The organism is Actinomadura meridiana, assembly GCF_039537545.1.
Classification (GTDB): Bacteria; Actinomycetota; Actinomycetes; order Streptosporangiales; family Streptosporangiaceae; genus Spirillospora; species Spirillospora meridiana.
This window is the reverse complement of record NZ_BAABAS010000005.1, coordinates 507,495-565,165: the sequence shown is the minus strand read 5'-3', so window position 1 is coordinate 565,165 and position 57,671 is coordinate 507,495. Positions and strand designations below refer to the sequence as shown.

General features: G+C 68.7%; 39 protein-coding genes and 1 pseudogene (1 of these 40 only partly in view). 22 read left to right on the top strand and 18 right to left on the bottom strand.

Features of this window, described 5'->3' with window-relative positions; translation table 11 throughout:
• From glnA (ABD808_RS11830) to ABD808_RS11820, 3 genes are all read left to right on the top strand, one after another.
• Positions 1-1,274: the 3' portion of a type I glutamate--ammonia ligase gene (gene glnA, locus ABD808_RS11830; RefSeq protein WP_344894407.1), read on the top strand. It extends 151 nt beyond the left edge of the window; 1,274 of the gene's 1,425 nt are visible here — the last part of the coding sequence; the start codon falls outside the window, past its left edge; the stop codon is at positions 1,272-1,274.
• A 273-nt stretch (positions 1,275-1,547) separates the two neighbouring features.
• Positions 1,548-2,651 carry a hypothetical protein gene (locus tag ABD808_RS11825; protein WP_344894404.1) on the top strand — a complete coding sequence of 368 codons (1,104 nt, stop codon included), beginning with the start codon at positions 1,548-1,550 and terminating at the stop codon, positions 2,649-2,651.
• Positions 2,652-2,733: 82 nt separating this feature from the next.
• Positions 2,734-5,937 carry a DUF4132 domain-containing protein gene (locus tag ABD808_RS11820; RefSeq protein WP_344894402.1) on the top strand — a complete coding sequence of 1,068 codons (3,204 nt, stop codon included), beginning with the start codon at positions 2,734-2,736 and terminating at the stop codon, positions 5,935-5,937.
• A 77-nt stretch (positions 5,938-6,014) separates the two neighbouring features.
• Here the strand turns inward: ABD808_RS11820 and ABD808_RS11815 are convergent, their stop codons facing one another.
• The 6 genes from ABD808_RS11815 to ABD808_RS11790 form a co-directional block, all read right to left on the bottom strand.
• Positions 6,015-10,763 carry an SDR family NAD(P)-dependent oxidoreductase gene (locus ABD808_RS11815; protein WP_344894400.1) on the bottom strand — a complete coding sequence of 1,583 codons (4,749 nt, stop codon included), beginning with the start codon at positions 10,761-10,763 and terminating at the stop codon, positions 6,015-6,017.
• Positions 10,760-12,136, bottom strand: coding sequence for an acyltransferase domain-containing protein (locus ABD808_RS11810; RefSeq protein ID WP_344894398.1), 1,377 nt, complete (start codon positions 12,134-12,136; stop codon positions 10,760-10,762). The genes ABD808_RS11815 and ABD808_RS11810 overlap by 4 nt, the downstream gene beginning before the upstream one ends.
• Positions 12,137-12,542: 406 nt before the next feature.
• Positions 12,543-13,151 carry a hypothetical protein gene (locus ABD808_RS11805; RefSeq protein WP_344894396.1) on the bottom strand — a complete coding sequence of 203 codons (609 nt, stop codon included), beginning with the start codon at positions 13,149-13,151 and terminating at the stop codon, positions 12,543-12,545.
• Positions 13,152-13,332: 181 nt separating this feature from the next.
• Complete coding sequence (locus ABD808_RS11800; RefSeq protein ID WP_344894394.1) at positions 13,333-13,566, bottom strand: hypothetical protein; 234 nt, start codon at positions 13,564-13,566, stop codon at positions 13,333-13,335.
• 35 nt (positions 13,567-13,601) lie between these two features.
• Positions 13,602-14,504, bottom strand: a complete 903-nt coding sequence (locus ABD808_RS11795; RefSeq protein WP_344894391.1) for a hypothetical protein — start codon at positions 14,502-14,504, stop codon at positions 13,602-13,604.
• Positions 14,505-14,573: 69 nt separating this feature from the next.
• Entirely contained in the window at positions 14,574-23,498 is an 8,925-nt protein-coding gene (locus ABD808_RS11790) for a DNRLRE domain-containing protein (RefSeq protein WP_344894388.1), read from the bottom strand.
• Positions 23,499-24,571: 1,073 nt separating this feature from the next.
• Between ABD808_RS11790 and ABD808_RS11785 the strand changes: the two genes are divergently transcribed.
• On the top strand, positions 24,572-26,539 hold the full coding sequence (locus ABD808_RS11785; RefSeq protein ID WP_344894385.1) for a DEAD/DEAH box helicase: 1,968 nt from the start codon (positions 24,572-24,574) through the stop codon (positions 26,537-26,539).
• A gap of 65 nt (positions 26,540-26,604) precedes the next feature.
• Positions 26,605-26,997, top strand: coding sequence for an OsmC family protein (locus ABD808_RS11780; RefSeq protein WP_344894382.1), 393 nt, complete (start codon positions 26,605-26,607; stop codon positions 26,995-26,997).
• Positions 26,998-27,077: 80 nt separating this feature from the next.
• Here ABD808_RS11780 and ABD808_RS11775 read toward each other — a convergent pair whose 3' ends face one another.
• On the bottom strand, positions 27,078-28,814 hold the full coding sequence (locus ABD808_RS11775) for a glycoside hydrolase family 3 protein (RefSeq protein WP_344894379.1): 1,737 nt from the start codon (positions 28,812-28,814) through the stop codon (positions 27,078-27,080).
• A 101-nt stretch (positions 28,815-28,915) separates the two neighbouring features.
• Positions 28,916-30,340 carry an alpha/beta hydrolase gene (locus ABD808_RS11770; protein WP_344894376.1) on the bottom strand — a complete coding sequence of 475 codons (1,425 nt, stop codon included), beginning with the start codon at positions 30,338-30,340 and terminating at the stop codon, positions 28,916-28,918.
• A 420-nt stretch (positions 30,341-30,760) separates the two neighbouring features.
• Here ABD808_RS11770 and ABD808_RS11765 point away from each other — a divergent pair, with 420 nt between their 5' ends.
• On the top strand, positions 30,761-31,594 hold the full coding sequence (locus ABD808_RS11765; protein ID WP_344894373.1) for a phosphatase PAP2 family protein: 834 nt from the start codon (positions 30,761-30,763) through the stop codon (positions 31,592-31,594).
• A gap of 21 nt (positions 31,595-31,615) precedes the next feature.
• Here ABD808_RS11765 and ABD808_RS11760 read toward each other — a convergent pair whose 3' ends face one another.
• The 3 genes from ABD808_RS11760 to ABD808_RS11750 all read right to left on the bottom strand — a co-directional run bounded on the left by ABD808_RS11760 (position 31,616) and on the right by ABD808_RS11750 (position 38,006).
• Positions 31,616-34,633: a bifunctional [glutamine synthetase] adenylyltransferase/[glutamine synthetase]-adenylyl-L-tyrosine phosphorylase gene (locus tag ABD808_RS11760; RefSeq protein WP_344894370.1), complete on the bottom strand. Its 3,018-nt coding sequence runs from the start codon at positions 34,631-34,633 to the stop codon at positions 31,616-31,618.
• Positions 34,634-34,659: 26 nt separating this feature from the next.
• Positions 34,660-36,021 carry a type I glutamate--ammonia ligase gene (gene glnA / locus ABD808_RS11755; RefSeq protein ID WP_344894366.1) on the bottom strand — a complete coding sequence of 454 codons (1,362 nt, stop codon included), beginning with the start codon at positions 36,019-36,021 and terminating at the stop codon, positions 34,660-34,662.
• Positions 36,022-36,422: 401 nt separating this feature from the next.
• Entirely contained in the window at positions 36,423-38,006 is a 1,584-nt protein-coding gene (locus ABD808_RS11750; RefSeq protein ID WP_344894363.1) for a carboxylesterase/lipase family protein, read from the bottom strand.
• A gap of 192 nt (positions 38,007-38,198) precedes the next feature.
• Between ABD808_RS11750 and ABD808_RS11745 the strand changes: the two genes are divergently transcribed.
• The 5 genes from ABD808_RS11745 to ABD808_RS11725 all read left to right on the top strand — a co-directional run bounded on the left by ABD808_RS11745 (position 38,199) and on the right by ABD808_RS11725 (position 42,041).
• On the top strand, positions 38,199-38,963 hold the full coding sequence (locus tag ABD808_RS11745) for a TetR/AcrR family transcriptional regulator (RefSeq protein ID WP_344894360.1): 765 nt from the start codon (positions 38,199-38,201) through the stop codon (positions 38,961-38,963).
• A gap of 741 nt (positions 38,964-39,704) precedes the next feature.
• On the top strand, positions 39,705-40,397 hold the full coding sequence (locus ABD808_RS11740; RefSeq protein WP_344894357.1) for a DUF5753 domain-containing protein: 693 nt from the start codon (positions 39,705-39,707) through the stop codon (positions 40,395-40,397).
• A gap of 1 nt (position 40,398) precedes the next feature.
• Entirely contained in the window at positions 40,399-40,644 is a 246-nt protein-coding gene (locus ABD808_RS11735) for a hypothetical protein (protein WP_344894354.1), read from the top strand.
• 62 nt (positions 40,645-40,706) lie between these two features.
• Entirely contained in the window at positions 40,707-40,865 is a 159-nt protein-coding gene (locus tag ABD808_RS11730) for a hypothetical protein (protein ID WP_344894351.1), read from the top strand.
• Entirely contained in the window at positions 40,866-42,041 is a 1,176-nt protein-coding gene (locus ABD808_RS11725) for a methyltransferase domain-containing protein (RefSeq protein WP_344894348.1), read from the top strand. It abuts the gene before it with no gap.
• A 133-nt stretch (positions 42,042-42,174) separates the two neighbouring features.
• Here the strand turns inward: ABD808_RS11725 and ABD808_RS11720 are convergent, their stop codons facing one another.
• Both ABD808_RS11720 and ABD808_RS11715 read right to left on the bottom strand, forming a co-directional pair.
• Entirely contained in the window at positions 42,175-42,366 is a 192-nt protein-coding gene (locus ABD808_RS11720) for a DUF397 domain-containing protein (RefSeq protein ID WP_344894345.1), read from the bottom strand.
• Positions 42,363-42,911: pseudogene (locus ABD808_RS11715) on the bottom strand (DUF5753 domain-containing protein); the annotation flags it as partial. The gene ABD808_RS11720 and the pseudogene ABD808_RS11715, both read right to left, overlap by 4 nt.
• Before the next feature lie 296 nt (positions 42,912-43,207).
• Between ABD808_RS11715 and ABD808_RS11710 the strand changes: the two are divergent.
• The 3 genes from ABD808_RS11710 to ABD808_RS11700 all read left to right on the top strand — a co-directional run bounded on the left by ABD808_RS11710 (position 43,208) and on the right by ABD808_RS11700 (position 44,462).
• Complete coding sequence (locus tag ABD808_RS11710; protein ID WP_344894342.1) at positions 43,208-43,606, top strand: ATP-binding protein; 399 nt, start codon at positions 43,208-43,210, stop codon at positions 43,604-43,606.
• A 59-nt stretch (positions 43,607-43,665) separates the two neighbouring features.
• Entirely contained in the window at positions 43,666-43,986 is a 321-nt protein-coding gene (locus ABD808_RS11705; protein WP_344894339.1) for a hypothetical protein, read from the top strand.
• Positions 43,987-44,123: 137 nt separating this feature from the next.
• Complete coding sequence (locus ABD808_RS11700) at positions 44,124-44,462, top strand: MerR family DNA-binding transcriptional regulator (protein WP_344894336.1); 339 nt, start codon at positions 44,124-44,126, stop codon at positions 44,460-44,462.
• Between the two features lie 61 nt (positions 44,463-44,523).
• Here the strand turns inward: ABD808_RS11700 and ABD808_RS11695 are convergent, their stop codons facing one another.
• The 3 genes from ABD808_RS11695 to ABD808_RS11685 all read right to left on the bottom strand — a co-directional run bounded on the left by ABD808_RS11695 (position 44,524) and on the right by ABD808_RS11685 (position 47,019).
• The gene (locus ABD808_RS11695) at positions 44,524-45,291 is read right to left on the bottom strand and encodes an amino acid ABC transporter ATP-binding protein (RefSeq protein ID WP_344894333.1); all 768 of its coding nucleotides are present in this window, start codon (positions 45,289-45,291) and stop codon (positions 44,524-44,526) included.
• A gap of 73 nt (positions 45,292-45,364) precedes the next feature.
• The gene (locus ABD808_RS11690) at positions 45,365-46,240 is read right to left on the bottom strand and encodes an amino acid ABC transporter permease (RefSeq protein WP_344894330.1); all 876 of its coding nucleotides are present in this window, start codon (positions 46,238-46,240) and stop codon (positions 45,365-45,367) included.
• Positions 46,201-47,019: a transporter substrate-binding domain-containing protein gene (locus ABD808_RS11685; RefSeq protein WP_344894327.1), complete on the bottom strand. Its 819-nt coding sequence runs from the start codon at positions 47,017-47,019 to the stop codon at positions 46,201-46,203. Before ABD808_RS11685 ends, ABD808_RS11690 begins: the two co-directional genes overlap by 40 nt.
• 342 nt (positions 47,020-47,361) lie before the next feature.
• Here ABD808_RS11685 and ABD808_RS11680 point away from each other — a divergent pair, with 342 nt between their 5' ends.
• A complete protein-coding gene (locus tag ABD808_RS11680) occupies positions 47,362-48,405 on the top strand; it encodes a terpene synthase family protein (protein WP_344894323.1) in 1,044 nt (347 codons plus the stop codon).
• On the opposite strand, the gene ABD808_RS11675 is transcribed toward ABD808_RS11680, so the two are convergent.
• Complete coding sequence (locus ABD808_RS11675; RefSeq protein WP_344894320.1) at positions 48,394-49,383, bottom strand: ArsR/SmtB family transcription factor; 990 nt, start codon at positions 49,381-49,383, stop codon at positions 48,394-48,396. The genes ABD808_RS11680 and ABD808_RS11675 overlap by 12 nt on opposite strands.
• A 55-nt stretch (positions 49,384-49,438) precedes the next feature.
• Between ABD808_RS11675 and ABD808_RS11670 the strand changes: the two genes are divergently transcribed.
• Both ABD808_RS11670 and ABD808_RS11665 read left to right on the top strand, forming a co-directional pair.
• Positions 49,439-50,698: an MDR family MFS transporter gene (locus tag ABD808_RS11670; protein ID WP_344894317.1), complete on the top strand. Its 1,260-nt coding sequence runs from the start codon at positions 49,439-49,441 to the stop codon at positions 50,696-50,698.
• Positions 50,699-50,733: 35 nt separating this feature from the next.
• Positions 50,734-52,536 (top strand): NAD+ synthase, encoded by a 1,803-nt coding sequence (locus ABD808_RS11665; protein WP_344894314.1) that lies wholly within the window; start codon positions 50,734-50,736, stop codon positions 52,534-52,536.
• On the opposite strand, the gene ABD808_RS11660 is transcribed toward ABD808_RS11665, so the two are convergent.
• Positions 52,499-53,029, bottom strand: a complete 531-nt coding sequence (locus ABD808_RS11660; protein ID WP_344894311.1) for a hypothetical protein — start codon at positions 53,027-53,029, stop codon at positions 52,499-52,501. The genes ABD808_RS11665 and ABD808_RS11660 overlap by 38 nt on opposite strands.
• Positions 53,030-53,339: 310 nt before the next feature.
• Here ABD808_RS11660 and ABD808_RS11655 point away from each other — a divergent pair, with 310 nt between their 5' ends.
• The 5 genes from ABD808_RS11655 to ABD808_RS11635 all read left to right on the top strand — a co-directional run bounded on the left by ABD808_RS11655 (position 53,340) and on the right by ABD808_RS11635 (position 57,651).
• Positions 53,340-53,675 carry a hypothetical protein gene (locus tag ABD808_RS11655; protein WP_344894308.1) on the top strand — a complete coding sequence of 112 codons (336 nt, stop codon included), beginning with the start codon at positions 53,340-53,342 and terminating at the stop codon, positions 53,673-53,675.
• Between the two features lie 34 nt (positions 53,676-53,709).
• A complete protein-coding gene (locus ABD808_RS11650) occupies positions 53,710-54,012 on the top strand; it encodes a pore-forming ESAT-6 family protein (protein ID WP_344894305.1) in 303 nt (100 codons plus the stop codon).
• A 165-nt stretch (positions 54,013-54,177) separates the two neighbouring features.
• Positions 54,178-55,155, top strand: coding sequence for a TNT domain-containing protein (locus ABD808_RS11645; RefSeq protein ID WP_344894302.1), 978 nt, complete (start codon positions 54,178-54,180; stop codon positions 55,153-55,155).
• A 22-nt stretch (positions 55,156-55,177) separates the two neighbouring features.
• Entirely contained in the window at positions 55,178-56,503 is a 1,326-nt protein-coding gene (gene eccD / locus ABD808_RS11640) for a type VII secretion integral membrane protein EccD (protein ID WP_344894299.1), read from the top strand.
• A gap of 272 nt (positions 56,504-56,775) precedes the next feature.
• Complete coding sequence (locus ABD808_RS11635; protein ID WP_344894296.1) at positions 56,776-57,651, top strand: nucleotide-binding protein; 876 nt, start codon at positions 56,776-56,778, stop codon at positions 57,649-57,651.
• The last annotated feature ends 20 nt before the right edge of the window (positions 57,652-57,671 follow it).

Sequence of the window (57,671 nt, the reverse complement as noted above, 5' to 3'; positions counted from 1 at the left end):
TGTTCGACGGGTCGTCCGTCCGCGGCTTCCAGGAGATCCACGAATCCGACATGCTGCTGCTGCCGGACCCGACCACCGCCGTCGTGGACCCGTTCCGCCAGCACAAGACCCTCAACCTCAACTTCTTCGTGCACGACCCGCTGACCGGCGAGCCCTACAGCCGCGACCCGCGCAACGTCGCGAAGAAGGCGCAGGACTACCTGCGCGGCACCGGCGTCGCCGACACCTGTTTCTTCGGCCCCGAAGCCGAGTTCTACATCTTCGACGACGTCCGGTTCGAGACGAAGGCGAACGCGGGCTACTACTACCTCGACTCCGTCGAGGGCGCCTGGAACTCCGGCCGTGAGGAACCCGGCGGCAACCTCGGCGCGAAACCCCCGTACAAGGGCGGCTACTTCCCCGTCCCGCCGATGGACCACTACACCGACCTGCGCTCGGAAATGGTCTCCCAGCTCCTCGAATGCGGCATCCACGTCGAGATGCAGCACCACGAGGTCGGCACCGCTGGCCAGGCCGAGATCGACTTCCGGTTCGACACGCTCCTGAAGACCGCCGACCAGCTGATGCTCTACAAGTACATCGTCAAGAACGTCGCGCGCGCCGCCGGGAAGACCGTCACGTTCATGCCGAAGCCCCTCTTCGGCGACAACGGCTCCGGCATGCACTGCCACCAGTCCCTCTGGAAGGACGGCGCGCCCCTCTTCTACGACGAGGTCGGCTACGCGGGCCTGTCCGACAACGCGCGCTACTACATCGGCGGCCTGCTCAAGCACGCCCCGTCCCTGCTGGCCTTCACGAACCCGACGGTGAACAGCTACCACCGGCTCGTCCCCGGCTACGAGGCGCCGGTCAACCTGGTGTACTCGCAGCGCAACCGCTCGGCCTGCATCCGGATCCCGATCACCGGCTCGAACCCGAAGGCCAAGCGCGTCGAGTTCCGCGTGCCGGACCCGTCCTGCAACCCGTACCTGGCCTTCTCCGCCATGCTGATGGCCGGTCTGGACGGCATCAAGAACAAGATCGAACCCGCCGAGCCCGTCGACAAGGACCTCTACGAACTCCCGCCCGAGGAGGCCCGCGCCATCCCGCAGGTCCCCGGCAGCCTTGAGGAGGTGCTCGCCGCGCTGGAGTCCGACCACGACTACCTCCTCGAAGGCGGCGTCTTCACCCCCGACCTCATCGAGACCTGGATCACGATGAAGAACGAGTTCGAGATCGACCCCATCCGCCTCCGCCCCCACCCCCACGAATTCGAGCTCTACTACGACATCTAGAAGACGCTCGCTCCGCGGAAAGGCCGTCGTCCACCAGCCCGCACAGGGCTTGGACGGCGGCCTCCCGCATGCGCTCCTCCACGTCCGGCCTCGCGTCGCAGAGACTCGCGTCAGAACCACGCCGGGTAGCGGAGCGTCGCGCACTTTCCCGCTCTTGGCCGCGCGCATCACGTAACCCGTTCGCCTATCTCTCGGTGAGGAGGCGGTGATGCCTTCTCGGTTCATCGGGCGGCCGTCGTCCTCGGGGGCGGCCGTGAACAAGAGGGGGCTGATGTGACTCGCATGATGTTCGGGGCCCGCGTGGCGGCCATCGCCGGTCTCGCCGTGTTGGGCATCCAAGGAACAGGTGCTGTGACGGCGGCGCAGGCGGCGGTGCCGCATTACACGCTGACGATCGGTCCGGCCGCGGCGCAGCGCTATACCGGTATCAATGACCGAGGCGACATCATCGGTGTCGGTCAGCAGCCCGGCGCGCAGAACGGGCAGGCGTTCATCATCAAGGCCGGGACCAGCACGCCGCAGTTCCTGTCCACGCCGAGCGATCCCGGCAACGCCAACCAGTACACCGCGCCACTCGCTGTCAACAAGAATGGCGTCACCGTCGGGTACACCTATCTGACGCCCACGACCGGGCCTGTCTTCAACGTTCACCGTCCCACTCGTTGGGACGGGCCCGGCGCGACCGGCGTGGACCTCGGGGTCGATCCGAACAAGTCGTTCTATGACGTCGAGGCCACCGGCATCAACGACAACGGCCTGATCGTCGGCAAGACCCTGCAAGCCGACGACCACACCAACTCGTGGACGGTGAACGGGTCGACGATCACCAGGTTGCCCGCGCTGCCCGGCGGCACCGAGACCCGCGCGAACGCGGTCAACAACAATGGTGTGGTCGTGGGATCGGCCATCGCCGCGGGCAACGCCACCATTCCGGCGGTCGAATGGGTGAACGGCCAGATCAGGAGCCTGGGTTTTCTGCCCGGCGGCACCTACTCCGAGGCCAGGGCCATCAATTCCTCCGGGGTGGCGGTCGGTCAGTCCACCGTCACGACCGGTAAGGAGTTCGGGCTCTCCCACGCCGTCGTGTTCAAGAACGGCACCGTGACCGACCTCAACGCCCCCGGCACCGGCCGTGACGACACCGTCGCCAACGCCATCAACGACAGCGGGACGATCGTCGGCCAAGCCCTCGCCACCGGATTCGTCTACCAGAACGGAGTCGCCACCGACCTCAGCACCCTCATTCCCGCAGGAAGCGGCTACCACATCCTCACTGCCACCGACATCAACAACAACGGCGACATCGTGGGCATCGCCACCAAGACCGCCAATGGCACCGGCGCGCGTTACGCCGTCCTTCTCCACCCGGCTGACTAGCCACCGTTCACTGGCAGGGCCGCGGGACGAGCTGACCCATTGTTCCGCGGCCTGTCGTGGGTCTGTCCTACGGTGAGGCGCCATGGAAGATCATTCGCGTCCGGCGGACGAGGACGTCCTGGACCTCCCCGACTCGTGGCGGCGCCGACTGTATCCGCGACGCGGCGGGCGGCCGGGCCCGAAGGTCAAGGTCGACCGTTCCGCCGAGGCCGCCATCCACGAGCGCGTTCGCGAACTGGACGCCGCAGGCCCGCTCGTCGACCGGGACGGCGTCACGCCGGACATGGCCGAGGCGATGCGGGAGTACCTGTCCGGCGCCCCGAACCCCCTGGGCGCCGCCGTGGTCGCCGCGCTGCTGGCCGATGACGCGCGGTACGACCATGCCATCGAGAAGCTGGCCGCGCCGGTCGCCGACTCCTGGGTGATCCGTCACGGCGTCCCCTTCGCCGCCTGCGCGTTCGCCGAGCTGAGCCAGATCCAGTGGGTTTGCCCTGGTCTCAGGCCCATTGAGGACCGTCCGAGTTGCTCCGGCAAGACCGTCGCGGCGACGCCGATGCGGAAGGCCGGGGCGCGTCTGCGCGGGCTGCTCGCCGCAGCCGACGATGACGTTTACGAGGACGCCGTGGAGAGGCTCGCGCGTTGCCGCCGTTCCCCGTCCCAGCGAACGGTCGTCTCCTTTCTGGTGCCCACGCGGGACGACTGGTTGGACGAGTGCTGCGCCGAGCCGCCCGACACCCAGAACGAGACGGACTTCTGGCGACTGCTGTACTGCTCGCTGGGACCGCGCCATGTCGATCCGCTCGCGCGGTACGGGGTCGTCCACCACTACTCGTGGGACCGGGCCTGCCTGGTCACCATGGCGGACGGCGCCGGAGCGGCCATCGCACCGCTGCTCATCAGGGCGTTCGACGCCGACGCCGAGGTCACCGACGTCCGCAAACTGATCCTGGAGACGCTGGCGGTCCTGCCGGGCGACGAGGCGTTCCAGGCTCTGGTGGACCGCGCCGACCAGAAGTATGTGCGTCCCGTCCTTCTCTCGGCGATGAAGCGTTTCCCCGTCCGGGCGGCGCGCCTGGCTGCATCGTCACCGCCTGCCCCGGCACAGGACGCGCTCCCGGACGCTCCGGCTGACGTCCTGCCGCCCGTCCTGACCGACCCGCCGTGGACGCGCACCACCAAGCGAGCACAACCACCCGTCATCAACGGCCTTACACCGCCCAGCGAGCCCTCGATGCGATGGGAGCCGGGCGAGCGCGAGGAGTGGGCGCGGACAGACGAGCGTCACCACGTACCGTCCACCGACGACTGGGACGCCTTGGCCGAGGAGTTCCGCGCGGGACGCGCCGGAGGCTACGACCTGGGCATCCTGACGTACGGCCCCGAGGAGAAGGTCCGTCCACTGCTGGCCGAGTGGAAGCCGCAGCTGTGGGTGGCCGAGATGTGGCTGCGCCCGACCGTGGCCCGCTTCGGCGTCGACGCCTTCCCCGTCGCACTGCGAATCGCCGAAGAGGATCCGCAAGGCCTCGGCGACCACGCACTCCCTTTCCTGGACGCCGACGTGGCACGGCTGATGGCCCACTGCCTGTCCCGCCCGAAACGGGGCCGCAAGCTCGCCCTGTCCTGGTTCGAGCGACACGGCCTGGACGCGGTGCCGTTGCTCGTCCCCGCCGCCCTGGGCAAGCCCGCCGTCCCGCGCCGGGAGGCCGAAGAGGCACTACGCCACCTGGCGGCCCGCCACGGAACCGAGAATGTCATCGAAACAACGGCACGCGCACACGGCGACAACGCTGCCGGAGCCATCAAGGCAATGCTCACGATCGACCCCTTGGAACTGCTGCCGTCCCACATCCCGCCGCTGAGCGACTGGGCCGACGTGAAGCTCCTACCGAAGATCCGCCTCCAAGGCCGTGACGACGCGCTCCCCGCCGACGCCACGGGCCATTTCCTGACAATGCTCGCCATCTCCAAGCCAGACGCGACCTACGCGGGCGTCGAAGTCGTCCAGCAGATATGCGATCCCGGGTCTCTGGCCGAGTTCGGATGGGCACTGTTCGAGCTGTGGCAGCAGCATGGGGCGCCGCCCAAGGACGCCTGGGCGTTCACGCAACTGGGCCAACTCGGTGACGACGAAACCGCCCGCAAGCTGGCACCCCTGATCCGCGCCTGGCCCGGCGACGGCGGCCACGCCAAAGCGGTCACCGGTCTGGACGTCCTGACGTCGATCGGGTCGGACATAGCGCTCCTCCAACTGGCGACCATCGCCCAGAAGGTCAAGTTCAAGGGGCTCAAGGAGCGCGCGGAAGAGAAAATCGAGGAGGTCGCGACGACCCTGGGCCTGACGTCCGAACAGCTTGGCGACCGCCTCGTCCCCGACTTCGGCCTGGACGCCGACGCCGCCCTCGTCCTGGACTACGGCCCCCGCCGCTTCATCATCGGCTTCGACGAACAACTAACGCCCTATGTCACCGACGAAGGCGGAACCCGCCGTAAGTCCCTGCCAAAGCCAGCCGTCAAGGACGACCCCGTCCTGGCTCCCGCCGCACACGCCCAATTCACGGCGTTGAAGAAGGACGTCCGGACGGTCGCCGCCAACCAGATCCAGCGCCTGGAATCCGCGATGGTGACCCGGCGCCGCTGGACGGCCGAAGAGTTCCGCCGCTTCTTCGTCGAGCATCCCCTCATCGGACACATCGCGCGTCGATTGGTCTGGATCACCGAACACGACGGCGCGACGTCCGCCTTCCGCATAGCCGAGGACCGCACCTTCGCCGACGCGGCCGACAACACCCTGCCCCTCCCCGACCCGGCGGCGATCGGCATCGTCCACCCTTTGGACCTGGGCGACCTGAAAACGTGGTCAGCACTCTTCACCGACTACGCGATCCTGCAACCTTTCCCACAACTCAACCGCACGGTCCACACCCTCACTGAAACCGAACGCGCCGCCCCACGTCTGGAAAGGTTCCAGGACGCCATCGTCCCGCCCGAGGCGATCCTCACCCTCGAACACAAAGGCTGGCGCCGCAGCCACCCCATGGACGCCGGACTCCAGTGGTGCCTCTACCGCGAGCTCCCCGGCGACCTTTACGTCAACATCAATCTCGACCCCGGAATGCACATCGGCCGCCCGGAAGACAGCGGGCCGCAACGCCTGGCAGAGATCCGCCTGGACGCCCAACCCGAAACCGGCCACTGGTCACCCCAACGCACCGCCCACCCCTTCGGCGCCCTGGACCCGATCACCTTGTCAGAACTCCTCGCCGACCTGGCCGAAGCCTCCTCCTGACCCAGCGGGCTTCCGCCCCGGACGCCTCGGAAGCCCGGAACGCCCGGGGTCAGGGTGCTGGGACGGCCCTCCGAGCATCAGGGTTCCGAGCGCGCGACGTGGCCGAACGGGATGGTTCGCATGTCTTCGATGCGGGCGATCAGCGAGCCGCCTGGCGCGACCGCGCACCAGGTCCCGGCGGGACGTATCCAGTGAAGTTGTATTCCCGCCGGGAACTCGTTGGCCAACCGCACATCGTCGGTGTCGCGAAACACCTCGATACGCCTGATGTAGCGAGGAATGATCAGCTCTTGGATCCCGTCCTCCACATGCAGGCCCTTGCAACGGGCAAGCGAATCGAGCAGAAGGCTGGGTATCGGAAGCCGCTTGAAAACGTCAGGGAGCGCATTCACATTCGGCCGCCACAACGCCACGGCTCCGAACGAGTGGGTCCTCCAGTCCCGAGTCGCCTGGAAAGGGCCCGTCAGATGTACGCGCGAGTCGGCCTGGTAGTACGGATCGACGACCGGTACCGTTCCATCGTCATCCCACCAGGTCGCTGTCGGCACCCGGTCCGGGCTTGGCGGTCCGGTGTCGACGGTCGCCCGAAAATGCTCACGCTCCTTGATCAGGCGTCCGTCCGGAAGCGTGACCGCGGAGGTCACGCGCACCAGGACCGACGTTTCGTCCCGGGAGCCGAGTGTGCGAACCGCCGTGACCGTGTATTGCCGCGCCTTCTGTCCCCGAACCCAGGCGTGGAAAGCGAGATCGCGAAACCGCCGGAGCGCGGCGTGCGGGCTGAAGTGCCGGGCCGCTTCGGCGGCTACGGCGGTGAGCATGGTGCCGGGCAGGGTCGGGACACCGTCCACCCGGTGATCGGCGAGGTACCGCTCGACCGCCGGATCGATGACGAGGCGCCACGTGGCCTGGTCGCCGCTTTCCACGGCGGGTTCTCCTAGGAAATAGCCGGGTGAGCGGCCCGGTTCACCGATTTCGTAGCCGGGGAACAGGCTCGCCGCGGATTCGTGGTCCTGCTCCCCGATGAAGGTGACCAGCGCATCGCGCGGTGGTTGCCGGACGAGTTCGCCGAAGAAGTGCGCGACGCCTTCGTCTTTCGACATGTCCGACGAGTGCTGAGCACGGCCCAGGAAGCCCTGGGACAGTTCGTCGGCGGCGAGGCCGACCTCCCTCCAGATGGCCCAGGCCACGGTGTATTCGTCATGACCACGCACCGACTTTTCGTATTGTGCGGAGTGGGCGAGGAAGTCGTTCGCCGATGAATAGTCCGATTCCCCAGGGTGCCCGACCAGGCCGGTCACGGAACCGAAATTGCACCACAACCGCACATCGGGGAACGACCGTTTCAAATTGTGGTAGCCGTTGACTTTGACGTCACGAACGCGCTGGAAGGTCTCCAGGGGCTTCCGCTCGATGTCGCCCGGGTGATGCAGACCGACGCCGTTGATCAGGAGGTCCACGCCGCCGCCGTGCTCGGCGGCGATGGCGTCGGCGGCCCGGTGCACGGCGTCGCCGTCGGTGACGTCGGCGGTGAGATACCGCACGGCGGCGTCACCGTGGCTCGCCCGAAGCCTGGCCAACGTCAGGCACGACTCGCGTGCCCGGACGAGGCGGTCGAAGCCCCGGTTGAGTTCGGCGACCGAGGCCGGTCCGCCCTGTTCGAGCCCTCTGGCTATGTGGGCCGCCCGATGCCGTGGGATGTCCTGGTCACGAGCGTCAAGGAGTTCGGGCGGGACCTCGTCCAGTCGTGAAGATCCGATGAGCCAGACCGTCGGAGAGCCAGATCGCAGGAGCCCCTCAACGGTCGCCGCCGTGATTCCACGTGCGCCGCCCACGGCGACCACGACGGAGCCCGGTCTCAGGGGAAGATCCTGACGTCGTCCTGCCGCAGGAACAAGGCGTTGCCGATAGCGGACGCCGTCCCGGTAGACGGTGACAGGCAGTCCACCCTGTTGCTTGATCTCCTCTTCGAGTTGCCACCAGGCGTCGCCGGGACCAGCGTCGGTGATGACGGCGCGCGAAGCACACTGGCGGAACTCCCACGCCAGGCTCTTGACGAACCCGGTGAACAGTCCGTTGTGAGGTGCCGGGGTTTCCGCGACGAACTCGTCGAGGAGCGCGACACCGATCGAACCTCCGTCCCGGAGGTCGCGGTGGAAGCGCTGGGTCGCGAGGAACAGTGCCTCGTGCAGATGCATGATCGTCTGCGGTGTCGTGGTGGGCCAGTCGGCGGGGTCGCCCTGCCCGACGACCACCCTGAGATGCCGGACCGTCCCGGGGAGACGATCGACGGCCACGCCCGGGTCGTCGTCCGGACCCACTGTGACGACGGGAACGGTGGTGTCGAGGAGAGACGCCGTCGCCTCGTCGGTCAGGACGGCACAGGCCGGTGGGAGGGGGCGCCGCGTGACCTGCGACGAAACCTGTTGCCGTTCCCATACCGTCACGTGCCGCGTGGTCACGGGGACGGCGGACCGCGCGGGGTCGGCTGTTCGTGGCGTGATCGTTACGGCTGGAGCCCCGCCGTGCCCGGTCAGCGTCGACGGCTCGTTCCGGGCCAACGCGGCGATCAGATCCGTGGCACCGTCGGCGGCGAGATACGTGCGCGCGCGTGACGGAACCGGCCGCCGCGACCGTGGGCGCGCGTCGGTCGACACCGCGCCCACTATGGGCCAACCGTTCCGCGCGGCGTCGGACGCCCTTGCCAAGGCGAACAGGAACGCTCCCTCGGCAAGACGTTCCTGTGGCACCCCGGCGACGGCGGCGGCCTGGGGTGTCGTAGCGCCGTTGAGCGCGAGCACCAGGGCCAGATCCACGTCTCCGGCGGAGAGGTACTGAGCCGCCGCGTACACCGCGACCTGGGTCGACGACGTTCCGGCGTCCAGTGCGATGGCCGGGCCGTGCAGGTCGAGATGGCTGGCGATGCGCGCCGGGATGACGTTCGGCATGTGCCCGGGCAGGGTGTCCTCGTTGGTCGCCGGTTGGTCGGCGCACAGGGCGGCGATGCCGCCGGTGACCGCCTTCCTCCAATGATCGGGTTCAAGCCCGCCGCGCGCGGCCGGGAGTTCGGCCAGGTCGTGGCGGTAGCTGCGCATCGTGACCTCACCGATGACCCCGGTCAGACCCGTATGCGCGGCGAAGACGCCGGTGGTCTCGGCGACTCGTTCCCACAGTGGCCCGTGCTCTCCGGCGAACCGGTGCGCCACCGCGAGCGCCATCAGCTGGGTCCGGTCGATGGTCCTCAGGGTGATCGGGGTCAGGCGCGTCGCCTCGGTGGGGAGAGCGGGGTGCGCGGTACCGAAGGACGACTTCTCGGCCAGGGGAAGCCCGGATCGCGCCCGGTCAAGGAGAGCGGTGGACGAAGGCGAGCCGGGCAGGTGGGCAGACCATGCGACGAGCACGATGCCGTCTCCACGCACCGGACGCGCATGGCCAACCGTCCGCTCGGGTCCGTCCTCGTCGCGAAGGATCTGGTACGCGTTGGTGCCCCCGAAACCGAATGCCGCGACACCCACCGTGCGGGGGCGGGCCGCCCGGGAAGGAAATGGGACGGTTTCGCGCGGCACGCTGAGCCGGGCGTTCTCCAGTTCCGGCCTGAGCGTGGCGATGGACGCCTGCGGGGGGACGGCTTGGTTGCGCAAGCCGAGGATTCCGTAAATCAACGAGATGGTCCCCGCCGCCCACCCGGCATGCCCAACCACCGATTTGATTGAGGTGCACAGGTGGCCCCGGGTGGTGAAGCTGTCGTTGAGCGCCTCGACTTCCACACCGTCGCCCATGGGCGTCCCGGTCGCGTGGGCGACACACCAGTCGATATCGTCGGCCGAGATACCGCCCGCTTCACACGCCCGGCGCAACGCGCGTTTCTGCCCTCCGACGTTAGGGGTGAAGATGGCCTTCCCCCGCCCGTCCGAGGCCGCGCCGAACCCGCCGAGAACGGCCAGGACCGTGTCGCCGTCCCGGCGCGCCTGGGCGAGGCGCTTGAGTACGACCGTGGCCGCCCCCTCGGAGAAGAGAGTCCCGTCCGCGTCGTTCCCAAGGGAACGAACATGCCCGCGACGGCTGAGACCATGAAGCTTCGAGAACTCCACCGCATTGCGAACCGTGAGGTTCTCGACACCCCCGCACACGGCGATGTCGATGTCGCGAGCGAGCAGCGCCCTCGTACCCAGGTCGACCGCGTACAGGCTGGAGGAGCAGGCGGTATCGACCCCCACAACGAGGCTCTCATCGGGCACGATTCCAGCGACCGCCGCACGGAGAATTCTCTCGGGCACATGGGCGGCCAAATCAGGGGAAGCCCGCGGGTAACAATTGCTCAACTGCTCCCGCACAGATTCGAGCACATTCTTCCGGCCCGCGACGCCTGGCCAGTGCCCAGCGATACGGCGTGCCGCGACGTCCACCACCATCGACTCTTCGAGAGCCTGGTTGGTGTCCACGGTTATGCCCACGTAGGCCGCGACTCGGTCCCGGGGACTCGTGGCGACGGTTTCGTACGCCTGAGCGACGGAGTGGCGCAGCCACCTGGCCTCAACATCCCCGCCCGCCTCGGCCGCCGCCGGATGAAGTCCCGGGTCACGGACGAAGCCGCCGCAGCACGTGTAGGTGCGATCGTCCTCATCGGGATCGGACGAGAGGAAGTTCGTGACCCTCGGCCATCGATCACCGGGTTCACCGAAGACATGCTCGCCCTTTTGAACAAGGTCCCAGAATTCATTGGGGCCGGAGGCACCCGGCACGACGAGGCCGATACCCACCACGGCGACGACGCCCTCGTCCCGATCACCACCAGACCGCGCGGACACGATGCTCTCCCGCACAGTCATTTACCTCCGCCCCGGGACTGCTGCCGGGCAACGAAATCGCTGACGAACCGGGCGACGGCTCGAAGGGTGGGATAGTCGGTCGGCCTCGGCGTCGCGCCGGGGACCGCCAGGTCATAGCCCTTGAGCAGCCTGGAGAACAGTTCGGTCTGCTTGACGCTGTCCACTCCCAGCTCGGCCTCAAGGTCGGCGTCCGGCAACAGCGCCTCGACGGGATAGCCCAAGCCGCTCGCGTAGATGCGCCGGGCCTCGTCCAGCACACTCCCCTCGTCAACGGCATCCGGCGCGGACGCGGCCGGTGGGGGCGGCTCCGTACCCCGTCCCCCCGGCGGCTCAGACGCGGACAAGAGAACCACCGGGTCCGCGACGACGGCGGCGGGCGACGTCTCCCGCACTCCCCGGCCGGGGACCTGCTCCCATCGGCCGATCTCGGAGTCGAGCCCCTGCTTGTCCATTGCCTGCCGTGACAACGGAGAGAACGTGCGCACCGCGGGGACGATCTTCTCGACGAGATCACAACATATTGATCTCGCACCACACTCCACATAACTTCGCACCCTGTCCGCATGCACCGTCCGTATTCCCTCAAGAAATCGAACCGGACGAACAAGGTGCCCGACGAGCAACTCCTCCACATCCCCGACACCGTCGACATAACGGTTGAGAACCGGCGAGTAAACAGGGGTCTCGCCATGTCGAACAGTAACCGTCGAGACACTTGCCGCAAAGTCCTCGGCGGCGGCCGACAATAGACGACCGTTGTGAAACGGATAGCTCACCGGAAGTTTCGTCGCCTGAATCCCCAGCACTCCGGCCAGCTCAAGAAGCGCGCCGAGCTCATCATCGGGTCCGGAGACGACGACCTGATCGGGGGCGTTGTCGAGCGCGATGGCGAGCGTCCAGGAATCGAGCGAGCGAAGCATGTGATGAGCCCGCTGATACCCGGTGTGCAAGGCGACCATTCCGCCGGATCCCTTGCTGTTCCGTCGCAGCGCCTCGTCCCGCCGCACGGAGAGAACGGCGCCGTCCTCGACACTGAGCATGCCGGACACCGCCAACGCGCCCATCTCCCCAAGGCTGTGCCCGATGAGCAGGTCGGGGTGGATGCCCGACTCGGCGAGAACCTGGAACGCCGCGACGCCGGTGCCATAGATCGCCAGGTGCAGGGTCGCCGGATCCTGCGCGGCGATCTCTCCTATCTCGGGAGCCCCCGGGTCGGACAGAAGCGATGAGACCTCACCGCAGCCGAACCCCCGCGCCACTTTGTCCACACCAGCAAGAACTTCTTCTACTTTCGGGTACTCATCCAGCAGCTTGGCGAACAGGCCGGGAAGGTAGCCGCCCTGCCCTGGAACAACGAACGCCGTACGCACCATGAGAAGAAAACCTCTCGATAAAATGCGGTCGCCGTCCCGTCTCCAGCGCGAATGCAAGCGAATAACCGAACCAGGCCGTAGCCAGGCGCCCAGACACGCCCCCACAGCCCCGGCTCACACGAGCAAAGGTCGCACCGTTAACCCCAGTATGAGTCGCCTGTAAGCATCCGTAAAGACTTGACTTGCTCACCAGCACCGACGTCCGCCTCCACCAAAGACGGCCCATGCTCAACACCTTCACGGAAAGACCGTCGTCCCCTCGGGGCGCGGACGACGGCCTTCTCCGTGTCGCCTCCCACCCTCGGCATGAATCCGATGTGGTCCTCGGCGCCTGCTCCGCGCGTCGGGAACCGCTTCAGGCCGCGTTCAGGAGGTGAACAGGATCAATGGGATGCCGCGTGCGCTCTCAGCACTCGGCGGGGATGGTCACCTCGGACCAGGCACCGGTCACGCCGCCCGTGGTGGCCTGGCCGCGTTCGAGGGAGTCCTGACCGCACGACCAGTCGAGGTTCGTGCTGAAGAAATGGGTGTTGCCGCCGGACCCGATGGTCTTCGTGCCGGTGGCGGTGGTGACCCAACTGCTTGTCGCGTAGTTCCAACGCTGGATCGTGATCGACACATCGGCCGATACGATGCCGCGGTTCAGCGCGTAGATGTACGGCTGGGTGCCGTACCCGGTGCTCCACGAGCCGACGACCTCGCTGCACGTCTGGTAAACGACGGCACCAAGGTCGATCTCCGGACCACAGGCGGGGTCCGTGGTTCGAGCCATGGCAACCCCCGTTCCGCTCAGGCCGGTGGCGAGAACGGCCGCACCCGTGGCCACCGCCAGGCGGTGTGACATGCGTAACTTCATCTGTTCGTCCTTTCGTGACGACGTGGTGACGTGATCACCACCCATTGAGTTATCGATCATTTCGAGCGTTCCATCAAGGTGCCGCTCATGTCCGCAGTCGGCCAGACAACAAACCGGAAACGTCGAGTATGCGAATACGCTCAGCACCACCTCGCTCACACTGAGCAACGCCTAGTTGCGGTGACGGCGGATCCGTCCGGTGGGGACGCGCCCAGTGAAGTTGTATTCCCGCCGGGAATTCGTTGGCCAACCATATGTCGTCTGAGTCGAGAAATACTTCAATGCGCCTGATGTATGGGGAAAGATCACCTCATGGATTCCGTCTTCTACGTGCAGCCTTTTAGTACGGATCGAGGACCGGTTCCGGGCTGTCGTCGTCCCACCAGTGGGCCGTCGGCACCCGGTTCAGGCCAGGTAGGCCGGTGCCGACGGTCGCGCGAAAATGCTCGCGTTCTTTGATCAGGCGTCCGTCCGGAAACGTGACCACAAAGGTCATCCGGACCAATATCGACGTTTCGTCCTGTGAGCCGGTGACGGTGAGGATAGTGCCGGGCAGAGTCGGGACACCGTCCACCCGGTGATCGACGAGGTCTCGCTACACAACGGGCATTAACGAAAGTCTTTCGGGTCCACATCATAAACAAGATTGAAATGCTCGAACCCTCTCACTGGTTTGGCCTTACCTGCGGGCAAAGCAGGGCCAAGAGCATGAAACACCTGCCAAATTGAAGGTTCATCATATTCGCCAATTGAATCTGTTGCCCGCAGCAGCAGACCACCATATTCCAATTCTATGACTTCCGAGAATGCCCCAGTCGCCGAGAGCGCTTGAATACCCCCCAGCTTCTGCGCAATATTCGGAGAGCAAACGGTCACCCAGGAGTACCCGCGAAGCTGCCGTTCGCTGCACGGCACAGTCTCTTCCACATCGAGGTCGAGGCTGGACTCAAGGGCAGTCCAATCCCCGACCCCATCATTCGAAATGGACCCGAACGACGCCCTTTGCGTTGTCGCCTGTCGCCCGAGAAATGCTACACATTCCTTCTGAAACTGAAGCGAATTTTGCCAGGAGACGAGGGAATTAGTTATTTTCAGAGAGAAGCGGAACCATTCTGGCGCGTCATATGTACTTTCAATTTCCAATCGCGCCATAGCTCGACTGGAAAACCCATGCCGGTCCAGCTTGCGCACCTCCACTTCGGCCAGATACGGAGTCTTCGAAAGTCCTTCCAGATACTTATGCCAGGCATGGTCGGTGAATATCTGGATTCGTTTCTTCGAGCCAAATTTGGGTGTCAGCGTCAACCCTGCCCACATCGCACCCGGTTCACCCAAGGGCTCGGTTTCGTCGTGAAGTGCCCGTGGATTGAGCGGATTTGAACTCACCAAGGAATGGAACGGCGAGGCCAAAATGCTGGCAAATGTGTCCTCTATCCATGAGAGAGCCACTCGATGATAATCGTCGACGACCCGTGACGTGGTAGTGATGGTCAGGACATCCCCGTATGCCATGGCACACCTCCTTGCAGGGGCACTCTGAATCCCGGGGTGAACGAGGTCACCGGCGCCGGAATCTCACTGCTACCAAGTATAGCCCGGACTTCCAGGTGCAGGTATTACTGGCAATGTAGGAGGCTGTATGTACGGAGCCACCCTGCGATCAAGCCAGTCTTTGAATCTTCCGAAGTTGGTCCCTCTTCGCCCTTCTGGGGCCGGACTAATCGGCGGCAACTTCGGGGGCTTGCGAGAGTCATAGGTGATGATGCCGGGGTCTGGCGGATAGGATGTGGCCGCCACTACCTCGCCGGTCTGGGTAACATAACCGAATCCCGGCCCTTCCATGTCGAAGCCTGCCTTGATTTTCAACCCCGCATAACGTGGGTCATGCTGAAAGCGCCATATATAATCCTTCAGCTCTGCTTTTCCTGTTCCCGCCACTCCGCTGGACTTGACCTCCCAGAGATAGAGGGTATCGCCGTCGCGATAGCAGATGTCCACCCTACCATCACCAGTCTTAGAGGGCTTTGCTCCTCGACTAGGGACGTCGGTTTCGCATTCGACTTGGACTCTGCCAATGGCGGACAGGTCACCTGTTCGAGCGTATTCCTGCATTCCAATTACACCAGCGGCGGCGTCTCGGGCTCGGTCGTGGCGAGGTGAATTGTCCCGCCAGGGTTTTCCAGCTTCTCTAGGATTGGAGCTCCACTTGTTTCGGTCATCCTCCGCGCATTGTCCAGTGCAATTAGGCAGGGGTGGTGGGTCACCTTTGAAGCGAACTGGCTGAGGGACGAAGGGGCGTACCGGGGCCGGTGGCAGCGGCGTGATGTTGGGAGTGCCGGGTGGCACCTTCCCCGGATCCTCAATGTCCTTGGGAGGCTTGACCACGGGACGCTTAGGCGGGCGTGGGGGTACTGGCGGGTTTCCGTTCTTCCACGGGTCCTGGGGCGGCGCGGGCTTGGGCCGCGGGCGCGGGGCGGAGCTCGCGGGCGGCCGGTAACCGCCTCCTCCACCTCGTGAGCCACCTCCGCCCCCTGAGCCGCCGCGGCCACCTCCACCGCCTGGCCCTGGTCGGGGGTGGTGGTCCTTGCTCGGCGGTCGGCCGATGGAGTCCTGGTCGGTGTCCTTGCAGCCTTTCGCGGAGGTGCTGGCCAGTACCCAGCAGGGGCTGTGGCCGGTGGGGTCGGTCAGGTCGATCGGGTCAGCGTTGGCGTAGCTGTAGCGGTTGGCCGCTACGGAGACGGGTGTGGGACTGAAGGCGATGTCGTCTCGGCTGCGGAAGCCGGCGGTGGCGGGGTTGTACCAGCGGGCGTGCATGTTGGTGTCGCCGGTCGCCGGGTCGGTCCAGCCGCTCTGGTACCCGAGGGTGGGTTGGGTTCCGGTGGTGGAGGTGACAGTGCCGGTGGCGTCGTAGGCACGGGTGGCGGCGAGGTTGCTGTCGGTGGCGAGGTTGAGGGTGGCGATCACGTCGTCGTGTTGGTTGGTCAGGATCGCCGTGGCGGTGCCGCCCTGCGTGGCGGCGATGAGGCCGCCGTCGGGGCCGCGGGTGTAGGTGGCGGTGCCGTCGGCGACCAGTTCGTTGCCGACGCCGCTGTAGGTGAGGTGTGTATCGCCGCGCTGGATGAGGCGGTCGAGGGCGTCGTAGCTGTAGGTGGTGCCGGCGGTCTCGGTGAGGTGGTCGAAGGCGTCGAACTTCCAGGTGTCAGTCGTGCCGCCGGTCGTCTTGGTGTTCAGGGTGCCGCGTGGGGTGTAGGTGTAGGTGCTGGTGCCGTCGCTGGTGAGCCGGTTGCGTTCGTCGTAGGTGTAGGTGGTGGCGCCCTTTTGGGTGAGGTTGCCTGCCAGGTCGTACTTGTAGCTGGTAGCGGTGCCGTCCTCGGTGACAGTTTGCAAACGCCCAGCGGGATCGAACAGGTACGTGGTGTCGCTCGGGCCTGCGTAGCCGGTCGTAGCCTTGGTTTTGAGCTGGCCAGCGCCGTTGTAGGCGTAGGTATTGGTAGCCAGCGTGGTTCCGGTGCTTGCAGTGAGTGTGTCGGTGGTGAGTTGGTCCAGTTGGTTGTAGCCATAGGTGCGGACTGGGCCACCGGTGCCGTACCGGGTTGTGGTGAGGCGGTCGTCGGTGTCGTAGCCGTAGGTGACGGCGCGTCCGGTCGCGGGGTCGGTGACGCTGGCGAGCAGCCCGCGGGCGTTGTAGCCGTAGGCGGTGGTCCCGGCCTGGTCGGCGCGGGTGGCGAGGTTTCCGTCGTCGTCGTAGGTGAAGGTGGCGTCCCCGGACGGGCCCGCAGTGGAGGTGAGCAGGTCACGGTCGTCGTAGGTGAAGAGGTTCTCGGCGCTGCCCAGGGCGGCCGCGGTCATTCGCCCGGCGGCGTCGTAGGCGAAGCGGCGTTCGGGCGTGTCGGTTCCGGCGCCGGTGCCGGTCTCGTCGGTGAGGTGTCCGAGCGGGTCGTAGGCGCGGGTGCGGACGACGCCGCCTGGATCGGCCTGGCGGACGGGTAGTCCGGCAGCGTCGTAGGTGGTGGTGTAGGTGCGGTTCGCCGCGTCCGGTGTCGAAGCGGTGGCGGGCTCGATGACCGACTCGGGCAGGTTCCACGAGTTGTAGGTGTAGTTGGTGGAGTTGTTGCGGCCGTCGGTGAGGCGTGTCTGGTTACCCGCCGGGTCGTAGCCGAAGGTGGTGGGGATCGTCTGGTCGTTGTAGCGGGGTTCGTCCTGGCGGACCAGTCGGTTCAGCGCGTCGTAGGCGAACTTGGTGGTGTAGTCGCGGAAGTCGGTGACGCTGGTTTTGTTACCGGTCAGGTCGTAGGTGTAGGTGAGGCGGTTGAGCGGGTTGCCGGTGTCCTTGTCCCGGCCGACGGACTGCGTCAGGGCGCCGGTGGCGTCGTAGGTGTAGGTGGAGTATTCGCCGGTCGGTTTGCCGACGCGGTTGACCAGTCCGTTGCGCTCGTAGCCGATGGTCCAGGTGTTGCCGTCGGTGTCGGCATGGGAGACGAGCTCGTTGGCGTGGTTGTAGCTGTAGGTTTCCACGACGCCGCCCGGCGAGGTGGTCTTGCTCAGGTTTCCGGCGGTGTCGTAATCGAGTCTGGTGGTGAAGAAGCGGTCGCCGCTGCCGGTGCGGGCCACCTCGGTCGCGGTGATCTGCTGTCCCAGGTCGTTGTAGGTGGCCTGGTTCTGCGCGCCGACCGGGCTGGTCTCCGACAACTGCTCACCAGTGGGCGAGTAGGTGTACAGCCATGTCGGAGTCGTTTGGTCTGCCCGGTGGGGGTCGGTGCGGCGCACCATCTGCCCGAGACCGTTGTAGAGGTAGCCGGTCTCGCCGTCCTTGGGGTCGGTGACCTTGGTGAGTTGGCCGATGGGGTCGTACTCGTACTTGGTGACCGCGTTGATCGTCCCGCCGGTCGGCTGCGTGTAGGGCGGGGAGGTGATCCGCGTGACCTGGCCGAGGCCGTCGCGGGTCGAGCGAACGATGTTGCCGTTGCCGTCCTGGACGGCGGTGACCTCTCCGAAGGTGTTGTAGCTCTGCCTGGTGGTCGTTCGAGTTGTGGCCGCGGGGCCGCCGCCCGTCTCCGTGGAGGTCGGCGGGGAGGTGGTCAGCGTCAGGTTTCCGGCCTCGTCGTAGGTGAAGTCCGTGCTGTAGGCGGCCGGGTCCGCGCCGTCGACGGCGCCTCGGGGGTCGGTGAGCCGGGTGGTGAGACCACGCTGGTCGACCGTGATCCGGGTGGTGCGGGCGGCGCCGTCGCCGCTGAGCGTCTCGCTGGTGAGCTGCCCGGCGTTGTCGTAGGTGTAGACGGCGGTGCGCTCGACACCCTGGTCCCACCCTCCGGTGGTGGTGGTCCGGGTGAGGTTGCCGTCGGCGTCGAACGCTCGGGTGAGGGTTCGGTCCAGACCTCCGGGAACAAGCGTCTGACTGGTGACCTGGTCGGCGGCGTCGAGTGTGTAGTCGGTGCGGGTGAACCCGTTTCCGGTGATCTCCTGGGCGAGGTTGCCTGCGGCGTCGTAGGCGTACTGGGCGTCGATGAAGTCACCGGTCGCGGTCTGGCGGACGTGCGTGGCGAGCAGGCCATCGTCGTAGTAGGTGTAGCGCTCCGTGCGCCCCATGGCGTCGGTGTGGCTGGCCTGCCGTCCCGCCGGGTCGTAGGCGTAGGAGTCGGTGACCAGGTCCTGGGCCTCGTCCTCGCTGGTGGGGTCGGGTTTGAAGCCGATGGCGGTGACGGTGGTGACCTGACCGAGGTCGTTGTAGGTGTAGGCGCGGACGGTGCCGGCGGCGTCGGTGACCCGGGTGCGGTTGCCGCGCTCGTCGTAGTCATAGGAGCTCTCGCCACCGGCGGGGTCCGTGGTGGTGGTCAGACGACCATGGTCGTCATAGTCGTAGGTGGTCGTCCTGGGAGCGTCACCGCCGGTGAGATCTTCGATCTTGGTGGCGGTGACGTGGGCGTCAGGGTCATAGGTGTAGGTGGTCTTGGCCGTGTGGGTCGTTCCGCTGAGTTGGTCCAGGACGCCGGGGGCGGTGACGGTGAGCGGGTTGGAACGACCGTCGTAGGTGAAGGTGGTCGTCAGTCCGGCCGAGTAGGTGGCGGTGATCTCGGTACGAGTGAGGACGCGCCCGATGCCGTCGTAGGTGAAGCGGAGCTTGCGGCCGGCAGGTTCGGTGGTCTGCGCCAGGTCTCCGTTGGCGTAGTACGTGTGGTGAGTCGTCTTGCCACCGGGGGTGGTCGTCGAGGCGAGCAGACCGGCGGGCAAGGTGCCGGAGTCGTCGGCGGGTTCGCCACCGGAGGTGTAGACGTACTGGGTCGTGCGGCCGTTGGGCGCGGCGGCGGTGGCGGGCGCAGTCTCGCTGGTCATTTGCCCGGCCGGATTGTAGGTATAGGTGGTCTGGTACGTGGTGTCGGTGGGTGAGGACGAGCGCGGGTCGCGGGAACTGGTCATCTGGTCGTTGCGCGGGTCCAGCGGATCGGCCTGGTTGAGGTAGTAGGCGTAATAGCTGGCCTGACACGTGGTACCGATTCGGCAGGTGACGCGGCTGAGGACGTTCCCCCTGGCGTCGTGGGTTTGCTGGGTGGTGTGTCCGTTCTCGTCGACCGTCTTGGCCAGGAACCCGCCGGCGTCGTACTCGTTGGTGACCTCGGGAGCGTCACCGCGCTGGAAGGAGATCAGGCGTCCGGCGTGCGCCGGGTCGTACCGGTAGTGGAGCGACTGGGCGTGCGGCCCGTCGACGGTCACCTCCCGGACGATCTGGTCACCCGTGCCGGACGTCGTGGGCGCGCCGAGCCGCCATTGGCCGCCGTCGACATCGGTGTACTGGCTGAGCCGATCCTCGCTGTCGTCGTAGGCTGCCTCGGCGTAGGCGTTGCCGCTGGGCAGCGTGGTCTTCGTCAACTCGGCGGACGACTGGCGTCCGAGCGCGTTGTGCGCCTGGACGGCGGGGAGTCCCAGCGGTGTCTGATAGACGGCGACCTCGTCGATGGAGCCGGCGAAGAAGTCCCCGGGTTGGCTGGGCCAGCCTTCGAGGTGCGCGGCCCCGACATAGGTGTACTTCATGTCGAGCTGGTCGATCTGCCCGGAGAGGGTGGCGACCTTGGCGCCGTCCAGATAGAGCGACTGGGTGTTGCCGGCGCCGGTCAGGGCGGCATGATGCCAGCCGCCATCGTTGACGGCCGCCGGAGCGGTCATCGGGGCGACAGCTCCGTTCCAGAACTGCCCACGCAGCTTGCCGTCCGCACCGACGTACAGGGCGGGGACGTGGTGGTTACCGCTGCTGCTTCCGCCGAACTCCATGCCTTGGTAGGCCACCAGCGGACCGGCACCGGTCGTCTTGAACCAGAGTTCCACGGTCAGGTAGTTCTGGTCCTGGATCAGCCGGTCGGGCAGCCGCACCATCGAGGTCGTTCCGTCGAAGCCGGCGGACTTGTTCGTCGTGCCGGGCAACGCGCCGTCGGCTTGCAGGCTCACCCCGGAATAGGTGCCGTGGTCGTTTCCGAGGTTGACGTCGACCTCGCTGGTCGCGTCAGTACCGGATTCGTCACCGAACCGGTAGTAGGAGCGGGGGCCGGAGTCCAGTACGGCGGCGCGGTAGTGGGAACCCTGGCCGTAGTCGTACTGGGTACAGGCGTTCTGTGGGGCGCAGACCTTGGTGAGACGGTCGCCGTCATAGGTGTAGGACCAGGTCAGCGCCGTCCCGGCGACCGGGCTGGTACTGACGGTGGCGACGTGGGCGCCCTGCCAGGTGAACGTGAGAGTCCGCTGGGAAACCTCGCTGGTGGCCGTCGCCAGATGACCGCCGGCATCGTAGGCCAGGATCTGGCTCTGGCCGAGCACGTCGGTTGTCTTGACCAGGCGTCCGTCGGCGCGGAAGTCGTAACGGGTGCCCGTGTCGTCGCGCAACGCCCAGCCGCCGCCAACCGGCTGGAGGGTGGCGGGTTTGCCCAACGGCGGGCCGAACGTGCCGTCGGGGTTGCGCCCGAAACGTAGTTCCCGGCCGTCGGCCAAGGTGACGACCACATTGCCTGAACCGTCGTTGTCCGGGACGACCCGCATGTCGAACCGGGTGGCCCAGCCGGCGCCGAACGCCAGATCCGTGCGCGGGTCAAGGCTGTTGTAGGTGCGACTCACCACCAGCCCCGGCCCGGCGGTGTTGACGGCCGCGTCCACGGCGTTGGTGGTGTAGTTGCCGACCTGAGGATCGAAGTCCTTACCCTCCTGGTCGGCGGCGAGGTGAGCGGTGATCTCCGGCTGGGGGACCCGGGTCACCAGATGGACCGGAGGCAGCGTGTTCGGGGTCGTCCCGTCGGTGACGGTGGCGGTCCACACGTAGTCCTGGTTCCACTTCAGTTGGCCCGTCGGCGGCGTCCAGTAACCCTTGGTCAAGGAGGGGGAAGAGGCGCAGACGGTGGTCGGCGCGTCCGGCGTACCTTCACAGATCTTGAACGTGTAGGACAGTGCCGAGGCGTCCGGGTCGTAACTGGTCAGCGACAGTTGCGGGGTCAGGGTCGGGGACGCGTACCCCGACCCCGGCGACACATTGGTGATCACTGGCGGGGTGTTGGCGACGGTGAGAGTCATCGGCAGCGCCGGCACGCCGGACGCGGAGAACCGGGTGCCGTTGGGCGCGTACATGTCCCAGTTCAGGACGTACTTGCCCGCGGGCACCTTGCCCACCTTCGCGGTCACCGTCGCTGAATGATTCGGTGCCACGCTGCCGGGCATCGCGGTTTTCACCGTGCCGTCGGTGACCAGATGCTTGTCGGCGTCGTAGAGCCGGTACCCGAGCTTGTAACCATTGGTGGACGTCCAGGTCTCCGCCCCCAGGTTGGTGACCGTGACTTTGATCGAGCCGTCCTGGTCGGCATAGACCGGTGTCGTCCAGGTGGTCGCCGGAGCGTATTTGGCGCCGTACTTGGTGTAGGAAACCTGTAGGTAGGGCGCCCCACCATCGCTCTGCCGGGACGTGAACTTCTTCCACCGCCGATTGTCGGTCTTGGATCCCTCACCGATCAGCAGACCGTAGTTCGGGATGGTTCCGTGCACCCATCCCTGAACAAGGTTCCGGCCATTGGTGCCCAAAGGGATCGACTCCCAGGCCGGCTTGCAACTCCAGGAGGACGTACCGGACGGCCGCCATCCATGTGCGAAACTTTTGGCAGCGAGGCTCGGCGACTTGTAGGACGGCCCCGGCCACTTGGTCGTCGTACTCGCTGCCCAACTCTGAGTGATCTGCCAGATGGTCACCGGTGCGGCCTGGCATGAGTACGACCAGTTGTTGAACAGCCCCAGATTCGCGCCCAGGATGTACTGGTTCTGAAGTTCGGACGAAACGTTCGTGAACCTCAGGAACGAGCGGGCGATATGATCGCCGCCATCATAGGTGCCGGCCTTCAGCTCATTTTCGCCGCTGTTGTTGTTGTCGTACGGGTACATCACGTACGTATCGCCAGACGTGGCGAAATTCCCGGTCACGATCTCACTGGTCGGGTCAACGGTCACAGGGAAAACCCTGTCCGGGTCCTTCAGCCAGCCCTGGTCCAGCCGCATCCGCAATACGGGCTGCCCGTTCAGCGTGATCAGCTCGTAGGTGACGCCATCGGACCGGACGCCTTCGCCAGAATGCTCACCAATCTTGGAATCGACCATGTACCCCGCGGGGAAACGAACCTTCACCGTCCCTGACGAGTCGACGAACTCCACCGAACCACCCGGGCCCATGCGTCCGGCCAATCCTTTGAGCCGCAACGGGAAAACCCACTCGGTCGGCGCCGAGGCGTCTTTGAGGACGATCTCCTCTTTGGCTCCCCCGTTGCGCGCGGTGAAGCGCACATCGCTGGACGGCCGCACGTCCGGGTACGTCACCTGACCGCCCTGGATCTGTCCCTCGCTCGGTGCGGCCGCGGCGATCCCGAATCCCAGACCCGTGTTCGGGTCCAGGTCCAGGCGCACCACGGACTCGGCGTTCGCCGATTTCGCGAACCATGGAGCGTCCTGGGCCGCCCGCGGCGCCCATCCGTCCTTCGCCGTCTTCACCGTCGGAGTCCCGGCGGCCGGGGCCAACGTGGTGTCGATCGGCGCCCACGTCCCGTCTCGCCGCTGGTAGTTCACCGGCTCGGCGTAGATCCGTTTGGTCTCAGTCCCGTCCTGATTGGCGAAGACCCGAACCCGCGCGGAACGCTTCTGCGGAAGCTCCCGGCTGGTCTTGGGATCAAAACCTGGCTTGTCCACGGGTTGTGCGTCCAGGACCTTCGGGTCGGCCGCCGTCGGGTTCACGCTCTGTGGCAGCTTCGGATCCTGATAGCGACGCTCGGGCCCCAGCGCCCCCTTCGGCCTCTTCGGAGCCGCCATCGGTCCGACGACCGGCTTGGCCTGAGACTTGCCACCACCGGAGCCGCCGGTTCCGTTCGGCACCGGGCCCGGCCGCGCCCGCGTGGACCCCGAGTCGGCGACATGCGACCGACCGGCGGCGGTGCCCCACCGCTGCACCGGCGCCGCCCTGTCACCGCCCGGATCGAGCACGGCCAGAGCCTTCAACACGACGATGAGCGCAACCGCGAGAACACATGCAATAAGAAAGCTGATCAGTTTACGCGCAGGCTCAAAACGTCGCCCGTTAATGGCACGCACCGACTGCACCTCTCATGCGAGCACAGCCGGGAGCGCGGGTGGCAAAAGCTGCCACACCGCAACTGCGGATGGGGTGAAGCGAACGGACTGATCTTCAACCGCCTACAGAAGACCGTCAAGAGCGAAAATGTTGTGATGTAGATCACATTTTCACCTCGTCGGCCAGAGTTTGAAGGCTCCAACGGTCATACATCTCCACAGCGTCCAACACCTTGAGTTACTGATGAGCAGAAGGGCGAGGACCCGCAAAAACTGACGGAATATTCCGCTGAGCTGCATAAACTCGCACCCCAAAATGACCCCCGAGCCAGCCGAGAAGACGGGCGGGGAGAGACGCTCGGCGACCGGCCCGACCGCCTTGTGAGGCCCGTGCGGGCCGAGGGTTCGGCACCAAGCGGTCAATGGCGGGAGCACGCTGGGCCGCGCGGTGGCGTGCGAAGGACCGCCTCCTTGGCAGAACCGAAGGCACGGCGAGCGATCGAGAATCCGAAATGCTCAGGTCACGCGAGCCACCTGGAAACCCGGCTCATACGCCAGTCAGATTCACTAATTCTCGCCGAAAGTAATTCAGAATAGTCTCGGCCTGCACCATCGGAGGTGCGCCGTCACCATTTCCTGGTGATTCAGAAATGAGGGCACAGCTCGTCCCCCAGCGGACACCATGTTGGTCCGTCACGGTCGGCAAGCACACCTGGGCGCGAACATCGGTCCCGCATCGCCGCGGTTACCGTCCGGTCGCCGTCGTCCAAATCGAGCTATCGCGAACCAGGTGGGGGCGCTGGCATCATGTGGCGGGGTTTGTGGTTAGGAGTGGGATGTCGGACGACGTCAGGGGTGTGTTGCGGGGCGCTCGGTCGTTGGTGGGGGCCGCGCGGGGGCTTTTGGGCGATCATCGGCAGGCTGTGGCCGGGGTGCATGGGGCGTTGGCGCCGTTGCGGGGGGAGGCTGCTAGGGAGCAGCTTCGGGGGATTCCGATCGCGAGATTGAAGGACGTCACCGACGGGCGGTTGCGGCTTGGGCCGTTGGAGGACGCCGGGTTCGAGACTGTCGGGGATGTGCTTGAGGCGACGCCGTATCGGTTGCAGTTGATTCCGGGGGTTGGGCCGCAGACGGCGCAGCAGCTCCATGCGGCGGCGGAGTCGTTGGCGGAGGCGGCGGAGAAGACCGCCAGTGTGCGGATCGATCTTGAGCGGCGGGACGAGGTGACGACGCCGCTGGTGGTGGCGTTGCATCGGCTGGTGGAGGCGGGGCCCGAGCTGCCTCGGGCGCGGGCCGCGGCTGGAGAGGTGGAGCGGCTGTTCGGGCCGTTGGTGCGGGACGCGCGGGTGGCGGGGTCGTGGTGGCGGAGGATTTTCGCGCGGGCCGCGCGAAAGGAGCGGGCGCGGGAGGCGGTTGGCGAGCTGGAGCAGATGCTGCGGGGTGAGGAAGCGCGGGGGACGTTGCTGTTGATGTCGCAGGCGTCGGTTGATTTGCTGCGGCCCGAGGTTTCCGGGGACGAGGCGTGGATCGACTTCGAGTTGCGGGCCTCGGACTACCAGACGCTGCTGGCCGAGTTGGCGGCGCTGGAGCCCGATATGGAGGCCGCCGAGGGGTTCCTGCCGGGTGATCTGGCGGCGCGGGTCAAAGCGCAACCTTTGGACGATGCTTATCGGCGGGTTTCGTTGCGCGGATATCAGTCGTTCGGCGCGCGTTTCGCGCTTGTTCAGCGGCGGGTGATTCTGGGCGACGAGATGGGGTTGGGGAAGACCGTCCAGGCGATCGCGGCCATGGCGCATCTGCGGGCGCGAGGGGCGACACACTTTCTGGTGGTGTGTCCGGCGAGTGTGCTGATCAACTGGGTGCGGGAGATCGAGTCGCGGTGTGCTCTGGCCGCGCATCCGTTGCATGGGTCCGGGCGGGACGCGGCTTTGGAGAAATGGGTCGCGGACGGTGGGATCGCGGTGACGACGCTGGCCACGCTTCATTCGCTGGACGTGCCGAAGGATGTCGATGTCGGGATGTTCGTGGTCGATGAGGCGCATTACGCCAAGAACCACGAGACGCGGCGGGCCCAGGCCGTTGCCCACTGGTGCGAGCGGACGAAGAACGTTCTTTTCCTGACTGGTACGCCCATGGAGAACCGGGTTGAGGAGTTCCGGAGCCTGGTCGCGCATCTGCGGCCGGAAGTGGCGAAGGAGGTCCGGCCCAGGGACGCGGTGATGGGCGCGCGAGCGTTCCGGTCGGCGGTCGCGCCGGTGTATCTGCGGCGGAACCAGCAGGACGTGCTCGTGGAGTTGCCCGAGGTCGTGCACGTCGACGAGTTGGAGGAGTTCAGCGCGGAGGATGAGGTCGCCTACCGGGCCGCGGTGAACGAGGGCAACTTCATGGCCATGCGGCGAGCAGCGTTCGCCGTCCCAGAGAAGTCGGCGAAGCTCGACAGGCTGGGGGAACTGGTCGAAGAGGCCGAGGCGAACGAGTTGAAGGTCGTGGTCTTCTCCTATTTCCGCGACGTTCTGGCCACCGTGAAAGACGCTCTGCCGAAAGTGCGTGGGCCGATCTCCGGTGACGTTCCTCCGGCGCGCAGGCAGGAGATGGTGGACGCCTTCGCCGAAGATCAGGGCCACGCCGTCCTGCTGGCACAGATCCAGGCGGGCGGGGTCGGGCTCAACCTCCAGGCCGCCTCCGTGGTGATCATCTGTGAGCCGCAGGTGAAACCGACGATGGAGACGCAGGCCATCGCCCGCGCGCATCGGATGGGGCAGGTGCGGACCGTCCAGGTGCACCGGCTGTTGACGCCCGGCGGTGTGGACGAGCGGATGCTGGAGATCCTCCAGGCCAAGGCGAAGTTGTTCGACGAGTACGCGCGCCGCAGCGATCTGGCGGAGCAGACCCCGGACGCGGTGGACGTCTCCGAGCAGGCCCTCGCTCGGCAGATCGTCCAGGAGGAGCGGGAACGCCTGGCTTCGTCCTGAGCGGGAAGAACCGGCCGGGGTCCGCTGTTCACGTGGGCGAAGCACAGGTGATCGGAGGGATGGCAATGGCCGAGGTGAGGGTGGAGCGCACCGAGGACGGGTTCCGGGCCGTCAACGGCCGGGGCGCGTCGGTCGCCATCGGCGACGGGGACACCGAGGGCGTCTTCACGCCGGTCGAGCTTCTGCTGGCGGCGCTCGGCGGCTGTGAGCTGGTGACGGTCGAGCCGTTGACGGCGAAGCGCGGGCATCGGATGGCGCGGCTCGCCGCGACGGTTCAGGCCGACAAGATCGCGACGAGCACTTTGGGCACGATCACGGTCACCTACGACGTTGAACTTCCCGAAGGCGACGACGAGGCCGGGGACGTCCTGAAGGCGGTGGCCGAGCGGGTGCACGAGAAGTACTGCACCGTCGGCAACGCGCTCAGGGAGTCCATGAAGGTCGAGCAGGTCGTCTGATTCGTGGGGGTTCTCCTCCCCCACCACGGGACCGGGCCGGGTGCGCCGATCGGGGGGCGGCGCACCCGGCCCGGGGCCTTTCAGTAGTGCAGCCCGTGACCGTAGGGGTAGAGGCCCTTGATCGTGACGGGCAGGCGCCCGCCGGGCTGCTCACCGAAGACCACGCGGGCGGCGGCCTTGTGCATCGTCAGGTCGACCCGCTGGGTGCGGACGGTCGTCCCGTAGGTCGCGATGTACGCCTTGACGTCGGGGTAGGACGTGAGGTCGTACGGCAGTCCGGTCGCGATGGCCGCCACCGGTTTGCCCGTCGCCTGGAGCGCCTTGACGAGTTTCGCCTGGCCCGCGGGCAGCTCCCCCGCCGAGAACGTGTCGACCAGGATCCGGTCGGCGGACTTCGCGCGCCGGACGGCCTCCGCGATCTCCGCGTCGGTCGGGTCGGTCGTCGCGGACTCCCACGTGTCGACGGGGCCGCGTGCGACGTCGGCGACCTCGGACGCGAACACCTGGTTCTGGACGGTCCCGGCGACGAGCGTGCGGTCGTCGGAGTCCGGGTCGAACGGGAGGACGCCGCCGTCGTTGCGCACCAGGGTGGTGGCGGCGACGCCCATGTCGAGGGCGCGGCGCAGGGAGTGCCGGTTCCCGGAGAACTCGTCGGCCTTGTCGGGGTCGACGTAGCGGTTCTCGGCCACCTTGTACTTGCACTTGAGGGCGAGGATGCGGCGGACGGACTCGTCCACCCGCTTCTCACTGAGCGACCCGTCGCGCAGGGCGTCGGCGAGCGCGTCGACCGCCTCGGCGTGGGTCGCGTAGTCGCCGGTGGACATGACGATGTCCGCCCCGGCGTTGATCGCCATCACGGTGGCCTCGCGGGTGCCCCAGTGCTTGTCGATGGCGTCCATGTCCATGGCGTCGGTGACGATGACGCCCTTGAAGCCCATGTCCCCGCGGAGCAGGCCGGTCAGGACCTTGGGCGACAGGGTGGCGGGCAGCTCCGGGTCGATGGCCTTGACCACGACGTGCGCCGTCATGATCGAGTCGGCGCCCGCCGCGATGGCGCGTTTGAACGGCGGCAGGTGCACCTTCTCCAGCGTCGCGCGGTCGTAGGTGACGGTCGGCAGCTCCAGATGGCTGTCGAAGCTGGTGTCGCCGTGGCCCGGGAAGTGCTTGGGCGTCGAGATCACGCCCGCGCGCCCGTAGGCGCGGACCTGCGTGTCGACGAGGTCGGCGACCAGGTCGGTGCGCTCGCCGAACGACCGGACGCCGATGATCGGGTTGGCGGGGTTGGTGTTGACGTCGGACACCGGCGTGTAGGCCCACTGGAAGCCCATCGCGCGGGCCTCCGCCGCGGTGATCACGGCGGCCTCCCGGGCCAGTTTGGGGTCGCGGGCGGCGCCGAGGCCCATCGCGTTGGGCAGCGGCGTCGTGCCGAAGCGGACGTTGTGGGTCGTGCCGAACTCGAAGTCGCCCGAGACGAGCAGCGGCAGGCCGAGCCGGGTGTCCTGCGCCCAGCGCTGCATCCGGTTGGCGTAGCGGGCGGCGATGCCGGGCGTGGCGGGCTCGTAGGTGAGGATGGAGCCGATCTTCAGGTCCTGGATCGCGCGGCGGGCGTTCTCGGTCGGCAGCCCGTCGGGACCGGCCTCGGTGGACGCCATCACCATCTGGCCGACCTTCTCGGCGGCGGTCATCTGGGCCAGCTGGGCGTCGGGGTCGCAGCCGCCGCGTCCGTGCGGGGCCCGCGCGTGGGCCGGTGGCGCCAGCGCCAGCCCCAGGGCCGCGATCGCGGCGATGGACACGGCGGTTCGGCCGCTCCTGCTCATGACGGTTCCCTCCTCCGGCTAATGGTCTAGACCAGTCCATACCGGCAGAAGGATCAAGGGTGAAAGTTGCCAAAACCGGGAGAGCCCCCGCCTGGCCTGCGTCAACGGCCGCAGGTCGTCCCGGACGGCGGGACGGTTCCCCGGAGCAGGTAGGCGTTGACGGCGGCGCGGACGCACGGCTCGCCGGTGTCGTAGGCGCCGTGGCCCTCCCCCTCAAGGGTGAGGAGCGTCGCCCGTCCGCCGAGGGCCTTCGTGAGCGCGGCCGCCCACGGGTACGGCGTCGCCGGGTCGCCGGTGTTGCCGATCACGAGCATCGGCGCGGCGGACGGCGCCGACACCTCGCGGGCCGCGTCGTCGCCCGGCACCGGCCAGCCGGTGCATTGCAGCAGGCCCCACGCCATGGACGTGCCGAAGGCGGGCGAGGCGCGCCGGAACTCCGGCAGCAGCCGCCGGACGTCGGCCGGGGTGGGACGTTCGGTGCCGTCCGCGCAGGTGATCGCCGTGTTCGCGGCCGCGAGGCTGCTGTAGGAGCCGTCCTCGGCGCGGCCGTTCTGGGCGTCGGCGAGCATGAGCAGCAGCGACCCGTCGCGTCGCTTGACGGCGTCGACGAGGCCCTGCGCGAGGTACGGCCAGGCGTCGCGGGAGTACAGCGCGGCGGCCACGCCGGTCGTGCCGAGGCTCTGGGTGAGGTCTCGTCCCCCGGACGTGGGCAGCGGGTCGCGGTCGAGCCCCGCCAGGATCCGGCCGACGGACGCGGCCACGGACGGGCCCTCCTTCCCCAGCGGGCACGACTCGCGGCCCAGCCGGGCGCAGGCCGCGCCGAAGTCGCCGAGGGCGCGCTGGAACGCCGCCGCCCGCTGGAGCGCGAGGTCGGCGCCGCCGATCGTGGTGTCGACCGCGCCGTCGAGGACGGCCCGTCCGACGCGGTCCGGGTACCGGTGCGCGTAGGCGGCGCCGAGCCAGGTGCCGTAGGAGATCCCGAAGTAGTGCAGCCTCTCGTCGCCGAGGGCCGCGCGGATCAGGTCGACGTCCTGGACGGCGTCCAGCGTGCCGACGTGGGGCAGCAGCGCGCCGGAGCGGGCCGCGCACCCCTTCGCGAAGGCGGCCCGGCCGTCGAGGTACGCCTTCTCCTCGGCGGGGGTGTCGGGGCTGTCGTCCAAGGCGGCGAGCGCGTCCATGTGACGGGCGTCGACGCAGGTCACCGGGGCGCTGCGGCCGACGCCGCGCGGGTCGAAGCCGACCAGGTCGTAGTGGGCGCCGAGGGCCTCGTACCGGTCGGCGGCGCGGGCGAGCGTCTCGACGCCGTCGCCGCCGGGTCCGCCGAAGTTGAACAGCAGCGAGCCGACGCGGTGCCCCCGGCCGGTGGCCGGAATCTTGATCAACGCGATGCCGATCTTCTTGCCGGACGGCCGGGAATGATCGAGCGGAACCCGCAGCGTCGCGCAGCGGAACCCGGTCGCTGGCGGCTCGACGCCGGGCGGCGGCTCCGGGAGGCCGGTGCAGCGTTTCCAGGTCGGCGGCGGCACGTTAGCGCCGGTCGTGGCGGGTATACTTGTCACAGCCGCGGGCCGGGCGTGCAGGTTTTCGCCGCCGTAGTTCAGGCCGGATGCGGCCAGAGCCGCGGCACCGACGGCCGTAATGCCAGGTATCGCCCAAGAGCGGGCCATTCGTCCCCCCGTTCGAGTCCTGGGGGGCGATCCTGATCTACCCGCGGGCTTCTATGCTGACTCCTGATCAACTCCATAGGCTCCATCGGGGGAGGCGGAGAGGCAGGCGTCCCCGACGCCCCTCCCCCGAAAGTTCGGATACCGCTTCGGGGTCGTACTACTCAAGTCTGAGATGAAGACCATTCGTCGCGGTGATCTCAATCAGGGGGCCGTGCGGCAAAGATAGGTACCATGGCTCATCCGCCCCCCCAAGCAGCAGCCGCAACGAGGCGGCGACGGGTGCTCACCGCGCCTCCGGTGTGGCGTGAGCTTCTTCTGGTCGCGCTCTTCTACACCGGGTATACGCTGACGCGGATCGTCCTGGTTCAGGACGGTACGGGTCCGGCGTTCGCCCACGCCGGCCAGATCCTGGGCTTCGAACGCGCCCTCGGGCTCGACGTCGAGCTCGACCTGAATCATAGCCTCCTCTCGGTGCCCTGGTTGGCACGCACGGCGAACGTCTTCTACGCCACGATGCATTTCATCGTGACGTTGGGCGTCGTTCTCTGGGTGTACCGCTACCGGCCGCATCACTACCGGTTCCTGCGCACGTCGATCATGATGGCCACCGGCGTCGCACTGCTCGGCTTCTGGCTGTACCCGCTGGCGCCGCCGAGGTTCCTGCACAGCGAGGGCTTCGTCGACCCGGTGACCGCGCTGCACTCCCTCGGCCTGTACGCCAGCGACGCGTCCGGCACCCTCACCAACCAGTACGCGGCGATGCCTTCCATGCACGCGGGCTGGTCGCTGTGGTGCGGGCTCATCCTCTTCAAGCTGGCGAGCCAGAAGTGGGCCAAGGCGCTCGGCGCCCTGTACCCGCTCACGACGATCTACGTGATCCTGGCGACCGCCAACCACTACCTGCTGGACGCCGTCGCCGGGACGTCGCTGATCGGCGGCGCGCTCTGGGTGTCGTGGATGCTCTATTACAAGTATCCCGAACGGGTCGTCATGGCGCGGGCCGCCGTGATGGGCCGCGTCGTGCACCGTCCCCGCCAGACCGGCACACCGACGAGCCCGGGCACCGCCGCCGGACGGCACTCCGCCGCCGCCGGAGGCGCCACCCGCTACTGACCCGCCCGTAGTCGGGCCGCGTCACTGGTCCGCGCCGTAGAAGGCGCGGTCGACGACGGCGCGGGCCCGGCGGGCGCGGCGGCGGTAGTCCTCCAGCAGGTCGCCCGCCGCCGCGTAGCCGAGGACGACGGCGATGGCGCTGCGCTCCCGGTGGTGGTCGGTGGGCAACAGGTCGGACGCCCGGCCCCGCACCAGCATGATCGCGCCGCGGATCCGGGTCGCCAGGCACCACGCCTCGGCGAGGACGGCGGCGTCCTCGGCGTCCAGCAACCGGGCCTGGACGGCCGCGTCGAGCGCGTCCAGCGTGCGGGTGGTGCGCAGCCCGGGGATCTCGTGCGCGTGCTGGAGCTGGAGAAGCTGCGCCACCCACTCCACGTCCGCCAGACCGCCGGGGCCGAGCTTGGTGTGCAGCCGCCGGTCGGCGCCGCGCGGCAGCCGCTCCGACTCCATCCGGGCCTTCAGCCGCCGGATCTGCCGGACGGCGCCGTCGTCGATGCCGCCGTCCGGCCAGCGGACCGGGTCGATCAGGGCTTGGAACCGGTCGCGCAGCCCGGCGTCCCCGATCAGCGGGTCGGCGCGCAGCAGCGCCTGCGCCTCCCAGGGCTCCGACCAGCGGGCGTAGTAGGCGGCGTAGGACGCCAGCGTCCGCACCAGCGGCCCCCGCCGCCCCTCCGGGCGCAGGTTCGGGTCGATCTCCAGCGGCGGGTCGGGCGCGGGTCTCGCCAGCAGGCGGCGCAGCTCCTCGGCGACGGCGTGGGCGGCGCGGCCCGCTTCCCGCTCGTCCGCGCCGGGGTCCGGGTCGTGGACGAACATCACGTCGGCGTCGCTGCCGTAGCCGAGTTCGTGCCCGCCGAACCGGCCCATGGCCACCACGGCGAACCGGGTCGGCAGCGGCTCCCCCGACTCGGTCTCGATCTTGTTGACGGCGGCCTGGAGCGCGGCCTCGACGGTGACGGCGGCGATGCCGGTGAGGGTCTCGCCGACCGTCTCGACCTCGGTGCGGCCGAGCAGGTCGGCGGTCGCCGCCCGGAACAGCTCCCGGCGGCGCAGGCCCCGCACCACCGCGACCGCGTCCTCGGCGGAGGCCGACCCGTCGCCGTGGCGGCGGACGGCGGCGAGGGCCTCCGCGCGCAGCACCTCGAACGGGCGCGGGACGAGGTCGGCGTCGCTGCCGAGCATCGCGACCGCCTCCGGGGCGCGCAGCAGCAGGTCGGTGGCGTAGCGGCTGGAGCCGAGGACCCACGACATCCGCTCGGCCACGGTCACGTCGTCGCGCAGCAGCCGCAGGTACCAGGGGGTGGCGCCGAGCGCGTCGCTGACCTTCCGGAACCCGAGCAGGCCCGCGTCCGGGTCGGGCGCGTCGGCGAACCAGCCGAGCATGACCGGCAGCAGCGTCCGCTGGATCGCCGCGCGCCGCGACACGCCCGAGGTGAGCGCCTCGATGTGGCGGAGCGCGCCCGCCGGGTCGGCGTAGCCGAGGGCCTCCAGCCGGGCGCGGGCCGCCGCCGGGGTGAGGCGCGCCTCCGTCCCGGCGAGCCGCGCCACCGCCAGCAGCAGCGGCCGGTAGAACAGCTTCTCGTGCAGGCGGCGGACGCCTCGCGCGTGTCGCCGCCACAGCGCGGTGAACTCCGCCACCGGGTCGGCGCGCAGGCCGAGGGCGCGGCCGAGGCGGCGCAACCCGGCCTCGTCGTCCGGGACGAGATGGGTCCGCCGCAGCCGATGCAGTTGGACGAGGTGCTCCACCCGCCGCAGGAATCGGTAGGCCGCCGCCAGCGCCGCCGCGTCGTCACGTCCGACATAGCCGCCTCGCGAAAGGTCGGTGAGGGCGTCGAGGGTGGCACGGGCGCGGAGCGTCTCGTCGGCGCGGCCGTGCACGAGCTGGAGCAGTTGCACGGCGAACTCGACGTCCCGCAGCCCGCCGGGGCCGAGCTTGAGCTGCCGTTCGGAGTCGGGGGTGCGCTGGTTCAGGTCGGCCTCGACGCGGCGCCGCATCGCCTGGACGTCCTCGACGAAGCTCTCCCCCTCGGCCGCCTTCCACACGATCGGGGTGATCATGTCGAGGTAGCGGTCGCCGAGATCGGCGTCCCCGGCGACGGGACGGGCCTTCAGCAGCGCCTGGAACTCCCAGGTCTTGGCCCAGCGCTCGTAGTAGGCGCGGTGGCTGGCGAGGGTCCGCACCAGCGGGCCCGCCTTTCCCTCGGGGCGCAGGGCCGCGTCCACCTCCCAGAGCGCGCCCTCCTGCGTGCTGGCCGAGCAGGACCGCACCAGCGCCGCCGCCAGCCGGGTCGCGGCGCGCAGGGCGGCCTCCTCCGGTTCGCCCTCGCGCGGCTCCGCCACGAAGATCACATCGACGTCGCTGACGTAGTTCAGCTCGCGCCCGCCGCACTTGCCCATGCCGATCACGGCGAGGCGGCACAGGCCGTGCTCGGGGACCTCGGCGCGGGCGATCGCGAGGCCCGCCTCCAGCGCGGCGGCGGCGAGGTCGGCCAGCTCGGCGGCGACCATGACGACGTCCGCCTCGCCGGTCAGGTCGCGCCCGGCGAGGGCCAGGACACGCCGCCGGTACGCGACGCGCAGCGCGACAAGGGCGTCATGGCAGGACCCGCTCGCCACCGGCTCCCCGGCGGACGGGTCGGCTCCCACGGCGGTCAACAAGTCAGCGCGGGGATTCCCGGGAGGCGCGTCGTCCCCGCCGCGCAGCACCCGCCAGTGCTCCGGATGCCGGACGAGATGATCGCCGAGCGCGTCGCTCACCCCGAGGACGGCGGCGAGCCGCTCCCGCGTCCCGGGCTCGTCGGCCAGGGCCTCGCGCAGCTCCCGTCCGGCGCCCTGCTCGTCGGCGGACGCCAGCAGCCGGACGAGGCCGTCCAGGGCCAGGTCAGGGTCGGCGGTGGCGCTCAGGACGTCGAGCACATCGTCGGCGAGGCCCTGCCCCTCGTCCAGGAGGAGCCGCTCGGCGCGGGCCGCGTCGGTGAAGCCGAGCCGCGCCAGGCGCCCCGTGAGGGACGACCGGCGTTCGGGAGTGCGAGACTCGGCCACGGGTCAACCGTAATCGGCGGCTCGGATCAGAGGACGGCCAGGAGGCGCTTCCGCTCGAACTCGGTCACCTGACGGCGGTACTCCTCCCATTCCTGCCGCTTGTTACGCAGGAAGAAGTCGAACACGTGCTCGCCGAGGATGTCGGCCATCAGCTCGCTGCGCTCCATCGCGGTGATCGCCTCGTCCAGGTCCTGTGGGAGGGGTTCGATGCCGAGGGCGCGCCGTTCGGGTGAGGTGAGCGCCCACACGTCGTCCTCGGCGCCCGGCGGCAGCTCATAGCCCTCCTCGATGCCCTTCAGCCCGGCGCCGAGGATCGCCGCGTACGCCAGGTAGGGGTTCGCGGCCGTGTCCAGGGACCGGAACTCGATGCGGGTCGAGTGGCCCTTGTGCGGCTTGTACATCGGGACGCGGACGAGCGCCGACCGGTTGTTGTGCCCCCAGCAGATGTAGGACGGCGCCTCTCCCCCGGCCCCGGCGGCGGACCCGACGTTGCCCCACAGCCGCTTGTAGGAGTTGACGAACTGGTTGCACACGGCGGTGATCTCCGCGGTGTGGCGCAGCAGCCCCGCGATGAACGCCCGGCCGACCTTGGACAGCTTGTACTCGGCGCCCGGCTCGTAGAAGGCGTTGCGGTCGCCCTCGAACAGCGACATGTGGGTGTGCATGCCGGAGCCCGGATGCTCGGTGAACGGCTTCGGCATGAAGGAGGCGTGCACGCCCTGCTCCAGCGCGACCTCCTTCATCACCAGCCGGAACGTCATGATGTTGTCGGCGGTGGTGAGCGCGTCGGCGTACCGAAGGTCGATCTCCTGCTGGCCGGGGGCGCCCTCGTGGTGGCTGAACTCCACCGAGATGCCCATCGCCTCCAGCATGAGGATCGCGTTGCGGCGGAAGTCGTGCGCCGCGCTGTGCGGGGTGTGGTCGAAGTAGCCGCCCGCGTCGGCCGGTTCGGGTTCGCGGCCGTCCTCCGGCTTGTCGGCGAGGAGGAAGAACTCGATCTCGGGGTGGGTGTAGAACGTGAACCCGAGGTCGGCGGCGCGGGCCAGGGCGCGTTTGAGGACGTAACGCGGGTCGGCGAAGCTCGGCGTGCCGTCCGGCATGAGGATGTCGCAGAACATCCGGCCGACGCCCGGCGACTCCGACCGCCAGGGCAGCACCTGGAAGGTGGACGGGTCCGGCTTGGCGATCATGTCGGCCTCGTAGACCCGCGCGAACCCCTCGATCGCCGAGCCGTCGAACCCGATGCCCTCGCCGAAGGCCCCCTCCAGCTCGGCGGGAGCGACGGCCACGGACTTCAGGAACCCGACCACGTCGGTGAACCACAACCGGATGAACCGGATGTCGCGCTCCTCCAGCGTGCGGAGCACGAACTCCTGCTGACGGTCCACAGGCTTCTCCCTCGATACTCCCCTGCCGCTACGTCGCAGTATGCCCGGACGCTGTTACCACGACGTTACGCACGCGCGTTCCTTCAGAACGTTCCCACTGACCGGAAGATATCCGACTTATTCGCTTTCCCCGATCCACACCACCGCCGGATCGAGGACACGAGCCAGAAACACCCGCGTCCACCCGCGGGCCGGACGCCCAGGACGTCACCGACCAGCTCCGGGGCGATGCCGGGTACCTCAACCAGCATCCGGCGGAACCGGCGGCGCACGTGTGAGGCCGCGTAGCGGCCGCCGTGCCAGCGGTGCTCCCCGCACGCATGCGGGGAGCACCGCTGGACGTTGGGAGCGGTTAGCCGTTCGCCGGGACCGTCCCCGCGTGCGCGAGTCGCATCACTCGATCAGTTACCGATCGACGCCCAGAAGGCGCACTGGTGCTCCTGAGCGAGATCTGCTGACCCGATCGCGCCCGGCGCGAGCGATTGGACGTGCTCGCCCGCTTTGAACGGCGACCACTTCGGCGAATTGTGACCGTTCGGATTTCCCGTATGGGCGAATTGGCTCCAGTAACGCATCATCTGATTCGAGAGCTTGCGTTGCGCGCTTGTCGCCGGGCCGGGAAGCTGCGCATCGTCGAAGATGTACTGAAGTTCGCCACCATGAAATGCGCCGGTGGGAAAATTCGGCTTCGCGAGGGTGGTGAACCATGGGGCGTTCTCATCGCTGAATTCATACGCGTAGACGGGTGCGTGTGCGGACAGCGCGCGGTTTCGATCAAGAACGGGACAGGCCCACGCCCAGTCCGTCACGACGGTGGACAACGCCTCACCGGCTGAGTGGAAATGATCGCTGGGGTAACGAGCCAGGACCCGCGCGGCGTCGGTCGGCCCGAAGAGCGTGTGGACTTCATCCCGGTAGCTGGCGTCGGTCGTCTGCTTGCCCGTCGCGGCCTCGATGGCGGCGGTGAAGAGGCGATGTTCGTCGCGCGTGGTTCCTTGGATGATCGGCACGCGATTGAAGCGGCCCGTGGCGAATGCCTTCTGCGGGCTGAGGGGAAGCACGCCGCCACCGACTGTGGGCCCGGATCCGAGGCCGACGTCGGACCACTTGGTGAGTACCTCCGGCTCTATTTTGCGCAGGCAGGAGGCGGCTGTACGGACATCGGGACAGTCGAGCTCGGAGGCGACGTCGAGTCCGTGCCGCTCACGCTCGGCGCGCGGTAGCGGGAACCAGGTCGGCGGACCAGGTGACCATTTCTCCCCGGTGCATTCCCCGCTCTGCAAGATCGCCTTCTGGAAGAGCCCCGCCGAGCCGGGGGCCGCCAGATGGGAGCAGACGCTTGTCCCTCCGGCGGACTCGCCGAATATGGTGACGTTTGCCCGATCACCGCCGAATGCCGCGGCGTTACGCTGGACCCATCGCAGCGCGGCCTGCTGGTCCTCTAGCCCGAAGTTGCCCGAAAGATGCCGGGCCGCACCGTGATCGAGGGACGGATGTGCGAGGAATCCGAAGATGCCCAGGCGGTAGTTGGGTGACACCACGATCACGTTGCCCGTGTCCGCCAGGCGCTGTGCGTCATAGAGGCTGCCGGCGCCGTTGATGAAGCCGTTGCCGTGGATCCACACCATCACGGGGAGTTTGCGAGCGCCGACGTGGCGGGGCGTTGTGACGTTGAGGTAGAGGCAGTCCTCATGAATGCTGGCCTCGTCGATCAACCCCTCCGCTTGCGCGCACCGGTTGCCGGGCTCGGTCGCGTCCCTGATTCCCGACCACGATGCGGCACGCTGGGGGGATGCCCAGCGCAGCGACCCGGTCGGTGGGGCCGCGTACGGGATTCCCTGGAACAGTCGCGCGTTCGCGGTGAGCGTGCCGCGCACGGCACCGGCGTCGGTTGAGACAACAGTGGAGGAATCGTGGCTCGTCCCGGCATGCTCCGCCGACGCGGAGGCGGCCGTGACGGCAGACGCCGAGGAGCCGAAGAGCACCGCCGCGACGAGTAGGGTCCGCAGGTGACCTGGCATGGTGGCCCGCGACCGGCCGCGGCCTGTTGTCGGTCTCTGCACGAGCTGTCTCAAGATCCACATCCCCGATCGCGTTTGTGTAAGGTACACACGAATAAAAGTGTATGGGTCACACGAAGTCAAGCGTTCGGCGAGAACTGTGAGGACGATCTACTGATGTCCACTGGCGTTGATCCGCAGGAGCTGCCGCCGGGGTTGGCCCTCGCCTGGGGCCTGCCCGCCAAGACGAGCAAGCTCGGGCGGACGCCGTCGCAAAGCGTCGAGCAGGTCGTCGAGGCGGCTGTCGAGCTGGCCGACGCGGATGGCTTCGCGGCGTTGTCGATGCCGAAGCTCGCCAAGAAACTCGGGCTAACTGCCAACGCGATCTACCGATATGTCAGATCCAGGGATGAGCTGCTGGTGCTGGTCGCCGAGACCGGGTGGGGCCCCGCACCGGATCTGGTGTCCGGCGCCGACCGCTGGCGAACCGCGGCGACAACCTGGACCCGGTCGATGATCGACCGGTGCGATGTCCATCCCTGGCTGGTGGACCTGCCCGTCCGGGGCGCGCCGGTCACGCCGAACCTGCTGCGCTGGACCGAGGTCATTCTGGAATCCCTCACCGGCGCCGGACTCAGCCCCAAGGAGGCAATTCAGTGCGCGTTGCTGCTCGACGTATATGCGCGCCGGACAGCCGACATGCGCCGCGACCTCAGACAGAGCAACGCGGGCTCCGTGAAATCAACCACCGTGCAGGATTTCCTGCTGCCATTGCTGCACGAGCACGGATATCCTCTTGTCGCGGCCTTGATGACGAGCAACGAATATTCAGACGATATAGACGACAATGATGTGACCTTCGGCCTGACCCTGATTCTCGATGGTATCGACGGCCTCCTGTCGGGGAACAAACCCCACCACACCACCGACCCCGCTGGTTAGCCCGCTGAGCGGGCGGCGTGAAGCTTCGAGGTCGGCGGGCTCCCTCTCATCAAGCAGGCATGATGGCACCGCAGGCACGAAACACCTCGAAGACCACGGACTGCGACAAGACCATGATCGTCAGATTCCGTGCCCGCAGTCCGTCAAGACACGCCCCGCCCGCCCATTTGCCGGTAGCCCTAAGCGCATCAGGAGAGCACGAAACCCCCCGGTGCCAGCGGAGGCTCCGGGGGTCCTGTTGTCCAGAAATTCTTGAGGGTCTCGGCGAACCGGCGAAAGTCCTCGCGGACACACGCGGATGATCTGGGGTCCTGTCACGGGGAGAGGACCCCAGGTCATCCATGCGTCCGGGGCTACGAAGCTCACAAACGCAGACGCCTTGCCGCGCCGTCCGCGCCGGGTGACGCTTGGTTGGGCAACCCGAGGCAAACCCCCAGACCCAGGAGGACGACGTGTCGCTGGATTTCGTCGGCGTGGACCCGAACTCCCAGCAGGACAAGTGCCCCGCCGTGCACGTGGACCCGACCACGGGCGACGGACTGTTCGTCGGCGAGCACGTGACCGATCCCCTGATGCTTGCGGAGATGGCCTCTCACGTCAGCGTCGGGGCCGACGAGGCGGTCATCCGTATGCCCGCTCGCATGTGGCCGATCATCGCCGAGGCGGCTGCGGGCACCTTTGAGAAGGGCCGTCGCTGGCCGGGGCGAGTGTCGTTCGCGGATCTCCTCGCCGTTACCCAGCATGTGGGTCAGCTACAAACGGCTGCACCGGTCAGGGCTCCGACAGGCACAGACAGTCGTCAGACCTGTTTACGAGCGCGCGAAGCTGATCCGGAACTACCAAGAGCGCGTGATGCCCGGGTTGCTCCAGACGGCTGGCTACACGACGGCGGCCTTGTACGCCGTACGACGCGAACTCGACTTGCCCGTGGACGACGTTGCCGAAGCCGTGACTGAGCGGATGGACAGGCAAGACGTGTTGCGCTCGGGCAGGGGCCGGTACGTGTTCATCATCGAGGAAGCGGTGCTGCGCCACCGCACGTGTGAGACCGCCATCCACGTCGGTCAGCTTTCCCATCTGCTGACCGTTATGACGCTGCCGTCAGTGTCGTTGGGCATCATCCCCCAGGCCGCGCCCCGCAACGGGGTGTGGCCTGAGGAAGCGTTCACGATGTTCGACGAAGAGCTTGTAGGAGTCGAACTCGTGTCCGGAGTGCTCAACGTCTCTCAGCCGAGCGAGATCGCGTTGTACCTGCGGGCGTTCGATGCGCTCTCCGGCCTGGCCGTGCGCGGCGACCGCGCCAGGAAGCTGATCAACAGCGCACCTCGAAAGTTCTTAGTGGGCCAACCCGGGCAACTTTGTGGCCCGCGACACGACCACCTCCTTAGCGTGCTTGGTAACACACAGAGGGTCGTTGCCCGGCGAGGAGGGTGAGATGGGGTCGGTGGACGAGACGCGGGAAGCGGTCCTGTCCGTCCTGAAGGACGCCCCGGACGAGTGTCCGCCGGGTCCGGATGAGTTCCTGACACGCTTGCGGGCCGAGTTTCCCAAGCTGGGGTTCGTTGCCGACCCGTCCGCGGGGGCGTGGTTCGCGGTCGGCGGCGGCGGGTTCTTCGTGCGGGGCCGCACTGGGATCGAGCTGCGGGAACGACTGATCGCGGTTGGATGGCGGCCCCGATGACCGTCCCGGCTTCGGTGCCTGGAGCGACGGTTCGGCGGGAGCCGGACGGGATCTTTGCGGCAGTGACCTACCGCGTGGCAGTCGGCTACGCGGTCCGTGGGAAGGAGTTCGATATGGGCAAGCACGATGACGACGACAAGAAGGAAGGCGACGGCAAGTGGGACAAGCCGATCCCACCCAAGAACCCCCCGGGCGGCGGCAAGCACGAGAAGAGCAAGTAGGTGGCCGATCCGGCGGAGCTGTCGGCCCGGCTGGTCGCCGAACTCACCGAAGCCGGTGACTTGGTCCCACAGTGGAGGGCGGCGTTCCAAGCGGTACCCCGGCATCGGTTCGTTCCCGACACGGTGTGGGTCCAGGACGGTGACCGGCGACTGGTGCCGGTGGACCGGGCCGACGACGAAGCGAGGTGGCTGGAGCTGTGCTACGCCAACGACTTCGTGGTCACGCAGGTCGATGATGGTGTCCCGGCCGAGCCAGGACGGGTCGGCCGGGACATCTCCAGCTCGGCCAGCCGCCCGGACGTGGTCGCCTCGATGCTGGCGGCGCTTGAGGTCGAGCCGGGCATGAACGTCCTGGAGATCGGAACCGGGACCGGATGGAACGCCGCGTTGCTCGCCGAACGGCTCGGCGACGACAAGGTGGTCTCGGTGGAGGTGGATCCGGCGGTGGCCGACCGCGCCCGGCGTGTTCTGTGGGACGCGGGATACGAGATCGCGGTCGCGGCCACTGATGGCGCGCTGGGGTGTCCAAGCTTCGCGCCGTTCGATCGGGTGATCGCTACCGTCGCCGCCGATCAGGTCCCGCACGCATGGGCTGAGCAGAGCCGTCCAGGCGGGCGGGTGCTGGTCCCGTGGACCACCGACTTCCACAACGGCGCGCTGGTGTCGTTCACCGTGGAACCGGACCGCACGATGCGTGGCCGGATCGTGGGGAACGTGGCGTTCATGCGCCTGCGCGCCCAGCGCGGCCGACACGTCTCGCTCGCCCGCGACGTGCGGCACGTGGAGCAGGCCCGCTGTTCGTCCACCGGCCTGCACCCGTACGACGTGCTCGGCGAGTACGACGTGTCGTTGGCGGTCGGATTGAAGGTGCCACGCTGCAAGTTGATCGTTAGGCATGACGACGGTGGGGCCTACGCGGTGTGGCTGGTCGATCCATGGTCGGGCTCATGGGCCAGCCTTGAACACGGGCCGGGCGCGGAGACGTTCCCGGTCCGCCAGCATGGCCCTCGGAGCCTGTGGCACGAGGTGGAGGCCGCCTACCACTGGTGGGAGGACCTTGACCGTCCTACCGCCGACCGGTGGGGCCTGACCGTGACGGCCGAGGGCCAGCACGTCTGGCTCGACGATCCGGGCAACCTCATCGGTCCGTCGTGTCCAGACCAGGGCGGGCAGTAGGTCATACGGTCCACGCCCGGCACAGGAAGGGCTGCGTCCCGACCCGCCCAACACTCCGTTCTTCCTCGGGCGGGTCGGGGCGCGGCCCTCAACGTCAAGCACGCCCAGGCGGCCGGGGGGCTCTTGTTGTGCTCTAGAGGTTCTTGAGGGTCTCGGTGAAGCGGCGGAAGTCCTCGCGGCTCACGAGGATGTGACCGCCGTGGGGGTTCTTGCTGTCGCGTGCGGCCACGCCTTCGGGGGTCGCCGCGAGTTCGACACATTCCTGTTCGCCGTTACTACGGCTCGACTTGCGCCACGTCAAGCACTGCCCGTTGTTCTCGTTCACTTGTTGAAATCCTCCGCTACTTGGTTGAGGAAGCTGGTGCTCTCCGCTTCGTTCAGAGCAGAGTTCCACATTGACGTGAATACCGCCTCATATCGCTCGACCTCTTCCGGCTTTTCCAGATAGAGAGCTCCGATGAAGCCTTCTACGTAGACGGTGGTCGGTTCGCTTGGCCTACCGTCTCCATTGGTGGGGAAGTGCATCATGACGAACTGGCTCGACACGATGCCTGCGTGCAACCCATTCACGAATGGAATCACACGTACGGACACGTTCTCTAGCTGGGCGTTCACCTCTGCGAGGTGGTTGAGCTGCCCAGCCATGATACCCCGGTCGCCGATTGCCGGGCGAAGCACGGACTCATGCAGCACCATCTCTACCTTCGGCTTGGCTACGGCCCGTGTCAGTAGCGCCTGGCGCTGAATCCTTACCTCTACTCGGCGCTCTATCTCGTCATCTCCCTCCTCTGGCTTGGCGGCGCGAATGAGTGCCCGCGCGTAGTCGCGCGTCTGGAGTAGCCCGGGAATTCGCTCGGACTGAAATGCTTGGAGAGTTTCAGCAGGCGCCGAGGGACCGTCGTTCCACCTGGACGCTCCGCCATCACATCACCTCCCCGTGCAGGTCTTTCATCCTTTATGAAAGCACCGAATCAATCACCCTGCAAGCAAGACTTATCAGGGTCAAATCTGTCGAGCATGATTTTCGCTGAAAGCCTTGCAAGCAGGATAAGCACAGTGCTCTACTGCGGTCATGGGTCACCGCGTAATGCCTGGTCACCCCGGGGGGTGCTAGCTCAGAAAGCTCCCTCGATGGTCGAATCATCCGATTTCCGAAGGTCGTACCGATGCCCGCAGTCGCTCAAGCCCCAGAGGTGCCCACGCTCGTCATACCTCCCACCAAGAACGCGCCGAAGATCGCAAGAGACTTCCTCGCCGGCTGCTTCTGTGATCTGGGGATCGCGGATGACTACGTGGGGCGTGTGGTGGTGAGTGAACTCGTTTCAAATGTCCACGTACACGTCAAATTCGGACAGGTCACTGTTCGGGTCTTTGAGGACGAGCGTGGCGACTGCGTGGTCATCGAGGTCGAGGACGCGAGTAGAAGGCTGCCGGTGATCAAGGAAGTCGAGGGTTCGGCCGAGTCGGGCCGTGGGCTCTCCATGATGTCGTTGCTCGTCCGGGAATGGGGCGTGCGACTGACCAGCGAAGAAGGGAAGATCGTATGGGCGCGGCTCGACCGCTGACCGTCCGAATGGAACGGCGCGCGTTGCGATTTCGCACGCATCTTGGACGCTCGACGGCCGTGCGGTATCTGGATCTTCTCGCCGTCGCGCTCCAGCCCAAGGGGTACCGGTCCATCCGGCTCTACCGGCCCGAGGAGTTTCCGGCCCCGGTCGCCCTGCCCGCGCTCTGGGAACCGCTGCTGTGGGTGTACGTCCCCGGCCCGGACGAGCACGTTTGGACGGTCGTGAGTGCCCGCGCCATTTCGGGCGGGATGTGGGCCTACCACGAGGCGGCGCGCGGTCGGTACGGCTACCTGTCGCCGTGTGGGGACGTGAAGGCGGCGGCCGACCGGACCGACAGGCTTCTCAAGCACAAGATGTATCCGGGCAACGCCTGGTGAGAGGCCGCATACCAACCCCCTAGAGGCTGACGCGGTTGGAGGGGGCCGCGTCGGCTTCGTCCCCGTCCTTCTCCCTATGGCCCCCGCAGGGGAGAGGGACGGGGCTCAGACTCGTTCGACGGAAAGGGTGAAAGCAGGTGCCGTTACTAACGCCTGAGGAGGACCCCCGGCGGGAGCGTTGGGGCTGGATCGCCGTCCTTCACTGTGAGAGCGGTGAACCGTGGATTCCCGCGAGGCACGCGGCGCGAGCGTGCGGGATCTCCACGGCCAGTCTCCGTCGATGGGCCGAACGGGGAGTCATCAGCGTCATCCGCGATCCAGGCCAGCATCGTCACTACTACTCCTCCGAGATCGCTTTCCTCGCGGCGTGGGTGGAGGCCAGGAAGGAAGCCGGGAAGGAGGCTCTGAGCCTGATCGCGTTGACCAACTACATAGAGTTCACGTTGGCCAGCCCGTACTACTGCGAATCCACCTGATCCCCATGGACGCCCCCCTGATCTTCGCTTGAAGGTGCGCGGTGGAGGTCAGGGGGCCGATTTATTCGCTTTCGCCGATTCGTGCCGCTGCCGGGTCGAGGACTCGGGACAGGAACGCCCGTGTTCGCTCGTGGGACGGGTCGTCGATCACGCGCGTGGGTGGGCCCTCCTCGACCACCACGCCGTCGTCCATGAACACGACGCGGTCGGCCACCTCGCGGGCGAAGCTCATCTCGTGGGTGACGACGAGCATGGTCATCCCGCCTTCGGCGAGGCTGCGCATGACGCCGAGGACGTCGCCGACCAGCTCCGGGTCGAGCGCCGATGTGGGCTCGTCGAACAGCATGACCTCGGGGCCCATGGCCAGCGCGCGGGCGATCGCGACGCGTTGCTGCTGGCCGCCCGACAGTTGGGCCGGGTAGGAGATGGTCTTGTCGGCCAGGCCCACCCGTTCGAGGTTCTCCCGGGCGATTCGTTCCGCCTCCGCCTTGCCGCGTTTCAGCACCTTCCGCTGCGCGATCATGACGTTGCCGAGGGCCGTGAGGTGCGGGAACAGGTTGAACGACTGGAACACCATGCCGATCCGGCGGCGGACGGCGTCGATGTCGACGTCGGGGACGGTGACGTCCACCCCGACGACCCTGATCGTCCCGGCGGTCGGTTCCTCCAGCAGGTTCACGCAGCGCAACAGGGTCGACTTGCCCGACCCGGACGGGCCGATCACGCAGACCACCTCGCCCGTCCCGACGTGGAAGTCGATGCCGCGCAACACCTCGTTCGTCCCGAACGCCTTGCGCAGCCCGTGGATCTCGATCGCGCCGTCCGTCATCGCTGCCCTGCCTTTCTGGGGGACGCCCCCCAGACCCCCGAGTGGAGGCCCGACGATCCTCGCTTCGCTGTGGTCATCGGGCCTCTTTTCTGCGGGCCTCAAGGCGCCGGGCCAGCAGGCTCAGGGGGATCGTGATGAGCAGGTAGCAGATCCCGGCCACGATGATCGGGGTCGTGTTGCCCTTCTCCCCGGCGAGGTCGCGGCCGAACTTCGTCAGGTCGCGCTGCTCCAGCGTGATGCCGAGGAACAGCACGAGCGAGGAGTCCTTGCAGAGCAGGACGAGCTGGTTGGTGAGCGGCGGGATGATGATCCGGAACGCCTGCGGGATGACGATCGACCACATCGCCCGGGAGTGCGGCATGCCGAGCGAGCGCGCCGCCTCCATCTGGCCCTTCGGGACGGCCTCGATCCCGGCGCGGATCGTCTCTGCCAGGTACGCGGTGGCAACGAGGCCGAGCGCGAGGCCCGCCTGCCCGGCCGCGCCGCCGGGGATGGTCGTGCCGGGGAACGCCAGCGGCACGCCGACGCCCACGAAGATGAAGATCAGCAGCAGCGGCAGGCCGCGGAAGATCTCGATGTAGGTGGTCGCGAACCACCGGTACGGCGGGACGGACGACAGCCGCATCAGCGCCACGACCAGCCCGCCGCCGAGCCCGAGACCGAACCCGACGGCGGTGTAGAGCGCGGTGTTGCGCAGCCCGACCGTGATGACGTCGGGGAACAGGCCCTCGGCGACGTCCCAGTTGGCGAAGTTGTGCCGCAGCGTCCCCCAGTCGGCGAGGAGCGCGATCAGGACGATGACGGCGGCGAACAGCCCGTACTGGCCGCCCAAAGAGAGTTGGCGGCGCCGTCGGCGGGAGAGCCCGGAGAGCGTGCCGTCCGGAGCGCTCGGCTTGACCTGTTCGGCCGTCACGAGCCGACGCCCGGCGCGGGCTTCGCGCCGATCCACTTGGCGTAGAAGCGGTCGTACGAGCCGTCGGCCCTGGCCTTCTGGATGATCTGGTTGGTGAGCTTGACCAGCTCCGGGTTGTGGCCCTTGCGGAACCAGTAGCCGAGCTGCTCACCGGTCCGCACGTTGACGGCGATCTCCAACCCGGCGTTGGCGGGGTCCCTCAGCCAGTACCTGGCGACCGGGTCGTCGACGAGGATCGCCTTCGCCTGGCCGGTGCGCAGGCCGTCCAGTTCGGCGTTGGCGTTGTCGTAGGAGCGCGGGTCGAAGCCCTCGCGCTTCGCCAGGTCCTCGCCGGTGGTCCCGGCCTGGGCGCCGAGGGAGAGCTTCTTGGTCTTGAGGTCGGCCAGGGACCTGACACCGGCGCCCTTCTTCGTCATGACCGCCTGGGTGACGTCGAAGTACGGGACGGACACGTCCATGAACCGCGTCCGGTCCTTGGTGATCGTCATGCCGCCGACCTGGATGTCGCACTTTCCGGCGTTGAGCGACGCGCCCGTCCTCATCGTCTCGAACGGGGTGTCGAAGATCTTCACGGACAGGCCCAGCCGCTTGGCGACGAGGTCGACCATCTCGATGTCGAAGCCCACGACCTTGCCGGACTTCTGGTCCTCGGATTCGAACGGCGGATACGGCAGGTGCGTGCAATAGGTGAGCGTGTTCTTCTTGACGAGCTTCACCCCCTGCACGGTGGCGCCGTCGTCGCCCCCGCACGCCGAAGCCGTCAGCGCCAGTGCGACCACGAGGGCGCCCAGCGCCCGCCCGCTCGTCCTCGTCATTGCGACCACGATTCCTCCACCGGTGCGTTTCGCAAGATCATGCCATGTAATCCCGGAATCGTCCTGAACCGAGCCGGGCTCGCCATTCCGCCGGGACGGACGCCAGCGCCACACCCTAGGCGCCGGGCGGGCCCGCGCGGAACCCGTCATCGCGGCGGAGATCACCGTGGGAGTTTCGGTCGGCGGCACCGGGCAATCCCGTACGTCCCCCAGCATTCTTCCTGGTGGGCGGGATATCACCTATCTCGAACGGTACAATCCGGCGGCTCGACCCGCCCCAGTAGGTCCGTTTCCCGAAAATTGACGTGGCGATCGCGGTTTCCCCAGACGATGATCATTAACGTGGGCCAGGTCGTGGACATCTCTCTTCTGCTCTCGATGACCGACCGGGCCGCCCCGCTGGCCGCACCGTCGGCGATGCATCCTGAGTCGTGGCGACTGGGAGCGCAGGTGGAGGCCTGGGCGCGCGGCCGCGGGCTCGTGCTCGGCGACCCGGACACCTCGCCGCTCGGCCGGGCCCGCTGCGAGCGGCTCGCCGCCCGCGTGTTCCCGACCGCCGAGCTGCCCGCCGTGGACCTGTTCGCCCGCTGGCTCACCTGGACGCTCGCGCTGGACGACACCCTGGACCACCCGCCGCTCGCCGACAGCGGCAGCGCCGTCCACGCCCTGTACGACGATCTGCTGCGCGCGATGCGGCGCGGCCACGCCCGGCCGGGGGCGCGCCCGCTGGAGGCCGCGCTGGTGGAGCTGTGGGACGCCGCGTCCGCGAACATGAGCCGCGAGTGGCGCCGCCGGTTCATGCTGCACCTGGAGACGCACCGGGACGCCTGCGCGGAGGAGGCCGTCAACCGGCGCGTCCGGCACGTCCCGACGCTGGCTCAGTACGCGCCGCTGCGCCGCCGGGCCTGCGGGCCCTTCCTGTACGACCTGCTGGAGCCCGTCCTCGGCGTCGAGCTGCCCGCGCGGCTGCTCCGCACGCCGCGCTGGACGACGCTCGCGCTCGGCGTCGCCGACATCGTGGCCTGGTCCAACGACGTCGCCTCGCACGACCTGGAGGCGGCGCGCGGCGACGTGCACGACCTGCCCGCCGTCCTCGTCCGGGCGCACGGCCTGGACCCGGACGACACCGCGACGATCGGCCACATGGTCGCCGACAAGATCGCCGATCGGGTCGAGGACGCCTGGGCGGCCGCGCGCAGGCTCCCCGAGATGCTCGACCGGCTGGAGCTGACCGTCGCGCAGCGCGCCGCCGCCGCGCAGGTCGTCAAGGTGCTGCTGGACATCCCGCGCGCCCACGTCGAGTGGCTCGCCGAGTCGGGCCGGTTCGGGCCGCCCGGGGAGAGCCCCGCGCCGCTCCGCCTGGACGCGCTCGCCTCACTCCGCTGACGGGTCGGCCGACCGGTCGGCGAGGGCATCACCGGCGGCGGTCCGGACGTACAGGACGCGACGTCCGAGCCGGTGCCCGGTGACCAGGCCACACGCGCGCAACACGCCGAGATGATGGCTGACCGCACCGGCCGTCACGCCCATCCGCCGCGCCAGCTCCGTCGTCGACGCGGGCGTGCCGAGCGCGGTGAGCAGCGCGGCGCGGCGGCGGCCGATGAGCGCGGCGAGCGCGTCGCGCGGCCCGCCGGACGGGGTTCCGGTCTCCCAGAGGGTCGCGACGCCGGTCGGCGGATAGCTGAGCATGGCCTGGTAGGGCGGCACCATCACCGACACCTGCGGCCACACGAACACGCTCGGGACGAGCAGCAGCCCGCGCCCCGCCAGCTCGCCCCGGAACGTCCAGCGGCGGTCGACGCACAGCGTCCCCGAACGCCACGAGACCGCCTCGTGCAGGTCGCCGAACACGCCCTCGGCGCCCTCGGCCGCGAGGGCGGCGGCGCGGCGCAGCACATCGCCTTCGAGCAGGTCGCGGACGCGCGGCCAGAACGGCTCCACGGCGGCGGCCCAGTACCGTTCGAACAGCTCGACCAGCGTGTCCAGGGTGCCCTCGGGGTCGGCGGCCATCGCCCGGCGGACGGGCGTCGGACGGCTCCCGCGCTCCGTCCAGCGCAGCTCCGCCGCGACGATCTCCGGCGGCGTGTCCAGGACGGTCTCCAGCTCGGCGTCCAGATCCGGCAACGGGCTGGTCGGCGGCGGGGTCAGGAAGTCCGGGATGTACCCGGCGGGAGGGACCACCTCGCGCAGCGGACCCAGGTCGAGACCGCGCAGCCGGGGCCGGACGGCGTGCACCCACGGCAGGTGCAGCGCGTGCCCGGACGGGTCGGCGAGCACCCGCAGGCTGCGCACCATCTCCCACAGCGGCGAGAACGCGAACCGGACCCGCGCCGCGTCGTCCGGAGCGAACAGCAGCTCGATCATTTAGTCCAGGCTAAATCAGTTTCGCGGGCGGTGCGCGGCCCGGAGCATCGTCCGCGTGACCACTCTGGAAGACGCTCCCCCCGGTCCGCCATCGGGACGGATCGCCGCTTTCCTCCGTCCCCGCGTCGGCGGCTTCCCCCGGACGTTCTGGGCGCTGTGGGCTGGAACGCTCCTCAACCGGCTCGGCACCATGGTCGAACCGTTCCTCGGCCTCTACCTCACGACCATGCGCGGCCTGTCGCTGGGCCAGGCGGGCGCGGTGATGGCGGTGCTCGGCGTGGGCTCGCTCTTCGGGACGCTCGCGGGCGGCACCCTCGCCGACCGGATCGGGCGACGCGCCACGCTGACGACCGCGACCGTCGGCACCGGCGTCGCGATGCTCGTGCTCGGCTACGCCCAGGGGATCGCCGCGATCGTCGCGGCGGCGCTGCTGCTCGGGTTCCTGCTCGACATGTACCGGCCCGCCGCGTCGGCGATCGTGGCCGACATCATCTCCCCGGCGGACCGGCCGCGCGCGTTCGGGCTGCTGTTCTGGGCGATCAACCTGGGCTGGGCCGTCGCGATGGTGCTCGGCGGGACGCTCGCGCAACGCGGCTTCCTGTGGTTGTTCTGGATCGACGCGGCGACCTGCGTCGGGTTCGGCCTGCTGACCTGGCGGGCCATCCCGGAGACGCGCGCGCGGGACGGCGGCGGCTCGGGCGTGCTGGCGGGGTTCGGCCGGGTGCTGCGCGACCGGGTCATGGTCGGCTACACGCTGATCTGCGTGGCGTACATCTTCGTCCTGATGCAGGGCATGACGACGATGCCGCTGGCGATGAAGCAGGACGGACTCGGCCCGCAGGCGTACGGCGCCGCGATCGCCGCCAACGGGGTGCTGATCATCATCGTGCAGCCGCTGGTCAACGCCTGGCTGGCCCGGCGCGACCACAGCCTGGTGATGGCGGTCGGCATCGTCGGCGTCGGGATCGGGTACGGGCTCACGTCGCTGGCGTCGTCCACCCTCTCCTATACCGCGACGATCCTGGTGTGGACGCTCGGGGAGATCATGGTGGCGTCGGTCCTGCAAGCCATCGTCGCCGACCTCGCCCCCGCCGACCTGCGCGGACGCTACAGCGGCCTGTACGGGATGGCGTGGTCGGGCGGCTTCCTCCTCGCCCCGCTCGGCGGGACCCAGTTGCTCGGCGCGGGCGGGGCCCCGCTGCTGTGGCTGACCTGCACGGGTCTCGCGGTCGGGGCGGCCGCCGCGCTGGTCGCGCTCGCGCCCGCGATCAGACGCCGCCACGTCGCCGCGCTGGACGTCCCCTTCTCGTCATAGTGACGAAACTGCCCTCGGCGACCTATCCTTGGAGCGTGGCACAGCTCAGGATCGCGCTCGCGCAGGTGAACTCGACCGTCGGCGACCTCGACGGCAACGCCGCCAGCATCGTGGAATGGACCCGTCGCGCCGCGGACGCGGGCGCGCACCTGGTCGCCTTCCCCGAGATGATGCTGACCGGATACCCCGTGGAGGACCTCGCCCTCCGCGCGTCGTTCGTCGAGGCGTCCCGGCGGGCGCTGGAACGGCTGGCCCGGACCCTCGCCGACGAGGGGCTCGGCGACCTGCCCGTCGTCACCGGCCACCTCGGCAGCCGGACCGGCGGGGACGGCGGGGCCGGGCAGCCCGCCGGGTCGCCGCTGAACGCCGCGGCGTGGCTGCACGGCGGCGCGGTCCGCGTCAGCTCGGCGAAGCACCACCTGCCGAACTACGGGGTGTTCGACGAGTACCGGATCTTCGTGCGCGGCGACCGGCTGCCGGTCGTGCGCGTCCACGGCGTCGACGTCGCCACCGTCATCTGCGAGGACCTCTGGCAGGACGGCGGCCCGGCCAGCGTCACCCGCGCGGCGGGCGCCGGGCTGCTGCTGGCCGTCAACGCCTCCCCGTACGAGCGCGACAAGGACGACGCCCGGCTCGACCTGTGCGCCCGGCGCGCGCGCGAGGCGGGCTGTGCCCTCGCCTACGTCAACATGGTCGGCGGGCAGGACGAGCTGGTCTTCGACGGCGACTCCCTCATCGTCGGGCCGGACGGGACGCCCCTCGCCCGCGCGCCGCAGTTCACCGAGCACCTCCTCGTCACCGACCTCACCCTCCCGGCCGCCGAGCCGGGCGTGCCTCTGCGCATGCACGACACGCCGGTGGAGGCGCCGGACGGCAGCACGATCACCGTCGACCGGCACGTCCTGTCCGCCGAGCCGCTGCCCGCCTACCCGGCCGAGCCGCCGACCGTCGCCGAGCCGCTGGACGGCCTGGCCGAGATCTACGCGGCCCTCGTCCTCGGCACGCGCGACTACGTCCGCAAGAACGGGTTCCGCTCGGTGGTCCTCGGCCTGTCCGGAGGCATCGACTCGGCGCTGGTCGCCACCATCGCCGCCGACGCCATCGGGCCGGAGAACGTGCACGCCGTCCTGCTCCCGAGCCGCTACTCCTCCGAGGGGTCGGTGGTCGACGCCGAGGAGCTGGTGAAACGGCAGGGCGTCAACGGGCGCACCGTCCCGATCGCCGGGATGGTCGAGGCGTTCGAGAAGCAGCTCGACCTGCACGGCCTCGCCGCCGAGAACCTCCAGGCCCGGATCCGCGCCAACGTGTGGATGGCCCTGTCGAACGAGCACGGACATCTCGTCCTGACCGGCGGCAACAAGAGCGAGCTGGCCACCGGATACTCCACCCTCTACGGCGACTCGGCGGGCGGCTTCGCGCCCATCAAGGACGTCTTCAAGCTCACCGTCTGGGACCTCGCCCGCTGGCGCAACACCCAGACGGGCACCGGGCTGCCGTTCCTGTATCCGTTCGCGCAGGAGCCCATCCCCGACGTGATCATCGAGAAGGAGCCGTCCGCCGAGCTGCGGCCGGACCAGCGCGACCGGGACACGCTGCCCGAGTACACCGTCCTCGACCCGATCCTCGCCGACTACGTCGAACGCGACATGGGCCGCGACGCCCTGGTCGCCGCCGGGCACGACCCGGCCCTCGTCGAACGCGCCATCCGCCTCGTCGACATCGCCGAGTACAAGCGCCGCCAGTACCCGCCAGGCCCCAAGATCACCCCGAAGAACTTCGGCCGCGACCGCCGCCTCCCCATCACCAACCGCTGGCGCGAACCCTCCAGCCGGGACTGACGCCCAGCCGTTCGGCGTCCACCACCGGTGGTGCCGCCGCCGTGTCGGCGCGCCATGTCGCGCGGTTGCCGCCCTGGTCGCTCCAGAAATGGGAGTCGTCCTCCCGGACCCATCGGCCAGTACGGCGGCGTGGTTGGCGCGACGCCTTTCCGCCGTTCATCTCCCCGATCTTCGCGGCGGGAGCGTTCACCGCGGCGCGCGGCGCCTCCGCGAGCATTTCCCTGTCGCCGCCGACATACGCCTTGCCAGCCTTGACCGCGCCCGATATACGGGCGTCGCCCTTCGTGTTCGACCCGGAAGTCGCTCGGCGGGTGGCAGCGGGGAGCCGGGCCCCGGCTCTCGCGCGGCGGACGCCGCCGCGGCGAGGACATCTCGCCTCATAGCGCGCTCGCGTGGCGAGGCGCGCCGCACTCGCCTCGATGACGGCGACCGGGTCACCGTCAGGAGCCAGCCGGGTGAACGGCCCCGTCTTCGGGCAGGCCAACGACGCCATCGGCGTCGAGGAATTGGATCGGATCGAATGTCGCCGCTCTCCCCCCGCGGCGACATCGCCGTTCCATCATGATCGCTACAGTGGCGCCGTGTCCAGCGACGTTCGCCAATCCGAAGGTATCCGCATCCGGTCACACGGCCGCGGGGAACCCGACGACGATCAGGCACGTCCAACCGTTATGATCGGCGTGTTTACAGTCGATCATACTCGCATTACCGGTAGCAGTATCGAGTGAGAGAAACTATCGTCTATATCGACATCGACGAATGCAGAGAATCACGTGTGACGGTCGCTGACGAGTGAGGTAGCAATGGGGCGATGGGACCAGGGACAGAACACGCTGATCCACCTGGCGAAACAGACCGGGACCTCGGGTGAGGAGCTGGCGAGCCTGGTGCGGCAGCTGATCGTGGCCGCCGAGCCGTTGGCCGGCAAGTTCAACGGCGCGGGCAAGGCGGCGTTCGACAGTTTCAAGGCCCACTCCGACCAGATCTGCGCTGATCTGAAGGGCGGGCTCGACCGGGTCAACACCGGTCAGCTCGGCATGGAACGCGCGTTCGCGGGCGGTGACCAGGAGATGGCAGACGAGGGGACCCGCGCGATGGGCGCCGCGAACTTCGACGGCGCGAAGTTCCGCACCGCCTGAGCCGCGTGCGGACCGCAGACGAGAGGACAGCACGGTGACGGACGGACGGCGCAGCTACGACACCGGTGCCTCGGGCGAGGCGCAGGGCAACATCCAGGTGATCGTGTCACGGCTGGAGACATTGATCGGCACCCGCGACACCGACGTCAAGGCCGCGATGGCCGACTGGGAGGCCACCGGGGTGTCGGACGAGTACCACGGCAAAGAGCTGAAATGGCACGCCGCTGCCAACGAGACCCGCGAGATCATCCGCCTGGTGAAGGCCACGCTGGCGAAGAACGACGAGATCGCGCACACGACGCTCGGCAAGGCGAGCGCGGCGGTACAGGCGATCTGAGCGGTCCGTCGCCGCACGGCGGCACGCGGACCGACGACGCGGGAGGGAACGCCGGACACGAGCGTCCCCCTCCCGCGTCTGTGACGTACGGCCGATGTCACGCGCGGCCCATCCGACGCGTGGCCCGTCCTCGCGGGCACGCGGGGGCACCGGAGGGAGGTGGCGTTGGCGCGCGACTACGACAACCAGTTGTTGGAGTCGGTGACGGTGCGGCGCCGCAGGCTCCGCGACGCGCTGGTGTTCGGGCCGCGCCGCACCCGCCGCACCTTCGACGAGCACGTCGGCAAGATCATCGCTGGGCTGTGCGTGGCGGCGGTGCTCTGCGCGGGCACCGTCGGCTGGTCGTATCTCCAGTCGATGTTCCAGAAGCAGGAGCGGGAGAAGGCGGCGCAGGAGCAGCCCACCGGCGGGGGCGCCGCGGCGGTGCCCGCCGACTGGGTGGGCGCGCGGATCACCTTCGCGCGGTTGCGGGACGCGCTGACGAAGGCGGGCGTGCCCGAGACCCTGTACGTGCTGCCCGGCGAACCGCGCCCGGCGCCCGCGAAGACGCCGGGGTACTACGTCGTCGCCAGGAACCAGGACACGTTCACCGCCGGGGTCGTGGAGTTCCGGCAGGCGCGGATCGCCGCCGAGTTCCCGACCGAGGACGAGGCGTGCCGGTGGCTGTACGGCGAACTGGTCGTCCAGGAGACGCCGCCGCACCGGCTCGACCGGGCCGCGGAGCGGCGGGCGATGGAGGACGGCGCCGAGTTGGACGCCCGGCTGCGGACGGAGATCGGCGCCGCCGGGGGCGCGTCCACGACGTACACGCTGGCCCTGGGGTCGCTGGTCGACCGGTTCGGCCCGGAGAGCGGATCGGTGCTGTTCCCGTTCGGCGTCGCGTTCGGGCCGCGCGGGCTGCCGGAGACGGCCCGGACCGGCGCCACCGCCGGTGTTCCCGCGGGTTACCACCGCTACCGCGTCCGGCGGCGGTTCAAGGTGGCGGCCTCGATCGCGCCGCCCGCCGGGACGTCGCCCGGCGGTGGGGTGCGCTTCAGCGTCGAGCCCGGCCTGTTCGCGCGCCCGCCGGTGCTCCCGACGGTGCGGATGCTGATCCGCGACGGCTACCTGGAGCGGGTTTCGGGCACGAGGATCCCCGGATGACGGTCCGGGCGGAGGGGCGTTCATGAGCGTGTGGAGCCGGGTCACCCTGGTGGGCGAGGCACGGACCGTCGACCTGGTACTTCCGGCGCAGGAGCCGCTCGGCGTCCTCATGCCGGACGTCCTGGAACTGCTGGGCGACCCGGTGCGGAACCCGCCGCAGTTGCGGCACCTGGTCACCTCCACCGGTGAGGTGCTCGACCCCGGCGCGAGCCTCGCCGACCGGCAGGTGCCGGACGGAGCCGTGCTGCGGCTGGTCCGGGCCGACGAGCCGGTGCCCGCGCCGGTGGTGCACGAGGTGCCCGAGGTGGTCGCCGACTCTCTCGACCCGCGGCTGCTGAGCTGGAGCCCGGCCGCGGCGCGCTGGACCGCGACCTTCGTGCTGGTGGCGATGGCCGTCGGCGCCGGGCTGGTGCTGCGGGCCGGGTCCGGCGCCGGGACGGCCGCCGCCGCGACCGCGTGCCTGGCGGCGCTCCTGCTGGTGAGCGGGATGACGATCGGCTTGGCCGGACGCGAACCGGCCGGTCTGGCGCTGACCCTGGGCGGGGGCGCGGCGGGTGTCCCGGCGCTGTGGTGGGCGGCCGACGCGTTCGGCTGGGCCGGGTGGGGCCGCTGGGGCGGCGGCGCGCTGCTGCTCGCCGCGCTGGTCATGCTGCTCGGGCTGAGCTCGCCGCTCGGGCGGGGCGCCCTGGTCGGCGGCGGCGCGGCGGCCCTGCTCGCCGCGATCGGCACCGGCTGCGCCGCGGCGGGCCTCGACTCCGACCGGACCGGCGCGGTGCTCGCGCTGTCCTGCGTGGTGCTGCTCAGCGTCCTGCTGCGGACGGCGCTGTCGCTGTCGGGGCTGACCTCACTCGACGACCGCCGCAGCGTGGGCGGGGCGGTGCCGCGGGTCGATCTGATGGCGTCCCTCGACCGGGCGCACCGCACCATGGTGATCGCCACGGTGGCGGTGGCGGTGGCCGCCACCGTCGCCGGGCTGGGCGCCACCGCCGATCTGGACGGCTGGAACGCCGCGCTGGCCGCGCTGCTGGCGCTCGTGGTCGCCGGACGCGCCCGGGTCTTCCCGCTGGTGCTCCAGAAGGCCGCGCTGCTCGGCGCGGCGGTCGCGATCGTGGTGGGGCTCGCGGTGCGCTGCGCCGAACGCGTCTCCTGGGGCTTCGTTCCCGCGCTGGGTATGCTGCTCCTCGGCCTCACGGCCGCGGTCGTGACGCTGGCGGCCGACCCGGCCGAGCACACCCGGGCCCGGTCGCGCCGGATGACGAACCGGATCGAGGCGACGGCCGTGATCGCGATCATTCCGGTCGCGATCGGGGTCTTCGGCATCTTCGCACGGCTGCGCGAGACCTTTTGAGAGGAAGCTTGGCTGACCTCGACGGGGACGGACCGGGTGGGGAGGCCGGCCCGGCCCCGGAAACGACGGCCGTCGATCCCCCCGTCGTCCCTCGTCGCCCAGCGCCCCCGCCAAGGGGCGGCCCCGAAAGCGGCGCCGAGAGCGGTCCCGAGGGCGGCGCCCGCCCCATGCGCACCCCACCACCGGCGTTCGGGGCGGCCGCGGGCCCGCCACGTCCCGTCCCCCCGTTACGGCCACGGCCGGAGAGCGCGCCTCTCGCGCCGGAGGATCTCGTGCGGGGGCGAGTGCACGGTGACTCGCTGCTGCGCCGGATGGGCCGCGGCGCGGTGCGGCCGTTCCGTCCGGCCGACGACGTGCAGGCGCTGGCCGAGCACGGCGCGTGGATCCAGCATCCGGTGACGACCGGACGGCGGATAGCGGTGACGGGCCTGCGCGGCGGGGCGGGCAAGAGCACGGTGGCGGCGCTGATCGCGTCGGTGTTCGCGCGGTACCGGCGCGACCGGGTGCTCGCGCTGGACGTCGATCCGGAACTCGGGTCGTTACCGCTGCGGCTCGGCGCGCCGTCCCGGGACACCCAGACCGACCTGACCGGTCTCGACCTGCGCGCGGTGCCGTTCGAGGAGGTCGAACCGCGGTTGGCCCGCCTCGGCGAGAGCCTGTGGGCGCTGCCCGGCCACCAGGGGACGCTCGGCGGCGGCATGACCGGCGACGTCTACCGCGCGGTGGGCGTCCCGCTGAGCCGGTTCTTCGGGATCGCCGTGACCGACTGCGGCGCCGGGATCACCACGGACCTGCATCGCGCGGTCCTGTCGACCGCGCACGCGCAGGTGCTGGTGACCCCGGCGACCGTGGAGGGCGCCGCCAACGCGGGCCGGGCGCTGGACTGGATGATCGCGTCCGGCTTCCAGGGCCTGGTGTCCCGGACGCTGGTGGTGTTCGCGGCGCAGAGCCCGCATCTCGGCCGCTCGGCGACCATCCGCAAGGCCGGGGAGATCCTCGCCGACGCCGGGGTCGGCTCGGTCGGGCTGCGGTTCGACCGGCAGCTCGCCGCGGGGTCGGTCCTCGACCCGGCGCTGCTGGCGTACGCGACGCGGGTCACCGCCGTCGCGATCGCCGCCGAGGCGCTGCGAAGGGCGCTCGAAGCGTGAGGATCACGACCGCGGCCGTC

Excerpts from the sequence above, each read along its gene's own strand:
- ABD808_RS11820 (WP_344894402.1), top strand. The coding sequence starts at position 2,734 with ATGGAAGATCATTCGCGTCCGGCGGACGAGGACGTCCTGGACCTCCCC.
- ABD808_RS11815 (WP_344894400.1), bottom strand. The coding sequence starts at position 10,763 with ATGACTGTGCGGGAGAGCATCGTGTCCGCGCGGTCTGGTGGTGATCGG.
- ABD808_RS11810 (WP_344894398.1), bottom strand. The coding sequence starts at position 12,136 with ATGGTGCGTACGGCGTTCGTTGTTCCAGGGCAGGGCGGCTACCTTCCC.
- ABD808_RS11795 (WP_344894391.1), bottom strand. The coding sequence starts at position 14,504 with ATGGCATACGGGGATGTCCTGACCATCACTACCACGTCACGGGTCGTC.
- ABD808_RS11780 (WP_344894382.1), top strand. The coding sequence starts at position 26,605 with ATGGCCGAGGTGAGGGTGGAGCGCACCGAGGACGGGTTCCGGGCCGTC.
- ABD808_RS11775 (WP_344894379.1), bottom strand. The coding sequence starts at position 28,814 with ATGAGCAGGAGCGGCCGAACCGCCGTGTCCATCGCCGCGATCGCGGCC.
- ABD808_RS11745 (WP_344894360.1), top strand. The coding sequence starts at position 38,199 with ATGTCCACTGGCGTTGATCCGCAGGAGCTGCCGCCGGGGTTGGCCCTC.
- ABD808_RS11740 (WP_344894357.1), top strand. The coding sequence starts at position 39,705 with ATGTGGGTCAGCTACAAACGGCTGCACCGGTCAGGGCTCCGACAGGCA.
- ABD808_RS11735 (WP_344894354.1), top strand. The coding sequence starts at position 40,399 with ATGGGGTCGGTGGACGAGACGCGGGAAGCGGTCCTGTCCGTCCTGAAG.
- ABD808_RS11710 (WP_344894342.1), top strand. The coding sequence starts at position 43,208 with ATGCCCGCAGTCGCTCAAGCCCCAGAGGTGCCCACGCTCGTCATACCT.
- ABD808_RS11695 (WP_344894333.1), bottom strand. The coding sequence starts at position 45,291 with ATGACGGACGGCGCGATCGAGATCCACGGGCTGCGCAAGGCGTTCGGG.
- ABD808_RS11685 (WP_344894327.1), bottom strand. The coding sequence starts at position 47,019 with ATGACGAGGACGAGCGGGCGGGCGCTGGGCGCCCTCGTGGTCGCACTG.
- ABD808_RS11675 (WP_344894320.1), bottom strand. The coding sequence starts at position 49,383 with ATGATCGAGCTGCTGTTCGCTCCGGACGACGCGGCGCGGGTCCGGTTC.
- ABD808_RS11660 (WP_344894311.1), bottom strand. The coding sequence starts at position 53,029 with ATGGCGTCGTTGGCCTGCCCGAAGACGGGGCCGTTCACCCGGCTGGCT.
- ABD808_RS11655 (WP_344894308.1), top strand. The coding sequence starts at position 53,340 with ATGGGGCGATGGGACCAGGGACAGAACACGCTGATCCACCTGGCGAAA.
- eccD (WP_344894299.1), top strand. The coding sequence starts at position 55,178 with ATGAGCGTGTGGAGCCGGGTCACCCTGGTGGGCGAGGCACGGACCGTC.